The following is a 57,671-nucleotide window of genomic DNA, read 5'->3' as shown; positions in this document are numbered from 1 at the left end:
CCACCCCTCCCAGTTCCCAACTATTTTGTCCGCCCACAGGGCTCATTATTTAACCGTAATGAGCCTTTTTATTTTTTTGTCAAAATATAATTTCTATTTTTTGTTTTTTTTAATATAACATAATAAAAAACAAGGAAATAAACATATGGAAATTATATTTATTGATATTATTGATAAGGAATATGAATTTGTATGCCAACTATATTGGCAGCTTGAAGAAAATGGCCGATTTTCATATTCAATGATTAAGATAGAAGAAAAAACACAATTAAAATCTAAAGAAATAAAAGCTATTGTGGCTAAAAGCTGCAAAGCTTATTTTTTAAAATTAAAATGTGTGTCATGTGGTGAAATAGAATTTTTACGAGATAGAAGCCATTTTTCACAATTAAGTAATTTTGAACATATTTGTGTTGATTGTATTCGTATAGAGAATGAAAAAGAAAGGCAAGAAAAAATTGAATATATTGATAATCTATTCTTTTTTAAAAAAGAAAATGCTTTAAGTATCAATGATCTTTCTTTTGAAAATAGTGTTTTTTTACTTGCACTTATACGGTGTTGTGCTGATGAAAATCTAATGTATTTAGATAGCCTGGATAATCAAAGGTATAAAAAATTAACACCGAATTATAAGTTTGACCTGTTAATCATAGAACAGCTTTATACTGCAGGTGTGATTGCAGTAAGTTCAGTTACTAATTTAAAGTATATAAGTGTTAGTGAAGATTATATTTATTTTAATAATATATTTATGTGCTGGGAAGTTATTTTTAAAGAAACTAATAGTTTATCTACGATTATTGATCTACTAGAGCTAAAATTAGCCAATATCTATTACTTACAAGAAAATAAAAAATCACTAATTGAGTTATGCAAGAAAAACAATCTATTTGAGTGTTTTTTTTATTTAAATTATGAAATGGATGAATATAATTTTACATCTTTTCTGATTGGTGAAAAAACAACAAAAAACATCACCTATTTATTAGAAAACTTATCTGTTGGGCAAGTTTTCTATATTATATCTAAAACGGTTACTGATGCTTTTGTGTATCACCAAAAAAAATCGACTAAAATAAACAAAGGGCAAGCTGCGAACTCTGTTGTTGATGCAATGAAGCGAATTCATGAAAGGTATCTAGCTAATGGATGGTCTCCCTATTCAAAATATCGGCCTCGTCATTGCCCTCAATCGGTACTTTGTCAGGTTTTATTTGTATTTATCTTGCAAACAGATGATGGCGGTATTCATAAATCGTTAAAACAAATTATAACTGACGATGATAAGGGGATTTTCTTGAATCATTAAAACTGATTTTATGTCTTAATGATTCAATCACCTAATCTTGCTGCATAGGAAAGTAAAACACATTTTTCATACTAGATAATTTTAAAATAATATCAGCACCAAGAATGATAAAATTAAGTATTATTATTTCTTCTTAAATCCACCTTAATTATTATTTTTAGTGTTTGTTATTTAAATTAAATATATAAATGTATTGGGAAATAAATCCGTAATATACTGATGGTAAGAATAACCCGACAATCTGTTTTTGCCGGGTTATTCTTTATTAAAATGAAAATTTACTTTTTTTATTATATCTTTCTATTAATATGTCTTTCCCATTTTTTAAAGTGATGTTGTGAGTAAATCGATTATCATTTATTGTTAGTTTTTTGTTTTTATTGGTTATTTTGATGATATAATTATTTATTTTATATATGGAACCATCCGGTTCATTTTTTAATAAATCAAACATATTGATAAAAATTGCATTTTCACTATTTATTTTGTTTTCATTATGATTGTGTATTAACTCTATTTTTTTTGAGTTTGGTGAACTATAAATAAAATAAAGGTTTTTTTTCATTAAATCATTTTTAAATGCGCTAATATCGTATTCTAATGATTCTTTTTTTATGAGGTTTTGTGCTTTATTTGTGTGTGTATTTTTTAAATTTTTTGTGTTTGTATCTATCTTTTCAAATTTCATCTTTAATAAAGAGACACAGTTAGTGTTGATGGGTTTTTCTTTTATATTGTAGCTGAATGATTTTTTATTATTAATAATACTATTGTTATTATTTATTTCTATAAAATATTTTAATCTATCTATGTTCATTTTTAATGATCTCCATTTGGTTTATAATTATTTTATTGGAGTGGAGTCATTATCTATATCAAAAAAAGAGACTAAGGCTAACCCTTTAATAAATTTTCCAAATCACTAAATATAGATTGCCATTCATTATCATTAATTTCCATGAACCCCATATAGCGCAGCATAAAAGCGCCTTCAGTTGCTAGAAAAACAATTCTTGCTTGTTTGCCTTTTTCTGTTGAAGTATCAAGTCTCGCAAGGCGTTCACGATACCAAGTACGTGTACTTTCCAGGTATTCAGGGGTTTGTAATAAGGATGCCATTAAGGCGGCTCCTTTTGCCATGGCGACTTTATCGTGCTGGTGGGTAGCTTGCATATGAGCAAAAATTTGCCCTTCAGGAGAGTTATCTTGCAGAGTCACTTGATTAAAAACTTCATCATAAGACTGACCCCAACGCTCAAACATCGCATCAATTAAGGCATCTTTATTGCCAAAACAGTACTGAACACCGCCTTTGGAGATCCCCATCGCTTTGGCAACTGCATCGATAGTGAGAGCGGTAGCACCTTGTTGTAGAACAATATCTTCAGCGGCATCAAGTAATTTTTCTCTATCGATTGTTCGTTGACGTCCCATTTAGAAAAACCTCTTTACAATACGTACGTATGGATTTATATTGTAGCACGATCAGCACAAAAATCATGATCAAATAAACTCATTGAGAGAATTTTATGTTAACCGATTATAAGCGCTGGATAGTGCTTCTATTAGTTTCAAGTGTACTGTTTCTTATCGTTATTGATGTCACTGTACTGTATACCGCGTTACCTAAATTAACCCATGATTTAGGCGCTACGTCATCTGAAAAACTGTGGATAATGAATGCTTACCCACTGGTGGTCGCTGGGTTATTACCTGCTGCAGGGATGCTAAGTGATAAAGTCGGTCACAAGCAAATGTTTTTATTGGGGCTACCGTTATTTGGTTTAGCCTCGTTGTGTGCTGCTTTTTCACCAACAGCAACAAGTTTGATTTTGTCTCGTGGCTTTTTAGCTGTTGGTGCAGCGGTAAGTATGCCTACCACCCTTGCTATTGTCAGGCATGTTTTTTTAGACCCAAAAGAAAGGGCATTAGCTATTGGAATATGGTCTGCGGTTGCATCTGGTGGTGCGGCAATTGGCCCTTTGATCGGCGGTATCTTACTTAACCACTTTTGGTGGGGCTCTGTTTTTTTAATTAATGTTCCAGTCGTTTTATTGGTTATTCCGTTTGCGTGTTACTTGATCCCTAAGTGTGGTGGTAACAGCGACAAAAAAATCGACATTTTCGGTTCTATTTTAGTCTTAATTGGCTTAATTGGCGTTATTTATGCGTTGAAGGAGCTCGGAAAACCTTATACAGACTGGCCTGCGGTATGGGCTTCAGGCGTTATTGGTGTTTTCTTTTTGGTGGTATTTAGAAATCGACAAGTTAAATCAATATCCCCAATGATTGATTTTACGCTATTAAAGCATCCTAAATTCAATGCAGGGCTGATAATGGCTGTGTTATCTATCGTGGTTATCGTTGGTGTTCAATTATTACTAAGCCAACGTTTACAGCTGGTTTTGGGTTATACGCCATTTGAAGCGGCTTTATATATCATTCCAATTCCATTGGCTTCAGTGATAGCTGCACCATTGGCAGGTATGTACCTTCATAAATTTGGTGAGATAAAACTCACTGTTTTCGGGTTTACTTGTACGTTAATTGGTGTCGTTGGTTTAACGATGGTGTACCAAACCTCGACAGGTATTCTGTTACTTTCATTCCTCTTTCTTATTGGTTTTGGCCTGGGTGCGATATTCACGACGGCGTCAACGACAGTGATGTTAAATGCCCCTGATGAAAAAGCAGGTATGGCAGCTTCAATTGAAGAAATTGCTTATGAAATTGGTAGTGTCTTAGGTGTAACCTTTATGGGGGGACTAATGAGTGCAATTTATACTTTGAAACTCTCATTACCTGAAGGCTTAACAGTCAGTGATAAAGTTTATGATAGTATTGATGAGGCCTTATTAGTTTCTGAGTCACTACCAGCAAATAATGCATCTGCGTTGATAAATCAGGCCAATATTGCCTTTGATCATGCTTTCTTAGGGGTGATGGTGGCAACTATTTTTGTCTTGCTGATCAGTATTATTGTTCTGCCTTATTTTTTACGCTCTAAAAAGGCATTAACGAACTAAACTAGGTGATTTGACCTCAAGGGAGCTTTTGCTCCCTTGAGGTTGTTGACAAAGCGGGATAAAAGCGTGGTTTTTCCCACTTTGTGTTATCAGCCGAAAATCAATAAATTGATTTTCCTAGTTTATTTTCAAAACCGATTAGACTTGCTGCTAAACATAATATGTTTGTCAGCAGTCTGAAGGGAGCTTTTGCTCCCTTGTACTCTTTTTATCTTATTTTGCGGATTAATACGGTTGCGAGTAATGGGCTAATTGCAAATAGAGCAAATAACCAGATTGAAGCTTGCTGTGCTCCCGCGATCCCTCCAGGGCTAATTAACCCGCTATTATTGACGACGACTCCTACTAAGGCGGCAGATAGCGCGGTTGCATACAATTGAATGGTAATAATTGAAGATGATGCGAGATTTTCCTCACCCTCTGGCGCATTCTTAAAAACACGTAGTACGAGATGAGGCCAACACACGCCAATTCCTAGACCAACCCCAGCCATGGCGATGAGATAAATAATGAATAATGGCCATGATTCGATAAGCTGTTGATTATGCGTTAGAACAGCAAGTACAATTAAAGAAATAAATATGATGACCGGGCCTGTTCGAATAATTCGGATAACAATAGCCCCTGTTCTATTGGCGCTAAAGAGTGCCCCAATGGTCCAACCCGCTGCCATTATTGCAGTTAAATAACCGGCTGTGAGCGGAGAAAACAAATGGATGGTTTGTAAGAAATAAGGGACATAAATTTCGGTTGTCATGCCACCAACTAACAAACACATGGTTAAAAATATGACGCCAAGGGGATTCTTGAGTGAATAGGCTCCTGTTGGTAATAAACGTTTGTCATTTTTACCATCGAATAAGGCAATTGTCAGCAGTATGGCTAGGCCAATTAACAAACCAATAAGGTTCATGAATAAACTATCGGACAAACTTCCAATTGAGATAGCAAGAACGGATATCACTAACAGAGAAATCGCTAAGAATGGAATTTTACTGGGTTTTGGTGCTTGAGTTTGTTTTTTAGGGAGTTGATTGATGACAATGAGCGCTAGAAAAACCGCGACAGGAAGTAAAGCCCAAAACGCCCAACGCCAGTGGCCACTTTCAGCAAAAATACCACCAATTGCAGGGCCACAGAGTGTTGCTATTCCCCACATACCTGAAACAACACCCATGGCTCGAGACCATAAGTTTTCAGTAAAAACAATGCGAATTAATGCATAGCTAAGAGCAAATAAAATACCGCCACCAAGTCCTTGTAATGCCCTCCCGCCTAGTAATACCAACATTGATGGGGAAGCTGCGCACCAAATAGACCCTAAAGAAAATAGAATAAGCGCGAATAAATAAGAAAATTTAGGCCCAAAACTGTCTAATACTTTACTAGAAAGGGCAGAGCCGACAATAGATGTTGCCACAAATAAAGTGGTATTCCATGCGTAATATTCAAGGCCGCCAATATCGTTAACGACACTGGGCAATATGGTTGTTACGATATAAATATTGATAGCATGTAGTGCCACACCGCCAGTTAAGGCAATAGTGAGTAATGCGTTGGCGCCACTGAGTAAATCAGCCCACTTGGCTTGAGGTACGGTTGATGTTTCATTGCTCATAGAGAGACCCGCTAGACGGAATGGTGGAAAAAGAGGTATTATCCAAGTAACAGCTTGGATAATAGAGTCGCATAATGATTAATGCAAGTAATTACTTTGATAATCTAAATCTAACACAGGCCGTGGATAAGGTTCTTTTTTGTATCAAAACAAAAGGGCCTATTTCTACCGCAGTGATCGCAAATGATTTAAATATGACAGGGGAAGCAGCAAGGCAACACATTCAAAAACTGACTTCGTTGGGGTTAGTTGAGGGGGAGCAGTGCTTATCGCAAACAGGGGCTGGGCGCCCTCGGCAAAATTGGGTATTAACAGAGTTAGGGCATCAACGTTTTCCGGATACTCACGCGCAACTTGCTCTTCAATTGATTGATTCTGTTCGTACTATTTTTGGTGATGAAGGACTAGAGAAGCTGATTATCCAAAGGGAAGCGGAAAGCCGAGAAAAATATTTTGCGCGTTGTAAAAATTTACCGTTAGCTGAGCGGCTTGAGGCGTTGGCTGAAGTGCGTAGCGAAGAAGGGTATATGGCGAAGGTTGAACAAGATGATGACAGTTGGTTGTTTATCGAAAACCATTGTCCAATTTGTGCCGCAGCCACTGCTTGCCAAAATTTTTGTCGTTCGGAATTGGCGTTGTTCAGTGATATTGTGGGTGATGACGCTAGCATTGAGCGTGAACAGTACTTATTAAATGGCGCAGGGCGTTGTGTCTATCGTGTAAAGGTTAATAACTAAATACCAAGATACCTTGGTATTTAGTTTAGTAATAGTATTATCTCTCAATCATCAATGTTTCAGTTGACTCTATATGTGGTGCTAGCTCTTCGTTATCAAGCCATAACGGTTTCTTACCAAACTGCTGGTATAAAGAGAGTTGGTCTTGGTAGTGAGGTGAAGGTTTTCCTTGTGGGGAAATAAAGCCACTTTGCCCTGGAGCAACAATGTCCCATGCACTCACCCCTTTTTCGGTAAACACAATTAGGTCGTTTTCAGTTCCCCGATTATGGTATTCATTTTGATGGAAATTTTCTTGAGGTAAGGCTTGTGGCACACCAAAGAAATTATTTTCACGGAAGGTTAATGCTGTGGCGGGTGTTTGCCAATTAGCTGGGTTATCACCGTATTTTTTTCTCATTTTTTGGTAGGTCGCATTCAGTGCTTTTCTAATTACATCATTCCGCGATTGTCCTGAAAATAAATCGATAGGCTGGGGTATTGGCGATTTATCTTCTAAGAGAGATTCATACAGTAATTTTGCGCCTGTACTGATATTTAAAGACCCTGTAGGGCCTTCTTGTGTCGTTTCATAACCACTTGCTAGATACCATTTATCAAATGGTGCGGGGATCGTTTGGCCTAGAGTGGCTTTAAGCATTTCTTTTAACCAAATATCGAGGATTGCAGACCCTGGATGAACATAGTGTTTTCCATCACCTGATAACTGGTTTATACCATCCCACTGTTGGAGCAAGGAGACTAATTTGACGGTATTGTCATTTGACGGAAAACCTTGTGTCGCTTGAGCTAAAAATGGGGTAAATAAGCGATGATTGAGGTCGACACGGCTAGTTTGCTGTAAAATCGTCCACATATCATCAGCTGTTAATTTATCATAGGCTTCAATGCGGTTATCGATTTCTGTCACTCTATCTGTACTTCCCCATAAGAAGGCAAATAAGTCGCTAGCGGGGTAATTTTTAGCTGGGGAGTTATTCCAGTTAGCGATGTAACCGGATTTGGGATTATAAACTTTAGGATTATTTGCAAAGGGTTGCATCCCTTTCCAGTCCCATTCTCCCGTACCTGATACGGGTAAACGGGGGTCATGGTTAGTTTGGCGTTCAGGGTAGTGCCCGGTATGTACATAACCAATATTTCCGTCTTTATCCGCATAATACCAATTAATCGTCAGTGCTTGGTTTTGTGCTTGGTCTAGCCATTGCTGCCAGTTTTGCGCCTGTCCTTGTTTTACCCAAGCCATTAAGGATGTAAGCTCTTTGCCATCCCATGCGCGAGCTTTGCTGTATGCGGTGTGAGTGGTATTATCACGCTTGACCACATTACCATGCACAGTGCGGTATACTTTAAAAGTAATGGGTTTTTCACCTTTCACATATAATGTCTCTTGGCGCGATAGCATTTGTTTCCACTGCCCTTGGTGGAAGTAGCTATTTGGATCTTCAGGTGAAATTTGTTCTGCAAAAATATCAACGCCGTCACCAAAACCCGCTGTAGAGCCCCAAGAAATTTGCCCATTATGACCGAATAAAATAGCGGGATAAGCAAACGGTGTATTTCCAACAATATTAAACCCGGCTCCATGTAACCCTATACCGTATGTATAGGCAGGGTTAAACCAACCAAACTGTGGGCCATTAAGTAAAATGGCTTTTGCACCAGACGCTTTTGTTTTTCCAACAAGCCAAACATTACTGGTGGTTGGGTACCCTGCGAGGCCATTAGCACCGCTTTGTTCATATTGTTTAGCGATTAACGCATTATTTTCCTGGGAAGAAAGCGCTATTAATTTTCCTGTTGCATCTTTTGCCGTGCGTTCAAACATGGGAGCAGTAAGTCGGTAATCACTAATTTGATTCAATTGCGCTATATTTTTTGTTTTTTGTGAATTTGAATAGGTGAATTCTTCTGATGAGATTGTTGTCGGTGCGTTGGGGTTATTAAGCCAATTAATTTGGTTAAAAAACGCCACTCCCATTTGTTCACCATACTTATCTTTAAGCGCAGTGAGTAATGCTAGATTATCAATTTCACTATTCATATCTGAAAAGCGGTTTGCCATTGTACCGACCATGATCATCGCAACATCAAAACTCGTCCATTGGGATGGTAAAAAACCATAATCAATGAACTGTTTAGGCATTAAGTCATCTGGTTTAGCATTGATTTGTTTAATCCATGCATTCATGCCATCCGCATAACCCTGCAAAATATCTTGTTCTTGAGGGGACAGTTGTGTGATTTGTTGGTGGATGGAATCAGGCCAATAGTTATTTCTGATTTCTTTATCAAAAGAAATGTAATCTTTACCTAATACTTCGGAAACTGTTCCTTGGGTACTGCGTTTAGCCATTTCCATTTGGAATAATCGGTCTTGTGCCACAGCATAGCCATATCCATAGAAAAGGCTATAAGTATCATTCGCATAGATGTGAGGAACACCATAGTTATCTCGTTCAATTTTAATTTGAATTGACTGAGAAAATGATGAGAGTGGTAGTGAACTTAAACTTAAAACAATAGCGGTAGAGATGAGGTGTTTTTTCATTTATTGAGTCTCATGTTGTTATTATTTTTTTGAGACTAGCATTATTATGTTGTTAATAAATGGTTAATTTATGGTTAATTGTTAATATGTGAATCACGATCAAAGAAAAGGATACATAAATTTAAATAAATTACAAAAAATGTGTCATAACTGTATTGGATACTATTTTAAGGTGAGTGATTGCTGTTTTTTTTATGGTAATGATGACTTAGCCATGCATAGATAACTCCAGCAATAGCCCCGGCTATATGTGACTCTGTTGAGATGTATAAGTGAGTAGGTAACAAGCCGCTGGCCATTGTGCCAAAATAGAATAGCACTAATAACGCGATAGCTATATCAACCCAGTTTCGACGGAAAAAACCTTGGGCGATGAGTAAGCCCCATAACCCAAAAACCCAGCCACTGGCACCAATATGAACTGCATTTCGGCCAAATAACCAAACAGCTAAACCCCCAGCAACGATGATAAACAGTGATGCCAATACGTAAGCTTTTATGGTGCGATGCAGTAATAGCGCACTTAAGATGATAAATGGGGGTAAGTTACTGATTAAATGCTGCCAACTGCCATGGATAAATGGGGCAAAGAAGATACCTAATAACCCCCATTCAGTGCGAGGAATGAGACCAAATTGAATGAGTCCCCCCGCGGTTAAACTGTTAATTAGTTGAGCAATAATAAAAATTGCAACAATACAGACTAATAGTTTAATGCGAGGATGCCCTTGTAAATAGTTCATTAGGGGTTACCAAGCGCTTGAACACTTTCGACTAATGAGGCCAATTGCCCCACAACGCGATCACCAATATCTGCATTATCACCGCCAAGAGCCTTATTACGCATAAAGTCTTTCTTAATTTGTTGCCAACGTGCTGCGTCTTTTTCTGTTAACGTGCCACGTAACTCTGCAAGTTTTAATAAGTTTTCTTCTGCGCCAGTCGTTAAAAGTTGTGCTTCTCCAAGGTAATGGTCATCCAGTACCCTTTCCAGTTCATCATCATTCATAACAGAAGAGACTTTTTCGCTGAGTTTATTCATATTACGGTAGCTACCTTGCAAGCGAAATGCAGGTTCTGTTCGGTATTTATCGGATTGCGCAGCACTGGCGATATAGTGTTGATTTACTTTCAATACAACATTCCGTAGTTTGATTAATTTACTGATTACCGAAGTAATTTCATTAATTTCTGCGTCAGAATATGGGTAACTTAAAGTGTTGGTAGAGACAGATTTCCCCATTGATTTATCGACAAATAAGTACAGGTCGTTCAGGTCTCGTAATGCAAGAGGGGCTAATACTGGGTTTGATGTCAGGCTGTTTTCGATATAGCTCAGAGCAAATGCTTCATCCATACCGCCTAATACTTCACCAAGGTTATAAATATCGGCGCGGTTTGCAAGCATGTCAGGAATTCGGAAAACTTCCCCTGACTCGGTATAGGGGTTACCCGCCATCACGACGCAGAATTTTTTACCCCGCATGTCATACGTTTTGGTTTTGCCTTTCCAAACGCCTTCAATTCGCCTTGTTCCATCACATAAGGATATAAATTTTTGCAAAAACTCAGGGTGGGTGTGCTGAATATCATCGATGTATAACATGACATTATTACCCATTTCTAAGGCTAGATTGAGTTTTTCTAACTCTTGTCTTGCTGTTGCATTAGGTGCTTGTTCAGGGTCAAGAGAGAGTACATCATGGCCAAGTGCAGGACCATTGACCTTCATAAAAATGAGCCCTAAACGATCAGCGGCATATTCCATTAAGGTGGTTTTACCGTATCCGGGAGGTGAAATCATTAATAGCAGCCCCATGAGATCTGTGCGTTTACCTTCCCCTAAAGCGCCAATTTGTTTTGCCATATTATCGCCAATGATAGGTAAATAGACATCGTTTATCAGCTTGTTACGCACAAAAGAACTTAATGGTTTTGCTTTATATTCATGCAGTTTTAAACGGCTACGCTCTTCAGTAACAATCTGTTGGCGCAGGGATTGATATTGACGAAATTCAGGAATAAAACGTTTCCGTTGTCCGCGCATCCGACTGAAGTAGTTATCTAAGCTCAATGATAGAGTTTGGTTTTCAATAGTCGGGTGTTCACCAAGTAACCCGTTAACTTTAAAGTAAAGATCAACTTCACTAAAGCGTGCTGAAGCTACTTTATCTAAGATAATAATGGCAATAGCACCCGGTATGTATGGAACAAGATGTGCAAATTCAGGGGTCGAGCACAGCCCTTGTAACCAGTTTTGAACTAATGACCAGCGCTGGGCGTAACGAGTCCCTAAATTTTGTTGTGAGCGATTAAAATCAACCCACATATGAGCTTCTTCTAAGCGGCTTTGGAGTGCTAAAACTAACTCCCTCGCGTATTTGCTATAGACGAGTTCTATCGGGGTTCTTGCTAGTGCAAAGCTAAGGTATTCAGCAGCTTGAGTTTGCTCATAGGTTTGACATTGAATGGGGTTATCTTGTAAAAACAAGCTAATTCCAGCTTCAATTTCGGCTTGTAGGTCAAGTAATGCATTGTCATTATGGAATAACTGGTGAATATTCATGGCTGTTCTTGCTCGTTCAGGCCATAGTGCAGGAAAATCGTCGTTTTGAACTTGCCGCCAATAAATCGCTGCGATAGCACGAGCTGTTGGGCTATACCGTAATAAATCTGCACCTTCACCGATTGGTATTAGTTTTTTCAGTAAAGCAACGGCATCGTGGTCATGAATACCTTTTTCATAACCTTCTTTATAGCGTGGATTTGCAAAATCACGGACAATCTTTTCAAGTTTTTCCGTTGATGCTAACGCGTTTTTTAGTATGTCAAAATCTAGCCCTTCTTGGCGTTTTGTTGCAGCATAGATAATTGAATAAGCAAGGTATTCAGCGCGGTAAACTGTATCAGATTCAGATTCTAATGAGGCGCTCCAATAGGGTTTGAGCTGTGATAGTCGTTCATTTTCTATTGGTTCTTGGAAATCTGTCCCTGTGAGATAAAGCCATAGTTGTTCATTTTTCGGTAAAATGGTGAGGTCCAGCTCTTGGGTATTGACACTGAACCGGTGACGTCCGAGTTTAATGACATTCCCACCATCTTCAAAAATATCTGTTTTATCGCGTAAAACTCGAATAGCTTGGTCCCGAGAGGATTTGAGTCGTGCATCAATATCATCAGCTTTAACGTTATCGTTAATTTCCCTTAATTTTTCAATTATTTCACGCGTTTTAATTGCGAGAGGGTCGGAAGCAAAGAAGGCATTGAGTTCGTCTTGAGACTGTAAACGAGTTGTTCGTCGTTGCAGGCTATCTAGTAGACGATCGGCTGCTGTGACTAAATTTTGTGCACGTTGTTGGCGATCATCAATAAGAACTTGTTTATGAGATTCAAAGGTTTCGAGTAATTCTTCCCGCTTAGCCAAGATATCATCAAGAAATTCATCATGACTGCTAAATTGGCTTTCGAGCTCCTCTAACTGAACGAGTAATCTTGATAGCTGATCATCACAACGTTCAGGGTCAGTGGCAAGAGACAGTGCATTGGTAATGCCTTGGCTAAACAGCCGGAATTGTGCACCAAATTGTGCGACAGTCTCCACACTGCTTTGTGATTTTCGTTTTTGTTGTAAGCGGGCTCGGGATTGGTTTAGTTGAGCATAGATTTGCGAAATAGCATCAATAATGTGAGTTTGTTGTGTGACATCATTGAAACTCAGTGAAGCCATTAGGTTTGAAAGCATATCTAAGTCAGAAGACATTTTTTCCATATCTTTCATGGGAATGTCTAGCTGGGCACTATTTTGGGCTTTTTCTATTTGTTCTTCGAAAACAGATAACTGTGTTTTAAAGGGATGTAAAGCTTTATCACTAGCAAGGAAAATAGCGGTTTCTTGTGAAACATATTGTTGATTTTTCTCTATTTCAGCTTCCATTTCGCTAAGCTTTTTTAAATCCATATAGCGAAATTCACGTAGTGAAATCAAGTGCCCGCGTTGAGCACTTAGGGCATTTAAGCCATCAACAAATTGTTGAATATCGGCCCAGCTTTCAGGCAACGTAAGTGAAATCAGTGATTTTTGGCGGCTAATGGCCTCATTCATTGATTTGGCAGACTGCTGCCGTATGCTTTCGACCTTTTCATATTCATCAAGAACCAGTTCACTGGTTTGGGTGATTTCTTTGAGTAATTTGCCAATACCAAGGCATTGCTCATCACCAAACCAGTAATAAATATCCAGTAAATTTTTTGCTTGTTGGCTGAGTTGTTCGTAGCGAGCGATAGAAATTTGGCTGCCTTCTATTTCTTTGGAAACATGTAATATTTCAGAAATACCACGAACTAAGTCTGCATTGCCTATACGTCCTAAAAAACCGCTACGAGTCGGCTGTTGATCGGCAAATTCTTCTGAGTAAAACGGGGTTTGCCAAACTTGCATAGAGTGAACGCGAGTCGCTTCTTCCCCTTCACCTTCAAATAGTACCATTTTTCCATCTTCAAGCATGGCGTAACCATGGCCAATGAGTGGAATTGAAAGTGTTCGTTCAATTAAATTATAATTGAATAGAGCTATGCGCCCTTGATTTGGTGAATAAAAAACATATAGAACATCTTCCCCATTCGGAGAGCGGCGCAAACGGCGAAAACGCATTCCATCCATAGGTTGCTCAAACGTTTTATAGTCACCATTTTGTAAGTAATAGCCGCCAGGAAAAATAATGCCGTGGTCTTCTGGTAACTGGACACAAGCTTGCCCGATGGCATCAATGCGTTGTACTGATTGAGATAGCGTGTTGTAAACTAAGTAACGCCAAGTTTCTTCCCGATAAGGTAATACTTTTAGGATAATTAAACTGCCGGTTTGTGCATATTCAATTTGCGCGTCGTCTAGTGATTGGTTTTTATCAAGAACCGCTTCTCGGTAAATCCCTAAACCATCTTCAGTATTATTTTCACACTTTATGGTTAGATCACCGTCGATAGTTTCAATGAATACAGTGTCAAGAATATTGATGTGAGGGTATCGACCGTTAACTGTGTCTTCTCGTGTGGTTTTTTGCCATTCAAAGTCATAGGCTGGTGGGAGGGCTATATCGCGTTCACCCCGGTTATCAATATACTCAATTTTGCGTTTGTCACTGGAGATTGACCAGCGAAAAACTCGCACGTCCGTGATGCGATCGCCAATTTGAAAACTAACAAGAAGTTTGCCGTCCCGTTCAACAAGTTGCAGTAACTGTGTGTTCTTATAGTAGGTATAGAGTTCAGTGAAATCTTGAACAAAGCGATTATCGCTTAAGAAGGTACCTTCATAAGGGACAGCTTCAACATCAAATTCATCGTCGTTTTCAATTAACCGATATAGTGAAAACACATCTTCGAGGTGTGTCTCTTTTTTCAGGCCGAGGAAGACATTATAGCCAAATAAAAGCCATTTACCTACGCGGACAATATCCCTTGCTTGGCAATTATTTTCAGTACGAATGCGAATGCGACCAATAATATCCATTTGGCTTTGGCCGAATTCATCTAACCGCATTTCATTGAGTTGTGCAGCTTTTTGATGAAGTTGTTGCCCTTGGTCGGTCAGGCGTTTGCGTAATATTTCATAAGCACCACCTTCTGCAACGGCACTATCGAGTATTTCTTGTTCGCGATCCGTATCCTGAATATCTGACATTGCGCAGCGAATTCCCTTAACTAAGACAATAAAAATGGAAAACAATGAGGGGTAGGTTCACTACCCCAATGTACCAAAGGTTTACAGTTGGTCATCCGTTGGTGGAATCGGTTTTGATATGACAGTTTTTGCTGGCTGATTAGCCCCTTTAGCTGCCATAAAACCGTTTATAAGATCTTGAACTTCAGGGTTTTTCAATAATGCGGCAATATCAACTTTTTTGTCTTCTTTGCTACGATTAATGAGTTTTTCTACATTTTCTTTTGCAAAACTACTTTTACCCATAAAACCATCAACGGCTTTGCCGAGGCTTAGTGCTTTAGAGAAAGTATTGAAGAAGCTGCCATCGCCGCCCACAATTTCAATATTAGTTTTGCTAAGTGCTGCAGCCAATACATCAGCTTGCTCTCGGGCAATTTCTTTATTAGCGTCGATAGAGGCCATGGCTTGTTCGAACTCTTTCTCAAGGCGCATGCGGAACTCTTCGTGAGAACGAGCGGTATCACTGAGGTGATCCATTGATTTAAATTTGTCAGTTAAACCATCGGCTTCAGCTTTCAGGCGTTGGCGGATAACCTCTGCTTGTGCCGAACCTAATTGGCCTTCCCCTCGAGCTTGTGCTGCCAGTTTTTCTTCCAGTACTTTCGCATCAGCCAAGCCTAGTTTTTCTTTGGCATTTGCTTGTTGTTCTTCACCGCGAGCTTGGGCGGCTAATTTCTCTTCAAGGATTTTTGCTTCAGCAAACCCTTGTTGTTGTTCTGCTTTGGCTTTGGCTTCCATTACTTGAGCTTCCGTTAAGCCTTTTTCTTTCAGCCCACGAGCTTCTGCTAACAGTTTCTCAGCCGTAATATTGGCAAGAACAAGCCCTTCTTTTTCTTCTGCCTCTGCGGTTGCTTGGCGAACTCGAGCTTCTGCTAAACCTAATGCCGCGTGTTCGGCTTCTACTCCTTCAGCTAAGCGTTTTTTGGCTTCGGCTTGTTTTGCCGATGCTTCTAACTCTGCTTGTGCCATGGTGCTTATTTCTTCTGCACGGTGCTTAGCGCTGGCCTCATCCGCTTCGGCTTTTTTCACTTGGCGAACTAATGATTCTTCGGCTTCTGCTTGTGCGTTAATCACGGTGACTTGGCGCATGCGTTCAGCTTCAGATATTTCACGAACTTCTTTGATTCGTTCTTCTTCTTGTGCCACGGTTTTTTCAACGGCTACACGTTCACGTATAACATTGGAGATATTTTTACGTTCTTCTTCGAGAGCTTTTTCTTTTTCTATACGCTGTAATTCAACTTCTCTTTCACGGGCAACAATTTCGAGCTCACGTGCGCGGCTCACTCGTTCTTCTTCGATGGCGACTGCACGAGTACGGTTTTGTTGGGCGACTTCAACTTCGCGCATGCGGTTTTCTTCACGAATTTCAATTTCTTGCTGAGTTTGGATACGAGCTTGTTCTGATTTTAGACGTTCTTCTTCTTGAACACGTAAAGTTTCAGCTTGTTCACGCGCACGAATATTATCAATTTCACGTTTTTGACGCGCTTCGGCATCGGCTTGTTGGCGCTCTAGGGCCAAACTTGCTTCGCGAGTTTCAACATTTTTCTTTTGAATAGCCAGTTCTTGGTCACGTTCTTTTTGGTTAGTTTCAATATTGTGAATCGCAGTGATTTCAGTAATTTTACGAATACCTTCGGAGTCAAAGATATTGTTTGGGTCTAACGCTGATTTTGGTGTTTGTTCTAGGTAATCAATCGCCACATCTTCAAGAGCATAGCCGTTAAGATCTTTTCCTATCACATCAACAATGCGATCACGGAAATCTTGTCGGTTTTCAAATAAGGTAGCTAAATCCAGTTGCTTACCTACTGTTTTTAAGGCTTCAGAGAATTTTGCGCTGAATAAAGCACTGACTGCTTGATGGTCTGATGCACGGTCAACACCGATAGCTTTTGCAACTTTTAGGACATCTTCCGTCGTTTCGTTTACACGCAAATAGAAAGCAACTGTGATATCAGCACGTAAGTTATCGTGGCAAATCAAGCCATCTTTACCTCGACGGTCAACTTCAAGTGTTAACAATGAAATGCGCATGAATTCTTTTTTGTAGATGACAGGGTAAACTAATGCCCCTGTAAAATGCACTTTAGGTTGTGATGACATGTCATTGACAATCAAAGCAGTACCTTGTGGAACTTTGATATAGAAGGCTTTGAATAACCCAAAGAACCCTAAAATAACTAGGATGATCCCCCCGATAATTGTTAAAAAGGGCATTAGTGCAGCCAAGTCCATATTGATTCTCCATTGGTTCTGACGATGACGTCATTTCGATTATGCAAGCAAGATATTTATTTTTAAAAAGAGAAGTTATCCGTGGCGAAATTCATTTTCACTGACAACTTGATAACTGTGCGATGCTGCGTCATAGCTAATGATGACAACATGATCACCGCGTTTTAACTGTTCGGAGGATGGGGCGCGTATTTGTAAAATTAACCCAGCTCCACCATCTTCTAATAGCGCCTCACCATTTTGTTCACTTACTGTTCCCGAACGTACAGTAGCGTATTTACCAATAAGCTGTTGTACTGTTTTGGGTTTATTGAGACTCACCAATTTTTTGCGCACAGGTTTTAAGCACAAAGCGGTTAAATGAAGAGAGATAAATAGGGTGATCGCAAAAACGGCGAAGCTGACGAGATAGCGTAATAAATCAGTATCAATGAAGCGAATGAAGACATGTACGCTGAAATAACTGATTATCCAACCAAAAAGAGTAAATAGTGTGACAATAATGGTGACAGGGATTCCGGCTAAGCCAAGCTTGGTTAACCAGCCAGCAAAACCAGCTGCATCAATACCAGCATCAAATTCGGTATCAAGATTAAATACGTCGATATCCAATAAGCCAAAAGCGGCACATAACCAATAAAATAAAACAATGATTAGTAAGCCACTAAAGATAATTGTCGGGAACATCAAACTGTTATGGAAAAACAAACTCATAGAGTTTTCTCTTTATTATTAATGCATTATTGAGCTTACGCGAAAAGTAACGTTTGTTTAATTTATCACCATAAAATAATTTAGCTTAATAATATATTTTTTAATTAATAGCAGTATCAGACTAGTCTATAAGCACTTTTAATTTTTTGAAGTCTCTTATAGTACTGGTTGTTTATCCAGTTTTATTTGATGAAGTTATTCCTAAAGTGTTATCAATAATAGTAAGCCATTAATGAGATAGGATTTTACCATTAATAACTAAGTTGATGATAATCATTCTCAACTATAATAAGCGTGTTTAAAGTACAAAATGGGGAAAATAAATAAGATTAAAGTGATAAATTCGCGCTTCATGGATGAAAACCGTTATGAAGCGCAAAAAAGTAAGATTAGTCTATTAAGTTGAGGAATGCGGCACCTCTTGCGCCTCCAGAGTCACCATAACGTGCTTTTTCGATTGCAGGTAATGTCGCAATGCCATAAAGATATTGTGGAAGCACTCCTGGTAGTTGTTTATAGATCTCTTCAAACTGCGATAATCCTCCGCCAATCACCACTAAATCGGGGTCAAAAACAGTGACAATTTGCCCCATAAACATCGCAAGTAATGACATATAGCGGTTAACATGTTCTTTTGCTTGGATATCGCCTTGTTTATATTGCTCGATAATTTCGATAGCTGAACGTTTTTCATTGGTGAATGAGGAATAAATACGCTCAAAACCTGGGCCTGATAGGTAGGTTTCAAAGCAAGCAGTTTGGCCACAGCCGCAAGTTATTTCAGGAACTTTTTCCCCTAACAATTTTGCTCCACGAACACTGAGGTTCATGTGGCCTATTTCCCCTGCAATTCCATTTTTACCGGATAAAACTTTACCATTGATAATGAACCCACCGCCTACACCGGTACCTAAAATTAAGCCAAGTACAGTTGGATAGCGTTTGAAATCAGGATCCCAAGCTTCTGATAATGCAAAGCAATTGGCATCATTTTCCACTTTTACTGGGCGCTGTAATATATTAGCAAGATCATGAATTAAAGGCTTATATTGAGCGGTAGGGACATTGGTTGTAAAAACGGTTCCTTCAGCGTGGTTTACGATACCAGGAACACCAACACCCACTTTTCCTTGGCAGTTAAATTTTTCATCTGCTTCCAGTGTGAGTTCGAGAAACGTATTTAAGAGCGTTTGGTAATCATCTTTAGGTGTGGGGACACGTTTTTGCCAGACCTGATTTAGTTCGTTGTCAAAGACGGCAAGTTCAATTTTTGTCCCACCCATGTCAAAGCCGTAATACATTTTCATCATCCTTTAGTTATTTATGTATCATGTATCTATATGATAAATAATAAATGAAAGTGCTAATTAACCTGATTATACAAAAGTTATTTGATGAAAGAATTATTGATTTAATATTTATTTTTATATTCACATGAAGCTAGCTACAGACAGCTGACAAACATGCAATGTTTGGAGGAAAGTCAAATAAGTTATTGATTTTCTCCTGATAAAACAAAGTAAGAAAATCATGCTTTTATCTCGCATTATCAATCAAAGTTAGCAGATACCTACTAGCCTTGATTGATAAATAAAGCATTATTTTTTGTTGTTTAGTGGGTTGTACTTTTTTAAGATAAAATCATGCAATTCCATCGCAATAATGTTATGGACTTCCTGAGTAGGATGAACATCATCGATAAAAACATAATGGGGATCAATTTCTAATGGCGCGGTATTATCACGGCGAATATAACCATTAGTAAAAGCTTTTTCTATATTATATGCTCCCGGCGAGTTTTTATTTATGTCGCCAACGACATTAGTTATATTTTTCATGACATTATTAACATTGAAGTAATTAATGTTAATGTTTTTGTTTAATTTTAAGAGATTAACTAGGGTCTGAAGCTTATTATTATGCTCTATGCTGAGATTTTGTATTTTTCGTTGTTTTTTCGGTGAGCTGGTTTTTATTGCAGGGGTTTGGGATAGATCAGGAATCCCCATTACTAGAATATTTTTCGCGCCATTTTTGATCATTTTTTTGATTGTTTTTTCTTGACTAGAGATAACGACATCGACATTTTCCTTCGAATAGGTCATATAGTCATTGGCACCAAGAAAAATAATACTTAAACTTTTGTCATCAAACTTAAGGTGTCTTGTTTGTTTTTCGATATTTGAAAGTATGGCAAATTGAAGGTGAAGTGTGGACTTAAAATAAGGTGCACAAGTTGAACCACCTTCCGACTTATTCGTGAGTGTGACTTTACCTTTACTGGAATGGCTTAGCATCATATTTGGTATGGTGAGAAATTCAGGCCATGTGAAACCATTCGTGAATCGTCCATCATGGTATTGGTTAGCATTAGTGAGTAATCCACCCGATTTTTTATACATCCTTCCTTCAGAGTCAGATAAGCTGTCACCAATAACCGTGATGCTATCAAAATAGGTTATCGGTTCTTTTTTCCCTATATTAAATTTATTTGAATAGGCTATAGCTAATTGAAATGACTTTCCAGGAATTCTTTTTTCTGTATATTTGCCCCAAAGTGAGCCATCTACATCGTCGACGGGGGTTTTTGTCATTATATGAAATGAAGGCGCTCCTTTAGCTCTACCTTTATTAGGTAGTACAGAAATGTTGCTACCGATATTATTGGGAGTTCTCTGCGGTGAGTGATTTTTGATCGATGCTATTTTTCCCAAGACTAGATTAGTGTCATAGGATGCAGCTGAATTAGGTATGTGTGTAACTGCACACGGAGCACTATTGGCTATCGATTTCATAGGAGTCCTTATTGATTGGGATGCTTCTCGATAAAACTATCAATCAACAGACAAACTCGGTATCAAATAAAGACTATTTCTCTATAGTGATAGGGCTAATAATTAAGAAAGTAATGCATATAAAACAAAGAATTGTGCGCTAATTGTTATTGTTGTCGACAAAGTTATTGCATCACTTTTTAAAAGAATGTATTGTTATATTATAACATTACATTTAGGTGGTTATTATGAAACAGGGGATCCATCCACAATACCGTACCGTGGTTTTCCATGACACAAGTGCTGATGCCTATTTCAAAGTAGGATCAACAATAAAGACTCAAAAAACAATTGAATATGAAGGTGAAATATTTCCATATGTCACTCTTGATGTTTCTTCTCAGTCACATCCGTTTTATACCGGTAAACAGAAAATGATTTCTCAGGAAGGTAAAACGGCACAGTTCCAGAAGCGTTTTGGTCGTTTTTTACAGTCAGAGGGTAAATAAAGATGAAAGTACTGAGTTCATTAAAAACGGCAAAAACCCGTCATCCAGATTGCCAAGTTGTTCGCCGCCGTGGCCGAGTGTATGTGATATGCAAAACAAACCCGCGCTTTAAAGCGGTGCAAGGCTGTAAGAAAAAACGTTAGTATTTTTATTCACCTATAGCAATTTTCCTGTATTTTTCATTTTTAGCCATCGTAGTTATTGCTCTGTGCGATGGCTTTTTTTTATTTGTATTTTATCCACTGATTTCTTCGATTATTAGCATGATTACTAATCTTCTTATTATTAGTGATGAAATTCACTTGCGCACTGGTACATATTTTGTCAAGTTTATACTTATCATCCTTCAAGTTGCATGGGTGTTGACTACGCTCAGACTGACGAATCACTTGTCGCTTACCTGCAACTCGAATGATATAACGCAAGATACATCCGAAAAATTTCTAGTTTCAATTTGGGTGAATGATAAAAATGACAGTACCCATGTTGTAGAGTCGGAACTGGAAATTTTTTGGTGAAAATTTAAACGAACAGGGTGAGTAAAAATGAAAAATGTCGGGTTTGTTGGCTGGCGAGGAATGGTCGGCTCAGTATTGATGCAGAGAATGGTAGAAGAACGTGATTTTGATGCGATTCATCCTGTTTTCTTTACCACCTCACAACAGGGTGAAGAAGCCCCTGTCTACGGTGGTCATCGTGGTGTTTTACAGGATGCTTTTGATATTGATACGCTAAAAGCATTGGATATCATTATTAGTTGCCAAGGCGGCGATTACACCAACGAAGTTTATCCTAAACTTCGTGAATCAGGTTGGAATGGCTATTGGATTGATGCTGCGTCTTCATTACGTATGAAAGATGATGCGATTATTATTCTTGATCCCGTGAACAACCAACATATCCAAGACGGCTTAAATAAAGGCATTAAGACCTTTGTCGGTGGGAATTGTACGGTAAGTTTGATGCTGATGTCTTTAGGTGGGCTGTTCACTAATAATTTAGTGGAATGGGCATCTGTGGCAACGTATCAAGCGGCATCAGGGGCTGGGGCACGTAATATGCGTGAGCTTCTGGTACAAATGGGGTCTTTACACACACAAGTTGCTAAAGAACTCCAAGACCCGGCCTCAGCTATTTTAGATATCGAGAAAAAAGTCACAGACTTCACTCGTAGTGGCACAATGCCAACGGATGCATTCGGCGTACCATTAGCAGGTAGCCTGATCCCATGGATTGATAAAGCATTAGAAAACGGACAAAGCCGCGAAGAGTGGAAAGGCCAAGCAGAAACTAACAAAATTCTTGCGACAGGAAGTCATATTATTCCTGTTGATGGTTTATGTGTACGTATTGGTGCGTTGCGTTGCCATAGCCAAGCTTTCACATTGAAGCTGAAAAAAGATGTTCCGTTGAATGAAGTTGAGCAATTACTTGCCTCGCATAATGATTGGGTGAAAGTGGTTCCTAATGACCGTGAAATCACCATGCGTGAGTTAACACCTGCGGCAGTAACTGGTACGCTTAGCACCCCTGTTGGTCGATTACGTAAACTGAATATGGGCCCTGAATACCTATCTGCCTTTACGGTTGGTGACCAATTACTGTGGGGCGCCGCTGAGCCGCTTCGTCGTATGTTACGTATTTTGCTATAGTTTCTGAACTGTAATCAGTAATTTTATATTAACCTGCACACTAAAATGTGCAGGTTTTTTTGTGCCTAAATTAATGACGAGCGGGTTCATTCTGCGGAGGCTGATGTTCTAACTCTTTTGCTAAGAAGTAGTTTAAGAAGGTACGGATCACGGCAATGATACCTAATTTGATAAGGCTATCTAAATCTGGGTCGACGGTCGTTGCTAAAATATCAGCAGCGAGCTGGAACTCTAATGCAGTTGCTAACCAATCACCAAAACAATAACGAGCCTTACGTGATTTCTGGGTGCGTATCCAGACTATCAGGGTCTTTACTAACCCAATCACCACGCAGATGACTGAAATAGCTTCTAAAAGTAACTGGAGTACGTGAACACTAGACACCAGTAATTCACGTAAAAAAACTAAATCGAACATTAAGACCTCGACTCGATAAGTAAGCTGGATTCATATTTGTTAACTATGAGCAAATATTGGCAAAATATCGAGTTTTATTGTGGATCTATCGTCTCAGAAGGTAATTGACTAATGGATAAAATATTTCGATTTCCATCGATTACCTGAATATTTTTGTTGGGTTGATAACATTTACGTAAAGGCGATAAGCAAGCTTGCTCTGCGCCTTGTTGTATATTAAGCCAATCACTGATTAGCCAATAATTATTCGCTGTAGAATAGGGGGACTGCAAATTTTCTGGGTTGATACTTGGTTTACTCGCACTTTGGCTGTACCAAATCAGCAAGGGGATTTCATAGGCTTCTTTTCTTGGGTTGTTAACACCATGATGGTAGTGAATATTGTTATCACTGTCTAAGCGTTGCAATGCGTGATCTGAATAGTACATCAACGTTGCAGGTTTACCTTCGAGTTGCTGCATAAGGTTTTCGATAAATTTATCGGTATAAGCAATTGAACTGTCGTAGCAATCGTCATCTTCTTGGCCACTAAATGTTTTTAGCTCAGTTTCAGGAAAGCGGTTACAGGCTGGTTCATGGCTACCATATGTATGTAAAACAATGAGTTTTTTCTTATCAGTGGGGTCATTGATAGCGTTCTTGAAGTCATCTTGTAGCTCTTCGTCATAGCCGACAAATTCGTTCCAAGTTTTCTTTTGCGACATAGAGGCAATAGCAGAAATGATACTGGTACGTTTATTGGTTTTGCCTTGGTTGCTGATCCAGTAGGTTTTAAAGCCCGCATGATTGGCTAATGAAATGATATTGTCTGAATAGTGTGATTTATCCTGCATTTGCTCAAAGCGGATATTAGACAGTGAAATAGGAACCGACAATATAGTCACTGGTGCTGGAGAATACGCTTGTTGAAAAGCCAATATCTGAGATTTCCGCTGATTTAAATTAGGTGTTGTATCATATTGATAGCCATAAAAGCCCATATGGTCACGGCGTAATGATTCACCGATGACAAGTACATAGATTTCAGTATCAGAGGTTTTTTTCTGGTAATTAAAAGCAACTTTCTGTGATGATATTTTTTTTATCCCCCGGTTTTCATATAAGTTTTTGACTAAAGCCGCGGCATTGTAGAAGGGAGTATTTAAGAAGTATTTTTCCGTGATCAATAACGCGCTATCAGGTTTATTAAATAATGATGCGTAATAGGCTGGAATGGCTAATAGATAGCCACAAATTAGCGCCATACTTATCGCTGTGATACGGCGATTCATGTATTTTGCGCATTGATGAATACATGTAAAATAAGCTGAAAAAACAAAAAGATAAAATATAACATAACCAATGTTATAGGAAAGCATTCCTACCGTTTCACTGCTATTGGTATTGATAAAAGTTTCTGCAATCGAAGAAGAAAAGCGGATATCGTGCTTTTGATAAAAGAAAAATGAAACAGATAAATTGAGAGCCCACAGGAGTGAAACAAACACCGTGAAAATTTTGCCAAGCAAAAAACGATAGATACCTGCACATAACAGTATTATCAGCGCTCCTGAAATTACGATGGCAATATCCGCGATATTGCTAACATCTCCACTGAAAAACACAGGAGTTATAGATATCAATAATGCATAAATTAAAATAATAATTTGGCGTATCATAGTGTTATTTTAAGTATTTTTGACCTTACCTGAGGTTATAGAGGCAATTAAAAATAATAAGTTAACATCTAATTAACTTAAGACATTGTTCGTTTATAACATAAAAAAAGGTAAGGTAATCAAAATAATGGCGTAAAAAACTGTAAAATCTCGTGATGTTTAGTCATGACCTGCCCCTCACAACTTGCGAGGGGAGGTGACATATTGATTTAGAAAGTTACCGCAATTTTGGCATCAATATTGTTATCACTATAATTTTTTGATAAAAATTTATTATAATTAATTGATAGCTTAGTATTTTCTTTTATATTGATATCGGTACCGACTTTTAATGCCATTCCATGGCGTGATGTAGGAACACTTTGTGTCATAAATGAGCTCGTGGTATCGGAAAAATTCAGTTTTATACCTCTATTCAGATTCCCATATTGATATTGCCAGTTAAGCTCACCATGCAAACCAATATTTGATGTTTTACCTAGTTTCCATTGATTATCAAGACGTAGCCCAACAGTTGAAAGCGTTGTATTGATGCGTTGCTTACGCGCCTGCAGTGATGTGCTGCTAATATTCTCATTAATTGCATGGTTCATCGCGCTGATATAAGTGAGATTGGTAAATGGCTCAATATTCATCCAATTTGAGTTGATTGGATAGGCCAGCTCCATAAATGCCTGATGGGTATTGGTGTAATAGCTTGCAGAGTGACTCGTACCATTACTGATTGAACGTTCAGTATGAATGAGGTGTGAAGTGTGACTAAGCCCTGCACGAACCGCAAGCGGCTGCCATAAAGCGCTACCATAAATGGCAGCATGGTAGTTATTACTATTACCGTGGCCAAGATGGCCAGATAAGTCACTTTGGCTAAAGCCTGCGGCGATACCGAAAGTCATTTTGTCGTTAATAAAACGTTTATTTGCTCCAAGCAATAGACCATAATTTGATGATTGATACCCAGTGGCATTGTTATCGCCAGTTGTTTTATCCCAATCATAGAGCATTTTTGCCCATACATTGCCTTTGTTTTCGCTACTCCATAATTCAGACAAGCGAGCTTGTTCAAGTAGCGTCTCTTTAATCTGACGGCTATTATTTATTTGGTTGGATAATATGTCTGCGTATATTTGCCCAGTAACATCACGAAATATCACTTGAGCTTGTTGTTTTGTTTGGCTTTTCAATGTGCGGTCATAAAGCGTATGGTGCGTAGGAAGCGTTTCAATAGCTTTAGCCACGGCGATTTGGTTTTGCGTTGCTGCTGCACTAGAAAATGCCGTGTTATTACGCCCTATTTTAAGAGTGACTTTTTTGGGAGTGTAATTTAGTGTCGTTCCAATAAACGGGTAATTAGGCACAACGCCATCAAATTGGCCATCAACCCCTTTTTGAGCACTTAATATTGTATATTCTGTATTAAATAAGCGGTTGATATCTTGCTTAGAGAGCGGACTATTTTGATTTTCAAGAGTGACACTGACGGTACCGCCTTTTAATGAAGCAGAGCCTTGGCTGATGACCTTATCGTTTTGACCTGCTGGATTGATTTCAACCACATAATGGCTGCCTGGAGTAAAAGTTACTGAATCAACAATGTTAATTGTGCCAATTGAGTGGCCGGGTGCAACGACTGCACCTTGGTTGGCGGTTAATTGTCGAATGCTTCCATTGCCCATAAGTAAACCGTGGTGGTTAATATTAACAGAAGCACTGATTTTTCCATCATCTAGAACTAACGTTCCTTTTTGGATATCAACTGCGGAGTCTAAGTGTTTTTTAAGGGTAACCATTCCGCCATTAATGTCGGATTTTTGCGAATATTTATTTTCGCCGGTTAAGACTAAATGGCCTTGATTTACCGTGAAGCCTGCAAAGGTATTATTACCTGATAATACTAATGTCCCTTGGCCTTGTTTCGTTAACTTTCCCGTCCCTTGAATATTGTTTTTCCATTCATCTAATTTTCCAAAATTGGCAATATCAAAGTCATTAGCATCTTGATTAATGATAAAGTTTTCATATAAATAAGAGGGACCCTGATAAGCCGCAGGTAAGTTAATTAATCCCCAATAGGAGTTCGAGTCATTTTCTTTGATGTTCCAACCTGCAATTGATTGGGTTGGATATGCGGTACTGGCTAAAATATGATCCCATTGTGCATTATTCAAGTAAGGGAAACGTAATCGAAGTAAATAACCTGCCGTTTTAGGTATATTTTTAGGCTCGATCATTGATATATTTTGTATTTCTTTTTTTCCATAATAACCCATGTGGTCATTGGTTATAGGAGTAGAAGCTGTTAGGCAATTTAGTATGTTATTTGAACATGATGATGAAATATCATTACGAATATTTTTTGCCGAATCAACAATGAATTTGGTATTTTTCTCATCGGATAGGAGTTGTGACAATAAATAATAATTACCTACACGAGAAGCGATTGTATCAGTGGCAAAGTGTGCGCCAACAATCACACGGCTTTCACCATATTCAATAGCTCGATTGAAAGTTTCACTGCCTTTTTCAGGAAAAATCATCGCCAATACCGCAGCTTGCTTAAAACCATTCCACGTATGGCCACTAGGGTAAGATGAGCCCTGTATTTGTGAATAGCCTGCAATATAGTGACCTTCTTCATCCAATACTTGATAAGGACGACCGCGTTTAAAATGATCTTTTAGAATAAAATCAATTGACCTAGTACGTTGTTTTTTTTCATCATAGGCACGAGTACTTGTATCATGTAATAAGCTGATTGCTTTATATTGGTTATGATCTCTTAGATTAATATCATGTTTACCAAACAGTATCGTTTGATAACTGTTAAATAAATAACCTGAGTCTTGGGATTTATCTGCGAGTGCTAAACTTTCCCGCTCACCAGTGATATTGATGTATTCGTTACTAATAAGCCTATCTTGCTCAGCAACTTCGCTGCCTTCTTTAGGCGTATTATTAATAATATTATTTTTAATGTCTTCAAGCCATACACCTCTTGTATCAATAATATTTTTCTCTAATTCTAAAATATTAGTTTTTGCTGTTAAAGTATTCATGAATATGAATGGCAATAAAGTCATTGATGCTGAAATAAAAGTTTTTCTCATTATAATTCCGCCGATGCTATTGGTAAAAATTTTATTTTGCGGAGTTTATTTATAATATGTTTATTTTTTATGACAGTTTTGAAAATAAAAAAATCTTATTAATTAGAGCGTTAAGCTTTATTTTTTTAATTGTTTTTTCCTTTGTAAAGTGGTTTTGTATTGATTAGTTTCGTTTTTTTTGTTTTTTATTATTGGTTTAATTAAATCATAAAAATAAGATAATAATTATAGAAAAAATCAAAAAAATAACCCCAAACTTTCGGATGGGGTTATTAAATATTATTTAGTTAGCTGAATAATTAGATATCAATATTCGCTGCTTTTAAGGCATTTTCTTCGATAAATGCACGACGTGGCTCAACAGCATCACCCATTAATGTGGTGAATAGTAAGTCTGTTGCAATCGCATCTTTCACCGTCACACGCATCATACGGCGCGTTTCTGGGTTCATGGTGGTTTCCCAAAGTTGTTCTGGGTTCATTTCACCAAGACCTTTATAACGTTGTACGTATAGGCCACGACGAGACTCACGTGTTAACCAAGCCAGAGCTTCTTCAAAGTTACTGATATCTTGGCGACGTTCACCGCGCTTGATATAAGCACCTTCTTCAATTAAGCCGCTGATTAAGTCGCCTAAATGAGTGATACGGCGGTATTCGCTGCCATGAACAAAGTCAAAATCGAGGTTATAGTCGGTATCAACACCATGGGTACGAATACGGATTGTTGGCTCGAATAATTGACGTTCACGGTTTTCATTAATGGCATAGCTATAAGTGCTACCGAATTGTTCGTTATCTTCTAAGCGCTTAACCAGTGTTTTAGCCCATTCATCTACTTTTTCACTGGTTTTTAAATCATCTTCAGTCAAGGTTGACTGATAAACCAGGCTGTTAAGTAGGGCTTGAGGATAAAGGCGCTCAAGACGACGAATAATACGGTGTGCGGCATTATATTCGACAACCAGTTTTTCGAGTTCTTCACCTTTCATGGCTGGAGCTTCGGCACTTAAATGCAGCTCTGCGCCATCAAGGGCGATAGAAATTAGGTAATCGTCCATCGCATCGTCATCTTTAATGTACTGCTCTTGTTTACCACGTTTCACTTTATACAGTGGTGGTTGAGCAATAAAGATATGACCACGTTCAACGATTTCAGGCATTTGGCGATAGAAGAAGGTCAACAGTAACGTACGAATGTGCGAACCATCGACGTCCGCATCCGTCATTATAATGATGCTGTGATAACGCAGTTTGTCAGGATTGTATTCATCACGGCCAATACCACAGCCTAATGCCGTAATCAGGGTTGCTACATCTTGTGAAGACAGCATTTTATCGAAACGCGCTTTTTCTACGTTTAGAATTTTACCTTTCAGTGGCAAAATGGCTTGGTTCTTACGGTTACGGCCTTGTTTTGCAGAGCCGCCCGCGGAGTCCCCTTCCACAAGGTACAGTTCAGATAGTGCAGGGTCACGTTCTTGGCAGTCAGCCAGTTTACCTGGCAAGCCAGCTAAATCTAATGCGCCTTTACGACGAGTCATTTCGCGAGCTTTGCGCGCCGCTTCACGTGCGCGTGCGGCATCAATAATTTTGCCCACAACGATTTTTGCATCGTTTGGATTTTCCAGTAAATACTCAACTAATTTCTCGTTCATCATCGTTTCAACCGCAGTTTTCACTTCAGAAGAGACCAATTTTTCTTTGGTTTGTGATGAGAATTTAGGGTCGGGAACTTTTACTGAAATAACGGCAATCAGGCCTTCACGTGCATCGTCACCGGTTGCGTTGACTTTGCTTTTCTTCTGATAGCCTTCTTTTTCCATGTAGTTATTTAATGTGCGTGTCATTGCTGCACGGAAACCAGCGAGGTGAGTACCCCCATCACGCTGAGGAATGTTATTGGTGAAGCAGTATACATTTTCTTGGAACCCATCATTCCACTGCATTGAAACTTCAACGCCAATACCGTCTTTTTCAGTTGAAAAATAAAAGACAGAAGGGTGGATAGGGGTTTTATTACGACTTAAATACTCAACAAAGGCTTTGATACCGCCTTCATAATGGAAATGGTCTTCTTTGCCATCGCGTTTATCGACGAGCTTAATAGAAACACCTGAGTTTAGGAACGATAACTCACGTAAGCGTTTTGCTAAGACATCATATTCAAATTCAGTCACACCTTTAAAGGTGTCCATGCTTGGCCAAAAACGAACGCGTGTTCCTGTTTGGTCAGTTTCACCGACAACAGTCAGAGGCCCTTGAGGCTCACCGTGTTTGTAGATTTGCTCATGAACTTTGCCATCACGGCGGATAACTAATTCTAATTTTTCAGATAAGGCGTTAACAACGGAAACCCCAACACCGTGTAAACCACCGGAGACTTTATAGGAGTTGTCATCAAATTTTCCGCCTGCGTGCAGAACGGTCATGATAACCTCTGCGGCTGATACACCTTCTTCTTCGTGGATACCTGTAGGGATACCACGTCCATCATCCTGTACGGAGATAGAGTTATCGGCATGGATAGTGATCACGATATCATCACAAAAGCCTGCGAGGGCTTCGTCGATAGCGTTGTCGACAACCTCGAAAACCATGTGATGAAGACCTGTTCCATCGTCTGTATCACCGATATACATGCCCGGGCGCTTACGCACCGCATCCAGTCCTTTTAATACCTTGATACTTGAGGAGTCATATGTATTCGACATCAACGTTTCCTGCTCTTTCTATTCCTGAGGTTGAACTTCTATTTTGCCATGTTCTACACTAAACATCTTGCTATTTGCATCTATCATATCATTAACTTGCTCAGGTGTAATGGCACTGACAAACACTTGCGCTTGTGTAGCTTTGAGGCGGGCTGCCAGTAATTGGCGACGGCCAGCATCAAGTTCAGAAGCAAAATCATCCAGTAGATACAGGCATTGTTGCCCGCTCTGATGGGTGAAAAACTCACCCTGCGCTAATCTTAATGCACACATAAGTAGCTTCAATTGGCCCCGTGAAAGCATATCTTCAACAGGTGTTCCATTTGCTCGAATACGCAAATCAGCTTTATGTGGCCCTGAAGCGGTATAGGTTAGCGCTCTATCACGCTCAAATTGGCGCTCTAATTGTTCTGAATAATCAATTTCTTTATCCCAACCGCGTTGGAAGGATACTGAGAGTGAAAATTCGGGTAAAAATTGTTGGCAAGTTTGCTCGATATTTTCGGCAATACCTGCAATATAGTCATGGCGCCATTGGCTTATTTGCTCAGAAAGCGGAGCCAGTTGTTTATCCCAATGACGAATTTGCTCATAACGAGTAACTTGCCGTAAAGCGGCATTACGTTGTTTTAATAACCGTTTTAAATCTGACCATACTGAAAAAAACAGCGGGTCATTGTGAAAACAACCCCAATCAATAAAAGCACGTCGATATTTAGGACCACCATTTAGCAAAGTAAATCCTTCAGGAGTAATCAGTTGCATTGGCAATAATTTTGCTAGCTCTGCAATTTTATGGCCATCAGTACCGTCTATTCGAACTTTACTGTCACCATCACGGTTTTTGCTTAAACCTAGTGAAAGGTCGTTTCGCTGTTCATCTAAATGGCTAAGTTTACCATGAAGAATGAATTGCTCTTGCTCATGACGAATAACCCGGTTCGCTTGAATGCTGCGAAATGCACGGCCATGACCGAGTGTATATATGGCTTCCAATATGCTGGTTTTACCGCTCCCATTGGGGCCAATTAAAAAATTGAACCCATTAGCAAGGGAGAGATCCGCGTTTTCAATATTTCGAAAATCACGGATCAATAAACGCGAAAGGATCATAAATACCGATTACAAGCGCATTGGCATGACAACATACACCGCTGCTTTACTGTCAGCGTCTTCAATCTGCACACTGGAAACGGCATCGGTTAACAGAAGTTGCACATTTTCACTTTTTAGTGCATTTAAGACATCTAAGATGTAGCTGACGTTAAAGCCAATTTCCATCTCAGTACCTTGGTAGCTAACATCAACAATTTCTTCAGCTTCTTCTTGCTCTGGGTTATTAGCTGTAATGCGCAGTTGGTTTTCACTGAAATATAAACGCACACCGCGGAATTTCTCATTCGATAAAATCGCAGCGCGAGAAAAGGCTTGTTTGAGTAAATCACAGCGTGCTTCTAAGGTTTTGTTTGGATTTTTCGGTAGTACTCGGCGGTAATCAGGGAAACGACCATCAACCAATTTAGAGGTAAAGATAAAATCCCCAACGTGAGCACGAATATTATTACTGCCGATTTGCAGTTGTAGAGGGGTGTCACCACCATCTAACAAACGCATTAACTCAATGACCCCTTTACGAGGCACTATCACTGAATGAGAAGGTAGCGATTGACCAATATCCATCGCACACACGGCAAGCCTGTGACCGTCTGTGGAAACGGTTCTGAGCATTTGGTCTTCGGTTTCAAATAGCATACCGTTAAGGTAATAACGGACATCTTGGTGCGCCATTGAAAATTGAGTTGCTTCAATTAAACGTTTCAGTATTGATTGCGGAAGAGAAAATTCCACTTCGCTTTGCCAGTCATCCAAGTTTGGAAAGTCAGCAGCTGGCAATGTGGATAATGAAAAGCGGCTACGTCCAGAACGGACGAGCAGTCTGTCATCATTCAGCTCTACATGAATTTCAGAACCTTCAGGTAGCCCACGCCAGATATCAAAAAATTTGCGTGCGGGCACGGTGGTTGCGCCAATTTCGTGCTCCCCTGTTAGGGCAACATTGGCCATCATCTCCATTTCAAGGTCGGTTCCTGTGAGCTGGAGGGTGCCTTCTTTTACCTGTAATAAAAGGTTACCTAAAATAGGCAGAGTTGGACGCCCACCTAAAGGACCACTAACCTGTTGTAACGGTTTTAATAACTGCTCGCGTTCTATTGTAAATTTCATAGCAATTAAGATGATAATGTTCTGATTAAATTAGAAAAATCTTCTTTGATGTCATGGCTTTCTTCCCGTAATTGTTCAATTTTACGGCAAGCATGTAACACCGTGGTATGGTCACGGCCGCCAAAGGCATCCCCGATTTCAGGTAAACTATGGTTAGTCAGCTCTTTTGCCAGTGCCATTGCCATCTGACGCGGACGCGCGACAGAACGGGAACGGCGCTTAGACAATAAATCTGCTACCTTAATTTTATAATATTCAGCAACTGTTTTTTGAATATTATCAATAGTTACCAGCTTTTCTTGTAGTGCTAATAGGTCACGCAGTGCTTCTCTGACAAAATCGATAGTAATCGCGCGGCCAGTAAAGTTTGCGTTGGCAATCACACGATTTAACGCCCCTTCTAACTCACGAACGTTCGAGCGAAGGCGTTTGGCGATGAAAAAGGCCACTTCACCCGGAAGTTGGATTTCATTTTCATCTGCTTTTTTCATTAAAATCGCCACGCGAGTTTCTAACTCTGGTGGTTCGATTGCAACAGTTAGGCCCCAACCAAAACGCGATTTTAAGCGATCTTCCACACCGTTAATCTCTTTTGGGTAACGGTCAGAGGTCAAAATAATTTGCTGATTGCCTTCTAGTAGCGCATTAAAAGTATGGAAAAATTCTTCTTGCGAGCGCTCTTTGTTAGCAAAAAACTGGATATCATCAATGAGTAGCGCATCTACAGAACGGTAATAACGTTTGAATTCTTCAATTGCGTTGTTCTGTAGAGCTTTGACCATATCTTGAACAAAACGTTCAGAGTGCATATAAACCACGCGAGCGTTGGCTTTATGCTGCATAATACTATTGCCGACAGCATGTAATAAGTGGGTTTTACCTAAACCTGTCCCACCATAAAGAAATAATGGGTTGTAGGCACCACCTGGATTTTCTGCCACTTGCCTCGCAGCAGCGCGAGCCAATTGGTTCGATTTACCTTCAACAAAGTTATCAAAAGTGTGCTTAGGGTTTACATTAGAACGATAAGCAACTTCTGGTTGTACTTTGGCTGAGTTGTCCCAACTCGGTTTAATTGGGGCTGACGGAACGGCAAACGCAGGTACTTGTTGAGTTGTACGTGCTTGTGCTGCTGCCGGTGCGACTGTAACCGGTTTGTTGCCTACCTCAAAGTGTAGTGCAGGCGCGTCAGTTCCACAAAAGTCATTCAATAATTCATTGATATTATTGATGTACTTGTCTCTAACCCAGTCGAGAACGAAACGATTTGGGGCATAAAGTGCCAGTGTATTGTCGTTTAATTCAGCTTGAAGGGGTCGTATCCACATACTGAATTCTGTGGCAGGTAGTTCATCCTGCAATCGGGCAAGACATTGCTGCCAAAGCGAAAGTGACACGTTGGACTCCCCTAAACAAGGTCAATGGAACAAGAAGTACGGATGTAAACAAAGAGTTTCTCGGGCTCATTCTTAGTGCTATGACCCAAAAATATTTTAGATTAACGCTTACTTACTGCATATTGCCGATCGATGGATCAGAAATAGACCAGCGATCATACCGCAAAATTAGTCAGAGATCTCCATTCTTTTACACAGTTTTTATGCTTTTTATCCACAGGTAAATGTGATAAGGCCCCTCTTATAAAGAAGAAATAGACTGGGCTACCTAAATTTATCGTCATTTTTCCACATGCTGGGGATAACTTTAGACGATTTACAGTAAATATTCTGTATGATCAAAAAATATTTTTAGATCTCTTGAAGATCCTTGCGCTTTGGGTCGGAGTCCGTATAATCTTCCTCCCTGTGTACAGTACAGATGTGATTTTTACACGAAACTGAGGTAAACTTGTTGGGTCATATCGCTTTATTTTAACGTTAATGTTAGGTGGGGCGGGGCAAAAAACAGGTTTTCAGCCAGTATGCGAATGTAATCATTCGTCGGCTGTCACAACATATGTCGGCAAACCGGTCAGCCAGGCTATAAATAAAAGTGGTTTGATTGCGTCATTTCATTGACGTGACCCCCTATGTTTTATTACAATCCTGCCTCTTTCTATATTGTTGCGATAGAGGCACAGGTGTAAATCAGTTTCCACTGGTTGCCAACGCGTTTACTGAATCAGTAATAAATTTAAAAGTTAGGTAGAAATCGTTATGAAACGCACTTTTCAACCGTCCGTACTGAAGCGCAACCGTTCACACGGTTTCCGTGCTCGTATGGCCACTAAAAATGGTCGTCAGGTTCTGGCTCGCCGTCGTGCTAAAGGCCGCGCTCGTCTGACCGTTTCATCTAAGTAATAAAGCTAGCCCTCTATTCAAGTGGTTACGCTCGCTTTTACCCGGGAGTTACGTTTGTTAACTCCCAGGCATTTCGATAATGTCTTTAAGCAGCCGCAGAGGGCGAGTTCCCCAGAGATAACAATCCTTGGTCGCCTAAACGAGCTGGGGCATCCCCGCATCGGTCTTACCATCGCCAAAAAAAATGTTAAACGAGCTCATGAGCGAAATCGTATTAAACGGTTAGCGCGTGAATATTTTCGTCTGCATCAACATGAGTTGCCTTCAATGGACTTTGTGGTATTGGTAAGGAAAGGGGTCGCTAATCTCGACAATCAACAGATCACGGAAGCATTGGATAAGTTATGGCGTCGTCACCGTCGCTTGGCTCAAAAATCCTGATCATGCTGATCAGAGGCTACCAACTGGCAATTAGCCCGTTGTTAGGGCCTCGTTGTCGCTTCAATCCTACTTGTTCAAATTACGGAATTGAGGCATTGCGCAGGTTTGGTATGCTAAAAGGGAGTTGGTTAACGGCGAAACGCGTATTAAAATGCCACCCTTTACACGCTGGTGGAGATGATCCTGTCCCACCTAGAAAAACTGATGATAATAGAGAATTATAACGATGGATTCGCAACGCAATCTTCTACTCATCGCTTTGTTGTTCGTGTCGTTCTTAGTTTGGCAGGCCTGGGAGAGCGATAAAGTTGCTCAGGACGTTAAAACTGTTCAAACTTCGCAACAAGCGGATATGCCAAGCAGTGATGCTCAAGCCGTAACTGGCAGTGGGCAAGGTAAGCTCATCACAGTCAAAACTGATGTACTGGATATTCGCATCAATACTCGTGGTGGTGATATCGATGAGGCTGACCTGTTAGCCTATCCTGCGACCCTTCATTCGGAAAGCCCTTTCCGTTTACTGGAAACTAATCCAGGCTTTGTCTACCAGGCACAGAGTGGTTTGATTGGTCTTCATGGTCCAGACAACCCAGCAAATAATAATGGCGAGCGTCCGCTGTATAGCGCAGATTCTACAATTTTCACATTAGAGAAAGGCCAAGACGTCTTGCGCGTACCAATGACATTTACTGATAACAACGGCGTTGTGTATCAGAAAACGTACATTGTTAAACGTGGCCAATATACTGTTGAAGTTGAATACAGTATCCAAAACCCAACCGCTCAACCACTGAGTCTCGCTTTCTTCGGTCAGTTAAAACAAACTATCGAGTTACCAAAAGAGCGTGACACTGGCAGCAGCAATTTTGCTCTGCATACCTATCGTGGTGCGGCGTATTCTTCTGATGAAAACAACTATAAAAAATATAGCTTTGGTGACATCGAAGATAAAAACCTCGACTTAACCACCAAAGGTGGCTGGGTAGCCATGTTGCAACAGTATTTTGCAACGGCGTGGATCCCGGCAAGTGCTGAAAAGAGTACTTTCTACACCATTGACCTTGATAAAAAATCTGCCATCATTGGTTATAAGAGTGAACCAATGACTATCGCAGCTAATGGCGCTGGTACTTATTCATCAACGTTATGGGTTGGTCCTGAAATTCAGTCTGAAATGGCTGCAGTTGCACCACATTTAGACTTAACCGTTGATTATGGTTGGTTATGGTTTATCTCTCAGCCACTGTTTAAACTGCTGAAATTCATTCACGGTTTTGTGGGTAACTGGGGTATTGCCATCATCGTTATCACCTTTATCGTTCGTGGTATTATGTACCCGCTGACTAAAGCGCAGTACACCTCGATGGCGAAAATGCGTTTACTGCAACCTAAACTGGCTGCAATGCGTGAGCGTATTGGTGATGATAAACAACGTATGAGCCAAGAAATGATGGCGATGTATAAAGCAGAAAAAGTAAACCCACTGGGTGGTTGTTTACCGCTGCTTATTCAAATGCCTATCTTCCTTGCACTTTACTATATGTTGATGGGTTCTGTTGAACTGCGTCACGCACCATTCTTTGGTTGGATTCAAGACTTGTCTGCACAAGACCCGTACTACATTCTGCCAGTATTGATGGGTGTGACGATGTTTGTGATTCAGAAAATGTCACCAACCGCTGTGACTGACCCAATGCAGCAGAAGATTATGACGTACATGCCAGTCGTGTTCACCATCTTCTTCCTGTGGTTCCCATCAGGTCTGGTTCTGTATTATATCGTGAGTAACTTAGTCACCATCATCCAGCAACAAGTGATTTACCGTGGTCTGGAAAAACGTGGTCTGCACAGTCGCGATAAAAAAGAGAAAAAATAGTCTCGCTTCTCAGTAAACTGAGAATGGCTTCACAAAGTGGGATTCTATAGTAGTATTAAGGCGACCAAATAAGGTCGCCTTAAGGTTTTTAGCAACGCGGGATAAAAGCGTGGTTTTTCCCGCGTTGTGTTATCAGTCGAAAATCAATAAATTGATTTTCCTGATTTACTTTCAAAACCAACAAAACAGCTGCCAAATATATTATGTTTGGCAGCTGTTTGAAGGCGACCAAACACGGTCGCCTTTATTCTTTTCAAAAAATAGTTTTTAAGTCAAAACAGAGAAACATCATGCAAATCAACGATACTATCGTCGCACAGGCAACACCTCCCGGTCGTGGTGGTGTCGGTATTTTACGTGTATCTGGCCCGAAAGCGGCGCAGATTGCCGAAATCGTGTTGGGAAAACTCCCTAAACCACGTTATGCGGATTACCTGCCATTTCGTGATGAGGATGGCTCTGTTCTTGACCAAGGTATTGCGCTTTACTTCCCTGGGCCAAATTCATTTACGGGTGAAGATGTGCTTGAATTACAAGGACACGGCGGGCCAGTTATTCTTGACTTATTGCTCAGAAGAATACTAACGATTGATGGTATTCGCATTGCGAATCCTGGTGAATTTTCTGAGCGAGCATTTTTAAACGATAAGCTCGATTTAGCCCAAGCGGAAGCAATTGCCGATTTGATTGACGCGAGTTCTGAACAAGCGGCGCGTTCAGCGATGAATTCGTTACAGGGCGCATTTTCTTCTCATATTCACCAATTGGTGGAAGCACTCACTCACTTGCGCATCTATGTGGAAGCAGCTATCGATTTCCCAGATGAAGAAATTGACTTCCTGTCTGACGGTAAAATTGAAGCTAAACTCAACGAAGTGGTGGCAGATTTAGAACAAGTTCGCTCCCAAGCGCGCCAAGGTAGTTTATTGCGTGAAGGAATGAAAGTGGTAATTGCAGGGCGCCCAAATGCAGGAAAATCGAGCTTGCTAAATGCATTGGCGGGGCGTGAGGCTGCGATTGTCACGGATATTGCGGGAACGACGCGTGATGTATTACGTGAACATATTCATATTGATGGTATGCCATTGCATATCATTGATACCGCTGGTCTGCGCGAAGCCAGTGATGAAGTTGAGCGAATTGGTATCGAACGAGCTTGGAAAGAAATTGAACAAGCGGACCATGTGCTGTTTATGGTTGATAGCACTACAACTAATGCCACGGAACCACAAGAAATTTGGCCTGAATTTATGGCGCGCTTACCTGATGAACTTCCGGTCACCGTAATTCGTAACAAAGCCGATATGACAGGCGAACCAGTTGAGTTTATTGATAATACTCGTTATCCGTTAATTCGTTTGTCTGCACGCGAAGAAAAAGGCATTGATTTGTTACGCGATCACCTAAAAGAAACCATTGGCTTTAATAGCAATACTGAGGGTGGTTTCCTTGCTCGTAGTCGCCATTTACAAGCATTGAATGCGGCAGCCGTTCACCTAGAACAGGGCTATGATCAGTTAGTGAACGCTCGCTCCGGTGAGTTATTAGCGGAAGAATTACGTTTAGCTCAGCAAGAACTCAGCGAAATCACTGGCGAGTTCACTTCTGATGATTTATTAGGCCGTATTTTCTCAAGTTTTTGTATCGGGAAGTGAAGTTATAGACTTGAAAGAAAAAGAAGTCAAAAGACACCAAAAGAAAACAAACTAAAATATTGATTTTGAACACAAAAAAAATAAATCTAACGATGTTTTTTAGTTTTCTTTTTACTTCTCCTGTGTTCTTTTGGTCATATATTGCCCTGTGTGTTCCCCAGCCATATAATCGTGGGGAACACGGGGAAAACCATCAATGAAAGTATCTATCGAAAAGCGACAGCCAGACCGCGAAGGAAAACGCTCTTTGCGCTTGGTATATTACTACGGTTCCAACGTTGAAGACGGGCAACGTAAACTGAAACGTTCACACGAGCCACTAGACATCTTCATCTATGACAAACCGCGCTCTCCAGCAGAGCGAGAGCACAATAAAGAAGCTTTAAGGATCGCTGAAGCTGTGCGATCTAAGAGACTGCTTGAAAGCGAGACATCAAAGCATAAGCTGGAGGATCGAACTAAACTCTCTGCCAGTTTCTTCGATTATTACGATTCAGTTACCGATAGCAAAGCTTCTGGCAGTAAATCCAATTATTCAATTTGGGTCTCAGCCGGACATCATCTGAGACGCTACCATGGGCGAGCAGAACTCACATTCGAAGATATTGATAGAGCCTTTCTTGAGGGTTTTAAAACTTATCTTTTGAAAAGTGCAACGACGAAATCTGATCAACTGCTGTCAAGAAATACAGTAAGCAGTTACTTCAATAAAATAAGGGCGGCCCTGAATCAGGCATACCAAGAGGGGATTATCAGAGATAACCCTGTTCGGACGGTGAAAAGCGTTAAACCAGAAACAAACCAAAGGGTTTATCTGACTCTGGAAGAGATAAAAGCTATGGCAAAAGCTGAATGTCGCTATGACGTGCTTAAACGAGCCTTTCTGTTTAGCTGCACAACAGGACTGCGCTGGTCTGACATACAGAAGCTAGTTTGGTCAGAAGTGGAAGAATTTGAGCAAGGCCATTTTCGAATCATTTTTAAGCAGAAAAAAATCCAGAATAGAGGAACGGCACTTCAATACCTCGACTTACCAGATTCAGCGGTAAGGTTGATGGGAGAGCGCAAGGATAACGATGAACGCGTGTTTAAAGCATTGCGATACAGCAGCTATACCAACGTAGCGCTACTTCATTGGGCAATGCTTGCTGGAATAACCAAGCATGTAACTTTCCATGCCGGTCGCCACTCGTTTGCAGTTAACCAGCTTGCGCGGGGCTTAGATATTTATTCATTATCACGCTTGCTGGGCCACAGTGAACTGAAAACAACTGAGATTTATGCTGATATCTTAGATCAAAGAAGAAGGGACGCAATGCGGAGCTTTCCTGATATTTTTGCCGACAGTCTTTAAAACAGAACAATAGACATAGGGCCAAAAAAATTAATTTCTTTGGCCCCTGATTATTCTCGAACTCACTTCCTTTGAAATTTCTGTGTTTGTCTTGACCCGGTTGGACTGTAGCCAATCGATCACTTCTTCCCGCTTAAAATAAATCCGACAACCATTTGGTTTGTAAAACGGAATAACATTTTGACTGGTTAACTTGTATAAATGACCTTTTGACAACCCTGTCAGCTCAGCACAGTCATCAATGTTCAGCATTACCTTTTCCAAATTAACTTTGTCTGCTCCTGACGAGCTAGCGAGCATGTTTTTTATCTCAGCCAGTTCTTTCAAAACACTATTAAGCAACTCTGTCTCTTGCATAGTCATATCTACTGAAACCCATAAATAATCGACTGGTTTAGTCTACCAACACAGGTTTCAGATCCTCGGCTCTGGATCTGCCCTTTTAGGGCGCGAACAAAGTTATTAACACCTGAACATGGTTCAACTATAGGTATCTTTATAGGATTTTTTTAAAGGCAATACCTATAGGTTTAGGGGGGGGGAAATTATGCGTGGCAAGGGGGGGTGATTATGCGCAGATCGTCAGTAGTCAGGGGGGGTAATTATGCGTGGCAAGGGGGGGCGATTATGCGTGGATAAAATCCAAAACCAACAGGGTTTTCCACAAATGGGCAAAGCAATAACGTAAAAAAACCGGCACATTGGCCGGTTATTAAGTCAATTACGGTATGGAATCGGTGGGGGGCTGGACATCATCAGAATTCCGCCTGTCACTTTCTTAACTTTTGCATCCGGATAAACAGTAAGAACTCTCTTTAGAGCAGGAAGGAATACCTTTTTAAAGTTCCTGTCAGCGTCGTCTCCGGTGTATTCTTGACCAAACTGCTCGCGCAAATTACGCCAGTACAATACGACAGGCCTACCGCTAATTCGATGTAAACGATCCGAAAGCATGGCATAAACATCCATCGCAAGAGCACTGCTATTAAGCTGATTTAGAGCCCTTAAATCAAGCGGTACAGCATGTTCGCTTAGCGTAGTAAAATACTCGTGTGAAAATGTAATAACACCAGGCCATAAAGCACCTTGATTGTCGCTGTTACCAATCCAAGCCTCAAATTTTTGGATGGGCTTACCATCGTAAGTGAACGCTTTATCAGCGGTACTAAAACCAAGGGTAATACTACAAGCAGATAACGCCAAAAGCTGTTTACGGAAGTTTGTATAGCTCCCATTTTTTCCTCCTGATGACTCCTTGCCCAGTTGTTTGAGGAAAGCACTGGCGCTATTGCCGACATCAATCTCGGGTGATTTTGAACGCAACGCTTGAGTATTCAGATATGCCATTACAAGCCTTGGCATGGGACCATACGGAACAGGCTGTTGGAGAAACTGCTTACCATCCCAAATTTTACCCGCTCGGATGTATAGACCAGCAGCACCACAACGCCTCTCAAACTCAGATCCATTTACTCTTGAACGAGGCAAACCGACTTGGCACATGATTGAGTGCATAAAAGTGAAATCATTGGGCGAGGGTGGATCTGATTTAATCCTTACTGAGGCATCTATTAATTCAGACTCAGCCCGACTCAAGCCTTGTGATTTATCACTATTTTCTACTTCAATATCCGCCTGATACTGAGCAAGTAGTTGGCTAAATGGCTTCATTACTTACCCTGCGGGAATCAAGCCATGCCTCCAACTGATCTAACCTGTATCTTAGTGTTTTATCGCCACTGATTTTATATGGTTTGGGAAATGAAGGGTCGTTTGTGCGGATTCGTTGAAGCGTTGGCACAGAGATTTTAAGTAGGGCAGTCACCTCATACACAGAGATCATCTGCAGGTGACTGTAATCTTTTTCATTTAAAGTTTGCTGCATAAATTTCTCCAGCATCATCATTGATTTACTGGAGAAATTTTGAGGGTGAACCCCCGTAAACATGGCCTCTGGAAGTGCCCTATTTGGGCACCTAGGCGATTTATTCCGACACAAAAACTTTCACATGTGAAAGTTTCTCATTGATAAACATCAACCACCATTGCCATCCAAGTCAGGAAAGATTTCACGCGCTTTGTCGTTTCTAATTTTGTCCACATTAATCCCTTCCAGCCGCTCCATAATACGTTCTGAGGCGTCTTGTCGAGTACCATCAATATTAAAATCACTTCCAGCTCCCGTTAAAGCATCCAAGTTTAACGATGCGGGATCAGGAAGTTTTCCATTTTGCTGAAGTATACCCAACCACTCGTCTAGGTTAACCTTACTCCAATCAATATCCGCTATTCGATCCAATGGAATTCCGCCGCATTGAGGTGTGCGCGCATCACCAAAGTTCAGGCCAAGTTGTGGCCGCACTTGCTCTTGGATGATTCGAGAGAGTGGCGAGTTGAAACAGCAATAGGACTCTCGCTCCTCGACACATGCTCCCAGTACTTTGGACTTGCAGTAAGATCCAACGTATGTGCAGCTATTTAGTGCTCTTTTAGCATTCATGGTGAACTCCCTTTCCTCGCACTTCCAAATCATTTGGATCATGACCATCGACACTACATAGACTGTGTAAACAGTCATAACGGTGCTTAGCATGGCGGCACCTTGTTGGCCGAGGATTTGTTCAGTCATTGATTCAGGAGCCCCAGCAGGTACGCCAGCGGCTCCCGTCGCAGAAGCATTTCCTAGAGCTTCAGAAGTCAGCTTGGTAATTTGCTCCTTTAATGCGCCAATAGTCTCCTGGGCAAACTGTTGAACAGGCTGGAGAAAACTATCAACCGCTCCACTAATATTTTCTATATAACTTGCAAAAGGCTGTGTTATTTCGGTCCAGCCAGACATTACGGGGTCTCTTAATACTTGGTATGCTCCTTTCACGGCACTGCCATCAGAGAGTCCCATAACGGCACCGTCTAGCTTAGGCACGGCCATAATCAAATTGAGATAATCAGCAAACGAAATATTCGTCGGCTTTTCACAACAATCTGAGACACCACCCACAGCAATCTTGCATTCCCCAGCCTCACCGGCAAAAGCTGAACACATCACATTTTCTTCACCAGTGGGGTTATCATCATAATTTTGACCAGTACAACTCATATCCTGAGTCATGAACTGAGCTGCATTCAACAATGCAGATGCACGAGCGAAATCAGTGCTTTGTGACTTTGTTATATCGAGACAATCATCTCCCATACACCTAATGGGTCCACCACATTGATACGTCGTTTCTTTCTCTAAAGTAGGTATTGATATGTCCGTTCCGCAGTCGTAGGTATCTTTAAACACATAACACTTACCCGAGGAACCCTCTGCTCCATCAATACATTCAGAACTAATAAATCCACACTGAGGATTATCCTCATACATCTGGCAACTGTTGAGATTTCCACCAGTATTTACAGGGCAGTGTGTTTCACCTTGAGGATCTGTCCAGCAGTCCATTTGCCCCTTATAAAAGTCATAGTCGGCTTTAACTCGAACCTTTTTGCACAGCTTTGGAATGCCAGGGAAAGGTGACGGTTTCAGTTGGGATTCGCAAACTTTGACCCCGTTGATGACTGTGCAGCCCGTAGCATCAGTCGGGTCATCTATACATGTTATCTCGCCTTCGGCAAAACCATCTACAACCCCTTTGGCTGAATCCATGCAGCTCTGTGGAGCCCACTCATCCTTGGTAATGGCTTTCGATGGGTCATAGCGGAGTTTTATGCGGCCAAAACCCTCACCTTCACCAGTTACTGAAACACGGATCTTGAATGTAACAACATCACCATCTTTCACGTTCTTAAAATAGGGAGTGACATCAACATTAGGGTTTCGCTCCCAACTCGTGGAGAGCTCACATCTACCGGCTGTTTCTGGAGGGAAGTTGCCATCTGGGCCAGACCACACTTTAGTTTCTTGGCCGGACTTACCGACCCACACTTGCATGTAATCATCCCACTTAACATATTCAAGTGTTGCGGAAACGATAGCATCCGGGTTACTAACCTGGACTCTTGTGTACTCTTCATAGATTTTACAGTTACCAGCCCAGTAATCGTCCCCAACCTTACCAATCCAGAGCTCCGTGCATCCGTCACCACAGGACTTTAGGTTGTATGGGCCATCATAGTGCTTCACCACAGAGGCATCGTAGTCATGGACAACCTCACAGTCCGCGCTTTGATCTACAACACGCTGACACCGTTCATACTCTGGAATGTGGGCGTTGATAGTATTCTGATTAATGGTTGTTTCGGCAGAACAATCCCCAAAGCCACCTGCGATGAGGTCCATATCCTCATAGGTCTTTTTGCTTAGATTCAATACCGGGTCATTACTGAAATCAGGGCGTGAGCGATTGGCCGCATCCATGAGAACTTGATATGCAGAACCTGATATTGAGGGATTGGAGCTGTTGGCGTCTTGGAATAAATTGGCTTTTGCCTCATTACCAAACTGATCCATAGCATCAGCATCACTAAATATCTGTTCTAGCTCCTCTGGAGATGCTGCATCAGGGAAATACTCTGCGGTATTTTGACCAGGTTGAACTCCAGGAAACAGTTCATTTATGTTTATGGATGTTGATTGACCATTACCGACTGGTAGAGAAATTTTACCATCTTGAACCTGAGCAGAGTTTTGCTTAACTCCGTTCGCAATAGATAAACCAAATTGTTTGGCATCACGACCAACAGCTCCGATGTTAGGTTCCTGATTACCCGCATAAGAATGTATCGGAAGAACTGAGATGGTTAAACATAGGAGCGAGGCAACAAACCTCGTCATGATGGGCGGCATAGTGGACATAGCATTTCTCCAGCTTTTTAGTTTGGATAATGCTATGTCGCTCTCTCATAAAAATTAGCATCGCTATTTGCCCTTTTGCGGCATACGCGGATGTATTCAGGCAGCTTTTGAGACCCGGCAGAATGGGCATTCAACACATGTTCGCTGATTAATTGACGTAAAAAAAGTGCATTGGCATTGCTCGCAATGCTCTATCATTGCTTCTCCATTGCGCATTTCAGAGGCAAGACACCAGGCATCTGTAATGTCGAAGGGCTCCCATTTTCCTCCTTTCATACCTGGTACTTCTTTACGGATAGCGTGATACATCCTAAACGCTTTATTCAGAGCGCTAATATCTACAGAACGCTTAACTTTTTCCCCTCCAAGATTTGAATAGAGCTGCATTAAAAGCGATGCTTGAATTTTAGATGTCTGACTGTGGATCAGCGTCGCTCCACCACGGAATGTCCTGGATTTCTTATCCTTCACATCATATCCGCAATATTCAAGCTCAGCGTACAGCCTGCGAACTTGCTTATAAGTCAAACCAGTCTCTAGGATAATTATCTTTGTGATATAACCCGCCAATGCCATGTGCCTTGCTTTTACCCAGCGAGATAACGAACCAGATGTAAAACATTCACTCATGATTATCTCCACACCAAAGATTGCTGAATCTTTTTTAATAAAATCGGCGTTGTATCGGCAAGAGCTGCTGATAAGAATTGATCGAGTACGCCAATATCAAATCTCAATGAAAATCTAATAACGACCCTATGCGATAACGACCTTAACTGGCTGTTTGAGGAGGCGGCGACTGAGGAAGCAAGACCAGAAGATACACCAAAATTTTGCCTCGCCATGTCCAAGTTTCTACTAGCTAACTTATTAAGCAATAGCCAGTACGCTGCGTCAAAGTCGTCCACAACATTTTTAAGGCATATGACAGAATCGTAGCTACCGGCAAGAGCATCGATCACTTCCATTTGATCTGTTTCAAGTTTAAAGCTAAGAAGAACTCCACTCGCTAATTGTGAAAGATAACTGTCAGGAGTTGACGCCAATTTATTAACAAGATCTTCTGGAAGAGAAAAATGATTGCTAACCTGGGATGGCGCATTGGCTGATAAAAGCTTCAGTAGTGTCCACAGAGTCAAATCAAACTCAAAAATATCTTGGTCTGGCTTCTCTTCACTCAATTGAACGGCAAACTTGTCAAAGCTACCAATAACATCACGTTCTAACGGCTCTAAGGCATACATCAGTAGTCCTCCTTACCTTTTTTTCTGCGGCCTAGATTGATTGAAACTAACGCGCTCCCTGCAATCAACGCTAGTAAGGTAAATCCATATTGGTCATCTCTCCACGACGAGATAAACAAGTGAGTAAGAAAGCTTAGAATAAACAACGTTCCGATTGCCTTAACGACGATGTTTAATCGCTTTTCAGTTTCACGATCTAAATGCTTCATATCTTTCTCCATAACACACCTGATTTATTCACTGATTAACTTTGTCATCAATCATAAATACCATGACTTTTTGATAATGCAACGCCAAACACTGTGTTTTTTTACAGTATCATTTTATGGTGCTATGAAGATTTGCATTTCTGAACGATAATCTATAATCGGTTACATATTAATCAGGAGGCGTAAATGAAAAAGGCGCTATTCTCTTTGTTTTTAATCGTAAGTTTGTTCTATTCGTACAAACTTCTTGGCCTATGGTCGCTCATATTTTTTGTAGTCGGAGTTTCTCTGCTGGCATCTTTAAAGATTGGTAGAAGAGCCTATCTAATCAGTAATTCCGGGAGTAAAACGAACACATTATCTGGGCGAGATCTGTTTGCAGACGTCACATACAACCCTGCCACAGGATCTCCAATGGTAAGTGACGTAGATGTATCCGGAAGCTTCTATGGATTGAATAAAAACAAAGGCTCCTGAGAGCCTTTGTTTTTATTAATTATAGACTTAACGTTAACTGCCTATCTTTATATCTTAATAACGGATACCGTTGAGGCGACGAAAAAAAACCTATCAAAATGTGTTTATTAAGTTCCGGATGCTCTCTGATTACATTGTTCAACACCGAACCATCGACGATAAATTTTTTATTTCCACAGGAGATTGGCTTTTCGTTTAGCCATCTCCCTTCCCCCAGTAATATCATCACTTTAAGCTCTTTAATTGCGCGTCTATATTCAGCTCGTCTGCTCATTAACGGCCTCCTTTGGCTACGGACAAATACCTTGATACAGGCGCTAAATATCCGCCCGCTTGGTCTTTACCTGCCCCCGCAGAACTTTCAATAATCGCAGCCATTTTATCTGCCAATACGTTATCACCAACCTCTTCTCTGAGATTTTCTCTTAGTTCTCCAGAGCGCGATGAATCGCCGCCCATCAACGATGCAGCAAACAATTCTGCTCCTGCCTGACTATTCAAACCATAATCATATCTTGCAGTATCCATTGCTATCTGCCTGAATTCGTCACCATATTGCTGAACAAACTCAGCCGCCTTTCCAGCTCCAGCCTCGCTTGCACTTGCTAATGCAGAAGCAAAAAACATCCCTCTTTCTCTAACAGACATTCCCTGTGCTGCCTCTGAAAGATCTGACTTACCGGTTAACCATTCTTTACCGGCTTCAAATCCACTGATCCCCACACCAATGATGTCCCTACCCAGATTTGCAGCACCTACAGCCAGGAAGCCTCCAAGACCATACTCTTGCTTGACGTAATCGTCCCCTTTCTTTGTGTCCTCAATAAACTGATCTCGTTGTTCCGGAGTCATCTGGGCTAACTTAGACATCGATTGCCCAAAACTCTCTGCGAACCCTTCTTTGGCGGCTCCTGCGCCACCCACAACTTGCTGTACAAAACGACCTGCGCCCTCAGCACCTGCAAACAAAGCACTGGATGTTGACGGGGCCAAATCGGATGCCATGATCTGTGCTCTTAACGCAGGCAAGCGGTCATTAAGATATTCATTTCTGCTTGTCCCATAACTCTGCTCAAGTTGTTGGATACCCTTTTCATGAGCGTCACGAACAGAATTTTCAGATCCAATACTGCCTGATTCAGCTAAAAGCTTTTGTTCATTGCTCATTCTTTCCGGTGCCGAAAGTGCGCTCGAATTTTCAACCGGCGAGACATAGCGCGGAGCATCCTTTACCAACATTGCACTTTGACCTGGTTGATTAAAGTCAATGCCACTGTTGCCACCAGTGGCCTTTGCTATTGCACTGGCTGCAATTGCTTGTTCAGATGGAGAGTTGGAATTGAGCATAGCAAACAACTGCCCTCCAACTATTGCCCTCTGGGAATCAATACCTAAATCTTGGTAATGCTGGGCTTTTCTTTGCGCAAAATCTCTTGTCTCTGGCGATGACTGTCTAACACCATCTGACAATGACTTACCGGCTGACCAGTTGTTCAGAACTTTGTCAGCTAACGCGCTAATATTATTGTTGCTAGTAGTCCCGATAGTTTGCTGAGCCTGAGATAACTCTTGGTAGGTTTGTTGCGAAGACAAAAGATCAGAACTGGATTGCATGAGCTGCTTTCTCTGCTCTTCACCTAAGCTCTGGGTAAAACGTTGACCTTTATCAGTAGACACTTGCCGTGCCAAATCACTCGTTAATGCTGAACTGTCATCTTTTGTAAAACCGAGTCCGCGAGATAAAGAGTCAATATCAGAACTAAGCTGCTGTCTACTATCCTGACTCTGCGATTGCGCAGATACATCTAAACTACCGTTCATAGATACCGGATTAGCGGCATTTACAGCGGCACCAACCGGTCCTGTAAAAGCAGCAGCAAGTTTTCCGGCATCCACTCCAGCGCTAGCACGCATAGCAATAGCTCCTGCCACAGCATCCGTGTGAGAAGCATTTATCCCACGATCAGTAACGTAGTTCTGCGCCGCGGACAAAATACTTTTAGCCTGAGTTGAATCAGACGCTCTCAACGTTTGTCCTAATGATTGTAGTTGTGAATAAGTCTGTTCTGAACCATGTCCAGAAAACACACTATTACTTAATTGGCTAGCGAAGCCTTTCTGAGCCTGTGCAGTAGCAGCAGAACTACTGCTAAGGGCATTACTTACGGTACTTCCTAAGTTAATACTATCAACTAATGACTCACCTCCAGAGGTCATTGTTCCAGCAATTCTGGATTGATTAAATTGTGGTTGTTGACTCAAAACAGAACCACGGTCCACTAAGTCTGGAGACATTAGTTTTTCATTGACTGTATCACTCGCCCCCACTCGTTGCGCGATACTATTGAAGGCATATACCGAGCCAGTTACTAACATCAACGATAAGACTGGCGTTGCTGCGGCCATCATTCCACCTATCCCTATCCAACGCTCAATTTCGGCCCCAGCATATGCAACACCTTCAAATGAGGATAAGTTCCCTGTGGTATATTTTGCGAGCGCCTGCTGCCCCATTATGTAAATGAATAGATTGATTACCGACATAATTGGCAACCAAAGTTGTACCCATATAAGCATTTGAAGATACTTACCAACCAATAGCAAACCTTTAGAACCAAGCACCATCACAAATGCGGCTATGGGCGTAATCGCATAGGCAAACCCCTCTACCAAGGTCATAAGAGGTTGAATCGATTTTACAAACAAAGACTGTTCGGCTGCATATTGCGTATTTCGCTGAGACTCAGCTTGAGTGAGCATGATTTGTGCGTACGGATCATTCATATCACTGTAGTACTGAGCAAAGCCACGCTGTACGATAGGTTGCAGAAAATTGGCTTTTATAAAATCACCTGCGGCCACATTCGTAACCTGCAGGCGATACAAAGCGTCAGATGTAGCATTCAAAGCATCAGTGGTAGACAGCAAATAGCCAAGAGCTTGTTGCGAAAGGCCAGAATTGAACGCAGTTTCAAAGGATTGGCTCAACTGAATCCAGCCATCTGTACAACTGGGATCTGTCGGGCCAGATGGAGACAGGAACAATCGGGTCCCATATATTTGTGAATCAAATCTGAGAGCTGTACGCCAATTCTCTGTGTTGATTTGATCCTCATTTGACTCACCTAATGAAAATTTAATTGCTGTGCATTCCGATATGTAGTTAGTCAGGCTTTTCTTCATATCAACAGCACCGCCTCCTAGGGAATCATTCCAGGCAGTCCATAGTGCTGACTCCATTTCGTGATTTCTGAGCTTTGATAATAACTCTAAAGAATCCATGAACTTTGATTCAGTCACACTCGCGACAGGGCTATATGCAACCTCAAAGAGTTTTGTGAGACCAAATCCAACGCTTGAGATTATAGAACCAGCGGCGGCTGGACCAACAGGTACGTTATCCACTACTCGCACTTGTCCGTTGTACGCGTCCTCAATAGTTACCGTAACGCCGGCTCCAAAGGAAATTGCATACACGAGCCAACAAGCAAAAACTTGATGTAAATCCCAGGATTTAGCTCCCTGGAATAACGACTGAAATGAGATGATAAGAGCGCCAATTAAAAGGCCAATACTTACCATGCGTTCAAAATCACCGGTGCCTGTAGCCATCGCCACAGCAATCATTATTTGCTCTAGAAATGCGGCATCACCGACGGAATAAATACTAAAATCCATTAGTTACTCCTTTTTCCCTGATGCTTGTGCCGCAAGTAAAAGCCGCTGCTTCTTTGTGACATCAAGTAAGCTGTTGTAATACCCCATCAGATCACTTAGCTTCCCGTGTCTCACAATTAATTGGTCATACTCTTGTCTGACAACAGCCCGACAAGCATCAAGTACATCAACAGCTTTTTGTTGATAGGCATTATCACTGTTAGCTAACGCAATAGTTGTTGCCCGGTATATCTCCTCAATAAACCTGTAGGTTATATCTAGCGCTATGATGGTCTGTGCTTGCTGAGCAAACTGCTCTGCTGTATCACTGGAAACAGCAGCAAGATTTCGGAAAAGTGAGCCAAAGCTACTGGGGAGATTTGATACAAAAGCTATCTCGGCAGAACTTAAAGCCCCAACATTGTTTGCATATTTATAAATCAATCCAGGTGAAGAATCAGAACCAAGAAGTAAATCTGACATTTGATTGCCAATCCCCCTGAGCTGAACACTCTTCAGCTCAGAACCAGCAGAAATACAGTTAACCGTATCACTGTCACATGAATAAACTTTAACAGAGCCACCTGAAATGAGATCTCCAAGGGTAATTCGATTCCCTGGTAAGGTGACGATGGGATTAGTACTGTTGTTTTCTCCAGCAAGATTTGGATCATTAATTAAATCACCAATGACAACGGCACCAGTTATAGACATCATGGCTTCAAGCAGGCTGTTATCCCCGTACTGGAACCATGAACTTACACTATTCTTTTTGAGTTGCTTCCAGACAATATTACCTATCATCTCTTGGTAGGCCTGTGGCGAATTGTCTTTCAGCGTCTTGATTGCCGTTTGTCCATCCGTTTCCTGCGTTGCAGAAAACATGTCTTCAAATAAACCTTTGGTCGATGCTTTTGTACGAGTATCGTTCTTTAGTTTTGTGTCAAAAGCACTTAGTGAATCGTTAACAATACCCTGAGCTAACTGACAAGAATTGCCTAAATGCTGGTTCAAAGCCTGAACTTTCTTCTGAAAGTTTTCTATCCATTTTGCACCATCAGGAAAAACATTATCCAGAGCTAGTTGAAAAGCATAGCCCTTTGCATTTGCTGCCACAGCTCGCATCAGTTGAACAATCTGATCTGCATTCACAAACGATAAAGAACCACCGAATAGATCAACGCCACCACACCCAGCTTTCCAGGATGGAGGGACAAAGCTAACTAGGTTTTCATCAAAAATACGCGCTTTGGTGGTCACACGCCCACCCGCAATAACTCCACGGCGTTGTGTCTGATGAATACCCGGTCTGGTTGTATTACTCATTTCGTTGAATAGTCTATCCATCTCGGACTGAAGCCCTTCAGCCGAGGCATGAGTGGCGACGACAGAGAAGATGATTAAACAAGAGGCAGATAGTGTTCTAATGTAAGGGGGAGAGACTCTCATACTGTTGCTCCAATAGGTTTCGTGTCACCCGAAAGCCTACCGAGCAAATGAGTACAAACCGAACTGCCAAACTGTCCAATTTGGGCAGTCCAAATAAAACTTTCACATGTGAAAGTTAATCATTGAATAATGTCGGCAACTTTGTCACGTCCGTACAAACTTATGATTTTTAAAAAGTTTTACTTAACCCTTGTTGCATTTTCACAAACCAATGGCACTCTATTTCTAAAAGAGGAGCTTTAAATGAAAATGAATATGTCAACTTCCGTAAGTTCAGCTACAGCCTTGTTCGCCGCCATTATGCTCGCAGGCTGTGCTACAACCCCAAAATCCTATAATCCAGAGATGTCCAGAGCGCTAAACTTGGCAAGAGCTGGGGGTATTTATGACCAAGATCTGAAAGACTCAGAAGATGGGCGGAACTCATACAAACAGTCTCTATTGATGAAAGCGCTAAATGTCACAAGCCTGGCCTCATCGCTTGATGCTCCATTAAGAGGATTGAACGGTCAGCAAACTCTCATGTTTAACACTGCAAGCATTCTTACATCACCGGATAACCCATCCGCTAGGCCAAGTTTGATGGCATGGATGCCTGCATCAATGGCTAAATCCTCAGAAAATGCTTATAGCAACTACATAAACCTAATTGATAATGCCGTTGCGGTAGCCGCGAAATCTATGAACCTGGATTTAACTAAAATAGTGGAAAGTACAGCGCCTAAGATTGATGGAAATCCCTTAATTATGTGGGCAGTAACGGCTCCACAATTTGGCTGTGATGGCTCAAACTGCGTAATTGCATACAACGTTATAATGCCGAATCCTTGGAAAACACCAGCCTTTGTGGGCAGTGGTAATATTGATAGCTTTAATCTGGCCGCTAATAACACGACCAAATATTCTCGATTGATTTTCTCCCAGGTCAGCGACGTGAAATCATTTCCAATGGACGATTTTTACAAAAGTACGAGCCGAGCGCTGCCGGAATGGGCAGTCATGTATTTCCCGCCCAATAGTGTGTTCCAGGATGGCAAAGCTTTACCATATCCAGTTATCTATGAAAAAGGCCAGCAATTGCTATTCAGGAAGGCACAATGAGTCTGTGGCATGAAGAACTGGAGCTGGCTTTGCTAAATCTGGAGGATTCAAAAGCCAGTTGTGATGTGATGACTTACATGATCAGCCACATTCTAGCCAAATCAGACATTCCACATCAGTGCAGAGTAGGGTTTGTTGAAACAGTGCATAGCAAGACACAAATCAATCCGCATTGCTGGATAGAGCTAAAGGATGGATGGGGTATAGATCTGACTTTACGCCGGTGGTTGGGTGACGAGGACCGATGGCCGCATGGAGTATTTAGGCTTTCAGACTATCCACAGGTTCAATTCTGGGGAACGCCCCTGTTTGCCCCGAAACTAGACGATGAGGAAATTAACGCTATGTCCGATCATCTAATTGAAACAGTAAAAATACCAGTTTGTTGCTGAATTATTCAGCATTGATAACAGGGCCGTTTAATACACATATAATTATTGTTCAGAGCGGTTTTGATTGTGTTTGTTGTATAAATACAAACTTCCGAACGTCACAATGGTAAAAAATGCGAGCAAACTTAACATTGCAATAGTAAAGGCATCCACGGAACTGAACCTCTCTTGTAAAACCTTATATACTTAGAGTCTAACTAAACTAGCGAGATTTACCAGTGGCAAAAACACTAGACCAGATCTTGGAGCATGAGAAGCCAGAAATTGTAGCCGAGGCCAGACGCAAGGCATCAGAGATGCTCCGCCTCTTGGATGAGCAAACGGCCAAGCAGGATAATGAAACCGATTCAGTAGATTCCTATCACCAGAAGTAGCAAAGGGCCAGACAAGCTGGCCCTTTGCTTTTCTCAGTAATTACATCACTAAGTACGGTTCATCGTTGTCGCTTTCAGCTATCGTCAAGTCAATAGTGAAAGTGATATCGATGCGCTCAACAGTCCGATTACACTCACGAGCATACTCATCCTGCAGGCTTTTAAACAGCGCTTCAGCTTCATCATGAGAAGTAGCTTCTACTGTTTCAACAGCCAACTCACCTTCTTTTTCAGTGTAGTTAACCCCACGATAATACACGCGGCCACACACATCGAATTGATGGATCTCTGTTTGATTTTGTCCCAACATATTAATTCTCCAAAAGTTTAATAGCCGGGACTTAGCCCAACCGGGCAAAGCACCCGGTTGGGTTATTTAATTAGGGATTAGGCTTCAGGCATGTTGCGTATAGTGAAGGACTCACAAACACCATGCCCGTAAAGCACTGCATTTCCCTGGGGATTTTGTTCCAAAAACTTGCGCGTGGCTTTGAGAGCTGCCCTATAACCAGCATCAGAAGGCTGATACTCTCGCGTTCGCTTTTTTTGGTTTGTCAGAATCAGTCGATACATAAAATCTCCCTCATCTTTGAGCTGACAATAATTTCCTGGTGGAACCTATTACAGCGCGTTCTGCAACCAGCTCCCCCTCAAGCGGAGCGCATTCGACAGCATCGGAGACTCTAGGTTGATGGCTACCGGAGGTAGCTTTCAACCATTCACCACACAATGAACTGCTATTAGTTACCAATGGGCTGACGACCCGTACAGGCCGCGTTTTTATCAATGATCGATATGCCAGAATCGAAGCCTTATTTAGTAGTTTGGCGACAATCGTAGCCCCGAAAGCAATAACGCCCACGGTAACAATCATGATCAAAACGAACGTAGAAAAGTACATAAACACCTCCAATTAGTTGGAATTGAAGGGGTTACACCGCATAACCGGTGAACCCCGGTTACGGGATAAATTGATAAAATGCTGTTTGTTTTCGGCGACCAGCTATCGCACATACTCAGCACGGAGCTGAAGTTGATTCAAATTTAACAGCTCATTTCTGAATCGACACGCGCTGTATTGGCCCTTTTTGGGCACATTTAAACAAAGCAGCGAACGGAAGGTCTTATTAAGGAATATGACATAGGCGTAGATGGCTTTTAATCAGCAGAGCCGGTGTTTTTTGGGCGCGGAGGCTCTCCAGGACGGTTAAGTAATTCCCACAAGAGTCGGAACGCATAAAAATGATCCCGCAATGTCGTGGTACTCAATCCTTGATGCCTTGTGTAATACCGGTGGATATGAGCTCTTCCAATTTGTGATGGTGCGTTGACTCCTTTTTCATTGGCGGCAATATCGTTTAGAGCCGCAATTAGCCTTTTTACCATAGCTCGTCGAGCTGTCTTCCCCCCATGCCGCACATAAACATGGCTTCTTTCTCTTACCCATTTTTCCATCAATTACCCCAAATAACTATTTGTCACATCGATGCGACCGTGACCCAATTCTAAAGCCACTTCAGATCTGATTTCTTTGTCCAGCATTTTGGCGTGAGCTACTGATACTCCAAGTTCTTTGGCTAAATATTCATAGTGCTCTCGCCCATGTTTAACACCTGCTTTTACCGGGCAATCAGCACGCATCAAAGTTTTGTAGCGCGTTTGAGCGTAGTGGTGCCGTTCGCCGTGGAAGTTCACCGGATGGCGGCCGATCTCCCGGTAGGCTTCTTGCCTGAACTCACGATAATTCTTCTCGGCGGGGATCATGCTGCGGCCATCCTGTATGGCGGCGGCTCGCTGGAGTGCCGTAATTTGAGCATCACTGGTGATCGGAACAGTTCGTGCCCGGCCCCCCTTGGTGCCATCTTTTATGCTCACGGAGCCAGTTTTCTCGGCCTCTCTTAGTGCTCTGGCTGCATCCAGCTTGGCCGATTCCTCGAACCGCAGACCGAAATTACGCTGTAGTTCCAGCAAAGTCCCAAGGCGCTCGGAGGCTGCCTCCATTGCGGCATTATGGGAAACATCCGAAACACTTCGGTCGCCAGAGGCTATACCTGAGCGCTTTGGAAGTCCCCCCTCGGAGACAGGATCTACACGTACCTGTCGGTCGCCGCGCGCAATCTCCATCACCCGGTTCACTGCGCTCAGGTAGTTCTGCGCCGTGGATGGAGCAATTTCGCCCCGCTCGTAGCGATCATTAAGGTGCGCCGCATAAGCGACCAAATGAGCCTTTTCTATATCCCGCAATTCCTTTATGCCCTGTTCGGACTTAATCCAAGCGCTAAAAACGCTCCATCGGTCATGAATAGTGGCTATGGACTGAAAACTCTTCATCCCCTCCTTGAGAGCGTTCAGGGCAGCCTTGTTTATATCTCGACTACGAAGGCCAAAATTCCGTGAATCCGGATTAGTCCGCTCTGAACGCATTGTTCCCCCTAACTCTGTTAATCAAAATTGTTATTTTGTTGGCCCGTCCGTATCCGGTGGTAAGTGAAACGCAGTTTTTTAATTAGCTCTGCATGCTAAGGCCAACGTTGGGATCTTGCCCAAACACAGGACAGTTAAACCCGATGTCCACGGTCATTAATTACGAACTGTACTGCTATGGAGCGAACTGCTCATTCCATTGGCTGGTCTGTTCCGACGGAACAAACTGCCAGCAGATCCGGCTGGTACTGTCGTGTCATTCTTTGGAAAGGAAAGCGCGAAGCGCGCCAACCGCCGAAGGCGGTATAATTCGCGCACATTCGTGCGCGGTGCGAAAGCCTAGAGCCCTTGAGGCTCAAGGCTTCCGTCGGGGGCTCTACCCCCGTCTCTGTTTACGCCTACGGCGACAGAGACGGGGTGGAGCATCGAGCAAGTTGGGTATTCCAACACTCGTCCTGATGTTGAGGGTGGTCCTCTTTGGTTTGGCTGCTCGGGATCGAGTACCAAGGACACGACATTGCTTTGAGCAAAATCGCGGTATGGAAGCCTGTTAACTTGTGCAATACACAAGCACAGGCCGCAGCATAACGCTGCAAGCATAATGATGATAAACATCTGATTTTCCTCCGGGAAGATTGTTATAGACGGAGGAATGCCCATAGGGGGCAGTCCCCCTGAGGGTTAAGAAATGAAGGCAATCGCCTTAGTTTTGCAGAATGCTGTTTGAAGGCCAGCTACCAAAAACACTTTATATATTAATCAAACAGATAGAGGCGTCAAGTACATCATAAAGTTGCTTTTGGGTTGCTTTTCAGTGCTTGTCTTTAGGGTGAGGTTTGTTCGTTGGGCTCGAATTTAACTCAACGGTCGCTTTTAGGTGGCTTTTCGGTAATGCTTAGAGCGATGACCAAATATTTAGCATCAATAGATTGCTTTTCGATGGGGTTTTAGTAGGTATATCAGATGTCAGTAAACTTTGAATTAGATGAATTGGAAAGTAGAGCAAA

At 41.3% G+C, this 57,671-nt stretch carries 44 protein-coding genes; 14 read left to right on the top strand and 30 right to left on the bottom strand.

Annotated elements, in window-relative coordinates:
- The first annotated feature begins 145 nt into the window (after positions 1 to 145).
- Positions 146 to 1,312, top strand: a complete 1,167-nt coding sequence (locus ACU696_RS02685) for a hypothetical protein (RefSeq protein ID WP_209102459.1) — start codon at positions 146 to 148, stop codon at positions 1,310 to 1,312.
- A gap of 265 nt (positions 1,313 to 1,577) precedes the next feature.
- Here the strand turns inward: ACU696_RS02685 and ACU696_RS02680 are convergent, their stop codons facing one another.
- Complete coding sequence (locus ACU696_RS02680) at positions 1,578 to 2,129, bottom strand: hypothetical protein (protein WP_115166303.1); 552 nt, start codon at positions 2,127 to 2,129, stop codon at positions 1,578 to 1,580.
- 77 nt (positions 2,130 to 2,206) lie between these two features.
- Positions 2,207 to 2,746 (bottom strand): TetR/AcrR family transcriptional regulator, encoded by a 540-nt coding sequence (locus ACU696_RS02675; protein WP_115166302.1) that lies wholly within the window; start codon positions 2,744 to 2,746, stop codon positions 2,207 to 2,209.
- 95 nt (positions 2,747 to 2,841) lie between these two features.
- On the opposite strand from ACU696_RS02675, the gene ACU696_RS02670 reads away from it, so the two are divergent.
- The gene (locus tag ACU696_RS02670; RefSeq protein ID WP_447343032.1) at positions 2,842 to 4,338 is read left to right on the top strand and encodes an MFS transporter; all 1,497 of its coding nucleotides are present in this window, start codon (positions 2,842 to 2,844) and stop codon (positions 4,336 to 4,338) included.
- A 208-nt stretch (positions 4,339 to 4,546) separates the two neighbouring features.
- Here the strand turns inward: ACU696_RS02670 and ACU696_RS02665 are convergent, their stop codons facing one another.
- On the bottom strand, positions 4,547 to 5,956 hold the full coding sequence (locus tag ACU696_RS02665) for an MFS transporter (RefSeq protein WP_209102463.1): 1,410 nt from the start codon (positions 5,954 to 5,956) through the stop codon (positions 4,547 to 4,549).
- 74 nt (positions 5,957 to 6,030) lie between these two features.
- Between ACU696_RS02665 and ACU696_RS02660 the strand changes: the two genes are divergently transcribed.
- Entirely contained in the window at positions 6,031 to 6,693 is a 663-nt protein-coding gene (locus tag ACU696_RS02660) for a helix-turn-helix transcriptional regulator (RefSeq protein WP_115166301.1), read from the top strand.
- A gap of 37 nt (positions 6,694 to 6,730) precedes the next feature.
- Here ACU696_RS02660 and ACU696_RS02655 read toward each other — a convergent pair whose 3' ends face one another.
- From ACU696_RS02655 to ACU696_RS02625, 7 genes are all read right to left on the bottom strand, one after another.
- Positions 6,731 to 9,244, bottom strand: a complete 2,514-nt coding sequence (locus ACU696_RS02655) for a penicillin G acylase (protein ID WP_209102466.1) — start codon at positions 9,242 to 9,244, stop codon at positions 6,731 to 6,733.
- A 167-nt stretch (positions 9,245 to 9,411) separates the two neighbouring features.
- Positions 9,412 to 9,987 carry a rhomboid family intramembrane serine protease gene (locus ACU696_RS02650; protein ID WP_115166299.1) on the bottom strand — a complete coding sequence of 192 codons (576 nt, stop codon included), beginning with the start codon at positions 9,985 to 9,987 and terminating at the stop codon, positions 9,412 to 9,414.
- Positions 9,987 to 14,924, bottom strand: coding sequence for a DNA repair ATPase (locus ACU696_RS02645; protein WP_209102469.1), 4,938 nt, complete (start codon positions 14,922 to 14,924; stop codon positions 9,987 to 9,989). Before ACU696_RS02645 ends, ACU696_RS02650 begins: the two co-directional genes overlap by 1 nt.
- 81 nt (positions 14,925 to 15,005) lie before the next feature.
- The gene (locus ACU696_RS02640) at positions 15,006 to 17,207 is read right to left on the bottom strand and encodes a flotillin family protein (RefSeq protein WP_115166298.1); all 2,202 of its coding nucleotides are present in this window, start codon (positions 17,205 to 17,207) and stop codon (positions 15,006 to 15,008) included.
- Between the two features lie 75 nt (positions 17,208 to 17,282).
- Positions 17,283 to 17,921 carry an OB-fold-containig protein gene (locus ACU696_RS02635; protein ID WP_115166297.1) on the bottom strand — a complete coding sequence of 213 codons (639 nt, stop codon included), beginning with the start codon at positions 17,919 to 17,921 and terminating at the stop codon, positions 17,283 to 17,285.
- Between the two features lie 389 nt (positions 17,922 to 18,310).
- Positions 18,311 to 19,222, bottom strand: a complete 912-nt coding sequence (gene nagK, locus ACU696_RS02630) for an N-acetylglucosamine kinase (protein WP_115166296.1) — start codon at positions 19,220 to 19,222, stop codon at positions 18,311 to 18,313.
- Between the two features lie 297 nt (positions 19,223 to 19,519).
- Positions 19,520 to 20,716, bottom strand: coding sequence for an SGNH/GDSL hydrolase family protein (locus ACU696_RS02625; protein ID WP_447343031.1), 1,197 nt, complete (start codon positions 20,714 to 20,716; stop codon positions 19,520 to 19,522).
- 227 nt (positions 20,717 to 20,943) lie between these two features.
- Between ACU696_RS02625 and ACU696_RS02620 the strand changes: the two genes are divergently transcribed.
- The 3 genes from ACU696_RS02620 to asd all read left to right on the top strand — a co-directional run bounded on the left by ACU696_RS02620 (position 20,944) and on the right by asd (position 22,856).
- Entirely contained in the window at positions 20,944 to 21,204 is a 261-nt protein-coding gene (locus ACU696_RS02620; RefSeq protein WP_209102471.1) for a type B 50S ribosomal protein L31, read from the top strand.
- Between the two features lie 2 nt (positions 21,205 to 21,206).
- Entirely contained in the window at positions 21,207 to 21,347 is a 141-nt protein-coding gene (gene ykgO / locus ACU696_RS02615) for a type B 50S ribosomal protein L36 (RefSeq protein WP_004906789.1), read from the top strand.
- 402 nt (positions 21,348 to 21,749) lie between these two features.
- On the top strand, positions 21,750 to 22,856 hold the full coding sequence (gene asd, locus ACU696_RS02610) for an aspartate-semialdehyde dehydrogenase (RefSeq protein WP_209102473.1): 1,107 nt from the start codon (positions 21,750 to 21,752) through the stop codon (positions 22,854 to 22,856).
- A gap of 70 nt (positions 22,857 to 22,926) precedes the next feature.
- Here the strand turns inward: asd and ACU696_RS02605 are convergent, their stop codons facing one another.
- The 7 genes from ACU696_RS02605 to dnaA all read right to left on the bottom strand — a co-directional run bounded on the left by ACU696_RS02605 (position 22,927) and on the right by dnaA (position 34,373).
- Positions 22,927 to 23,274 (bottom strand): DUF1622 domain-containing protein, encoded by a 348-nt coding sequence (locus tag ACU696_RS02605; protein WP_209102475.1) that lies wholly within the window; start codon positions 23,272 to 23,274, stop codon positions 22,927 to 22,929.
- Between the two features lie 74 nt (positions 23,275 to 23,348).
- A complete protein-coding gene (locus ACU696_RS02600) occupies positions 23,349 to 24,932 on the bottom strand; it encodes a phosphoethanolamine transferase (RefSeq protein ID WP_209102479.1) in 1,584 nt (527 codons plus the stop codon).
- A 209-nt stretch (positions 24,933 to 25,141) separates the two neighbouring features.
- Positions 25,142 to 28,039: an autotransporter domain-containing protein gene (locus tag ACU696_RS02595; protein ID WP_447343030.1), complete on the bottom strand. Its 2,898-nt coding sequence runs from the start codon at positions 28,037 to 28,039 to the stop codon at positions 25,142 to 25,144.
- A gap of 299 nt (positions 28,040 to 28,338) precedes the next feature.
- Positions 28,339 to 30,753 (bottom strand): DNA topoisomerase (ATP-hydrolyzing) subunit B, encoded by a 2,415-nt coding sequence (gyrB, locus tag ACU696_RS02590; protein WP_447343029.1) that lies wholly within the window; start codon positions 30,751 to 30,753, stop codon positions 28,339 to 28,341.
- A gap of 18 nt (positions 30,754 to 30,771) precedes the next feature.
- Positions 30,772 to 31,866: a DNA replication/repair protein RecF gene (gene recF, locus ACU696_RS02585; RefSeq protein ID WP_198642105.1), complete on the bottom strand. Its 1,095-nt coding sequence runs from the start codon at positions 31,864 to 31,866 to the stop codon at positions 30,772 to 30,774.
- A 9-nt stretch (positions 31,867 to 31,875) separates the two neighbouring features.
- Positions 31,876 to 32,976 carry a DNA polymerase III subunit beta gene (gene dnaN, locus ACU696_RS02580; protein ID WP_004906806.1) on the bottom strand — a complete coding sequence of 367 codons (1,101 nt, stop codon included), beginning with the start codon at positions 32,974 to 32,976 and terminating at the stop codon, positions 31,876 to 31,878.
- 5 nt (positions 32,977 to 32,981) lie between these two features.
- The gene (gene dnaA / locus ACU696_RS02575; protein ID WP_209102494.1) at positions 32,982 to 34,373 is read right to left on the bottom strand and encodes a chromosomal replication initiator protein DnaA; all 1,392 of its coding nucleotides are present in this window, start codon (positions 34,371 to 34,373) and stop codon (positions 32,982 to 32,984) included.
- 759 nt (positions 34,374 to 35,132) lie between these two features.
- On the opposite strand from dnaA, the gene rpmH reads away from it, so the two are divergent.
- The 6 genes from rpmH to ACU696_RS02545 all read left to right on the top strand — a co-directional run bounded on the left by rpmH (position 35,133) and on the right by ACU696_RS02545 (position 40,542).
- The gene (gene rpmH, locus ACU696_RS02570; protein ID WP_004906236.1) at positions 35,133 to 35,276 is read left to right on the top strand and encodes a 50S ribosomal protein L34; all 144 of its coding nucleotides are present in this window, start codon (positions 35,133 to 35,135) and stop codon (positions 35,274 to 35,276) included.
- 21 nt (positions 35,277 to 35,297) lie between these two features.
- Complete coding sequence (gene rnpA, locus ACU696_RS02565) at positions 35,298 to 35,657, top strand: ribonuclease P protein component (RefSeq protein ID WP_004906229.1); 360 nt, start codon at positions 35,298 to 35,300, stop codon at positions 35,655 to 35,657.
- Positions 35,621 to 35,881 carry a membrane protein insertion efficiency factor YidD gene (gene yidD / locus ACU696_RS02560; protein ID WP_036959180.1) on the top strand — a complete coding sequence of 87 codons (261 nt, stop codon included), beginning with the start codon at positions 35,621 to 35,623 and terminating at the stop codon, positions 35,879 to 35,881. Before rnpA ends, yidD begins: the two co-directional genes overlap by 37 nt.
- Before the next feature lie 2 nt (positions 35,882 to 35,883).
- A complete protein-coding gene (yidC, locus tag ACU696_RS02555) occupies positions 35,884 to 37,533 on the top strand; it encodes a membrane protein insertase YidC (RefSeq protein WP_115168229.1) in 1,650 nt (549 codons plus the stop codon).
- Positions 37,534 to 37,823: 290 nt separating this feature from the next.
- A complete protein-coding gene (mnmE, locus tag ACU696_RS02550) occupies positions 37,824 to 39,188 on the top strand; it encodes a tRNA uridine-5-carboxymethylaminomethyl(34) synthesis GTPase MnmE (RefSeq protein WP_004906817.1) in 1,365 nt (454 codons plus the stop codon).
- A 196-nt stretch (positions 39,189 to 39,384) separates the two neighbouring features.
- Positions 39,385 to 40,542 carry a site-specific integrase gene (locus tag ACU696_RS02545; RefSeq protein WP_000868608.1) on the top strand — a complete coding sequence of 386 codons (1,158 nt, stop codon included), beginning with the start codon at positions 39,385 to 39,387 and terminating at the stop codon, positions 40,540 to 40,542.
- Between the two features lie 30 nt (positions 40,543 to 40,572).
- Here ACU696_RS02545 and ACU696_RS02540 read toward each other — a convergent pair whose 3' ends face one another.
- From ACU696_RS02540 to ACU696_RS02495, 10 genes are all read right to left on the bottom strand, one after another.
- A complete protein-coding gene (locus tag ACU696_RS02540; protein WP_000178710.1) occupies positions 40,573 to 40,905 on the bottom strand; it encodes a helix-turn-helix domain-containing protein in 333 nt (110 codons plus the stop codon).
- Between the two features lie 354 nt (positions 40,906 to 41,259).
- The gene (locus tag ACU696_RS02535; RefSeq protein ID WP_001747906.1) at positions 41,260 to 42,213 is read right to left on the bottom strand and encodes a replication protein RepA; all 954 of its coding nucleotides are present in this window, start codon (positions 42,211 to 42,213) and stop codon (positions 41,260 to 41,262) included.
- Positions 42,200 to 42,427 (bottom strand): helix-turn-helix transcriptional regulator, encoded by a 228-nt coding sequence (locus tag ACU696_RS02530; protein ID WP_001187968.1) that lies wholly within the window; start codon positions 42,425 to 42,427, stop codon positions 42,200 to 42,202. The genes ACU696_RS02535 and ACU696_RS02530 overlap by 14 nt, the downstream gene beginning before the upstream one ends.
- Before the next feature lie 150 nt (positions 42,428 to 42,577).
- Positions 42,578 to 45,337, bottom strand: coding sequence for a conjugal transfer mating pair stabilization protein TraN (gene traN / locus ACU696_RS02525; RefSeq protein ID WP_001747908.1), 2,760 nt, complete (start codon positions 45,335 to 45,337; stop codon positions 42,578 to 42,580).
- Positions 45,338 to 45,433: 96 nt separating this feature from the next.
- Positions 45,434 to 45,967 carry a FlhC family transcriptional regulator gene (locus tag ACU696_RS02520; protein ID WP_024140163.1) on the bottom strand — a complete coding sequence of 178 codons (534 nt, stop codon included), beginning with the start codon at positions 45,965 to 45,967 and terminating at the stop codon, positions 45,434 to 45,436.
- A 2-nt stretch (positions 45,968 to 45,969) separates the two neighbouring features.
- Positions 45,970 to 46,581, bottom strand: a complete 612-nt coding sequence (locus ACU696_RS02515) for a hypothetical protein (RefSeq protein ID WP_001747910.1) — start codon at positions 46,579 to 46,581, stop codon at positions 45,970 to 45,972.
- A complete protein-coding gene (locus ACU696_RS02510; RefSeq protein WP_001747911.1) occupies positions 46,581 to 46,790 on the bottom strand; it encodes a hypothetical protein in 210 nt (69 codons plus the stop codon). The genes ACU696_RS02515 and ACU696_RS02510 overlap by 1 nt, the downstream gene beginning before the upstream one ends.
- Positions 46,791 to 47,286: 496 nt before the next feature.
- Positions 47,287 to 47,541, bottom strand: coding sequence for a hypothetical protein (locus ACU696_RS02505; protein ID WP_000091004.1), 255 nt, complete (start codon positions 47,539 to 47,541; stop codon positions 47,287 to 47,289).
- A complete protein-coding gene (locus ACU696_RS02500; protein ID WP_447343224.1) occupies positions 47,541 to 50,879 on the bottom strand; it encodes a conjugal transfer protein TraG N-terminal domain-containing protein in 3,339 nt (1,112 codons plus the stop codon). Before ACU696_RS02500 ends, ACU696_RS02505 begins: the two co-directional genes overlap by 1 nt.
- Positions 50,880 to 50,948: 69 nt before the next feature.
- A complete protein-coding gene (locus ACU696_RS02495; protein WP_223228909.1) occupies positions 50,949 to 52,271 on the bottom strand; it encodes a conjugal transfer protein TraH in 1,323 nt (440 codons plus the stop codon).
- Positions 52,272 to 52,616: 345 nt separating this feature from the next.
- On the opposite strand from ACU696_RS02495, the gene ACU696_RS02490 reads away from it, so the two are divergent.
- Positions 52,617 to 53,474, top strand: coding sequence for a hypothetical protein (locus ACU696_RS02490; protein WP_001747914.1), 858 nt, complete (start codon positions 52,617 to 52,619; stop codon positions 53,472 to 53,474).
- Positions 53,471 to 53,866, top strand: coding sequence for a hypothetical protein (locus ACU696_RS02485; RefSeq protein WP_001747915.1), 396 nt, complete (start codon positions 53,471 to 53,473; stop codon positions 53,864 to 53,866). Before ACU696_RS02490 ends, ACU696_RS02485 begins: the two co-directional genes overlap by 4 nt.
- Before the next feature lie 414 nt (positions 53,867 to 54,280).
- Here ACU696_RS02485 and ACU696_RS02480 read toward each other — a convergent pair whose 3' ends face one another.
- The 3 genes from ACU696_RS02480 to ACU696_RS02470 form a co-directional block, all read right to left on the bottom strand.
- A complete protein-coding gene (locus ACU696_RS02480) occupies positions 54,281 to 54,550 on the bottom strand; it encodes a hypothetical protein (RefSeq protein WP_000901446.1) in 270 nt (89 codons plus the stop codon).
- An 848-nt stretch (positions 54,551 to 55,398) separates the two neighbouring features.
- Positions 55,399 to 55,695, bottom strand: coding sequence for a hypothetical protein (locus tag ACU696_RS02475; RefSeq protein WP_023888852.1), 297 nt, complete (start codon positions 55,693 to 55,695; stop codon positions 55,399 to 55,401).
- Positions 55,696 to 55,698: 3 nt separating this feature from the next.
- Positions 55,699 to 56,664: an integrase domain-containing protein gene (locus ACU696_RS02470; RefSeq protein WP_006755152.1), complete on the bottom strand. Its 966-nt coding sequence runs from the start codon at positions 56,662 to 56,664 to the stop codon at positions 55,699 to 55,701.
- Positions 56,665 to 57,671 lie beyond the last annotated feature (1,007 nt).

The sequence above is a fragment of the Providencia sp. PROV_01 genome (assembly GCF_053098325.1).
The sequence above is the reverse complement of the archived record's forward strand: the minus strand, read 5'-3'. Positions and strand labels throughout refer to the sequence as shown.

Coding starts and splice junctions, on each gene's coding strand:
- ACU696_RS02650 (WP_115166299.1), bottom strand. CDS start 9,987: ATGAACTATTTACAAGGGCATCCTCGCATTAAACTATTAGTCTGTATT.
- ACU696_RS02505 (WP_000091004.1), bottom strand. CDS start 47,541: ATGAGCAGACGAGCTGAATATAGACGCGCAATTAAAGAGCTTAAAGTG.
- ACU696_RS02470 (WP_006755152.1), bottom strand. CDS start 56,664: ATGCGTTCAGAGCGGACTAATCCGGATTCACGGAATTTTGGCCTTCGT.
- ACU696_RS02640 (WP_115166298.1), bottom strand. CDS start 17,207: ATGGACTTGGCTGCACTAATGCCCTTTTTAACAATTATCGGGGGGATC.
- ACU696_RS02675 (WP_115166302.1), bottom strand. CDS start 2,746: ATGGGACGTCAACGAACAATCGATAGAGAAAAATTACTTGATGCCGCT.
- ACU696_RS02685 (WP_209102459.1), top strand. CDS start 146: ATGGAAATTATATTTATTGATATTATTGATAAGGAATATGAATTTGTA.
- ACU696_RS02680 (WP_115166303.1), bottom strand. CDS start 2,129: ATGAACATAGATAGATTAAAATATTTTATAGAAATAAATAATAACAAT.
- ACU696_RS02545 (WP_000868608.1), top strand. CDS start 39,385: ATGAAAGTATCTATCGAAAAGCGACAGCCAGACCGCGAAGGAAAACGC.
- recF (WP_198642105.1), bottom strand. CDS start 31,866: ATGATCCTTTCGCGTTTATTGATCCGTGATTTTCGAAATATTGAAAAC.
- mnmE (WP_004906817.1), top strand. CDS start 37,824: ATGCAAATCAACGATACTATCGTCGCACAGGCAACACCTCCCGGTCGT.
- rpmH (WP_004906236.1), top strand. CDS start 35,133: ATGAAACGCACTTTTCAACCGTCCGTACTGAAGCGCAACCGTTCACAC.
- asd (WP_209102473.1), top strand. CDS start 21,750: ATGAAAAATGTCGGGTTTGTTGGCTGGCGAGGAATGGTCGGCTCAGTA.
- gyrB (WP_447343029.1), bottom strand. CDS start 30,753: ATGTCGAATACATATGACTCCTCAAGTATCAAGGTATTAAAAGGACTG.
- ACU696_RS02500 (WP_447343224.1), bottom strand. CDS start 50,879: ATGGCTACAGGCACCGGTGATTTTGAACGCATGGTAAGTATTGGCCTT.
- yidD (WP_036959180.1), top strand. CDS start 35,621: ATGGCGTCGTCACCGTCGCTTGGCTCAAAAATCCTGATCATGCTGATC.
- nagK (WP_115166296.1), bottom strand. CDS start 19,222: ATGTATTACGGCTTTGACATGGGTGGGACAAAAATTGAACTTGCCGTC.
- ACU696_RS02645 (WP_209102469.1), bottom strand. CDS start 14,924: ATGTCAGATATTCAGGATACGGATCGCGAACAAGAAATACTCGATAGT.
- ACU696_RS02495 (WP_223228909.1), bottom strand. CDS start 52,271: ATGGATAGACTATTCAACGAAATGAGTAATACAACCAGACCGGGTATT.
- dnaN (WP_004906806.1), bottom strand. CDS start 32,976: ATGAAATTTACAATAGAACGCGAGCAGTTATTAAAACCGTTACAACAG.
- ACU696_RS02595 (WP_447343030.1), bottom strand. CDS start 28,039: ATGAGAAAAACTTTTATTTCAGCATCAATGACTTTATTGCCATTCATA.
- ACU696_RS02600 (WP_209102479.1), bottom strand. CDS start 24,932: ATGATACGCCAAATTATTATTTTAATTTATGCATTATTGATATCTATA.
- ACU696_RS02485 (WP_001747915.1), top strand. CDS start 53,471: ATGAGTCTGTGGCATGAAGAACTGGAGCTGGCTTTGCTAAATCTGGAG.
- ACU696_RS02660 (WP_115166301.1), top strand. CDS start 6,031: ATGATTAATGCAAGTAATTACTTTGATAATCTAAATCTAACACAGGCC.
- ACU696_RS02530 (WP_001187968.1), bottom strand. CDS start 42,427: ATGCAGCAAACTTTAAATGAAAAAGATTACAGTCACCTGCAGATGATC.
- ACU696_RS02540 (WP_000178710.1), bottom strand. CDS start 40,905: ATGACTATGCAAGAGACAGAGTTGCTTAATAGTGTTTTGAAAGAACTG.
- ACU696_RS02480 (WP_000901446.1), bottom strand. CDS start 54,550: ATGTTGGGACAAAATCAAACAGAGATCCATCAATTCGATGTGTGTGGC.
- ACU696_RS02620 (WP_209102471.1), top strand. CDS start 20,944: ATGAAACAGGGGATCCATCCACAATACCGTACCGTGGTTTTCCATGAC.
- ACU696_RS02665 (WP_209102463.1), bottom strand. CDS start 5,956: ATGAGCAATGAAACATCAACCGTACCTCAAGCCAAGTGGGCTGATTTA.
- ACU696_RS02475 (WP_023888852.1), bottom strand. CDS start 55,695: ATGGAAAAATGGGTAAGAGAAAGAAGCCATGTTTATGTGCGGCATGGG.
- traN (WP_001747908.1), bottom strand. CDS start 45,337: ATGTCCACTATGCCGCCCATCATGACGAGGTTTGTTGCCTCGCTCCTA.
- yidC (WP_115168229.1), top strand. CDS start 35,884: ATGGATTCGCAACGCAATCTTCTACTCATCGCTTTGTTGTTCGTGTCG.
- ACU696_RS02515 (WP_001747910.1), bottom strand. CDS start 46,581: ATGTATGCCTTAGAGCCGTTAGAACGTGATGTTATTGGTAGCTTTGAC.
- ACU696_RS02605 (WP_209102475.1), bottom strand. CDS start 23,274: ATGTTCGATTTAGTTTTTTTACGTGAATTACTGGTGTCTAGTGTTCAC.
- ACU696_RS02520 (WP_024140163.1), bottom strand. CDS start 45,967: ATGAGTGAATGTTTTACATCTGGTTCGTTATCTCGCTGGGTAAAAGCA.
- ykgO (WP_004906789.1), top strand. CDS start 21,207: ATGAAAGTACTGAGTTCATTAAAAACGGCAAAAACCCGTCATCCAGAT.
- ACU696_RS02655 (WP_209102466.1), bottom strand. CDS start 9,244: ATGAAAAAACACCTCATCTCTACCGCTATTGTTTTAAGTTTAAGTTCA.
- ACU696_RS02635 (WP_115166297.1), bottom strand. CDS start 17,921: ATGAGTTTGTTTTTCCATAACAGTTTGATGTTCCCGACAATTATCTTT.
- ACU696_RS02670 (WP_447343032.1), top strand. CDS start 2,842: ATGTTAACCGATTATAAGCGCTGGATAGTGCTTCTATTAGTTTCAAGT.
- ACU696_RS02625 (WP_447343031.1), bottom strand. CDS start 20,716: ATGAAATCGATAGCCAATAGTGCTCCGTGTGCAGTTACACACATACCT.
- ACU696_RS02510 (WP_001747911.1), bottom strand. CDS start 46,790: ATGAAGCATTTAGATCGTGAAACTGAAAAGCGATTAAACATCGTCGTT.
- ACU696_RS02490 (WP_001747914.1), top strand. CDS start 52,617: ATGAAAATGAATATGTCAACTTCCGTAAGTTCAGCTACAGCCTTGTTC.
- ACU696_RS02535 (WP_001747906.1), bottom strand. CDS start 42,213: ATGAAGCCATTTAGCCAACTACTTGCTCAGTATCAGGCGGATATTGAA.